The organism is Alterinioella sp. B-7 (assembly GCF_056857775.1).
Genome location: NZ_JBSXNT010000022.1, coordinates 1 through 54472 on the forward strand (window position 1 = coordinate 1; position 54472 = coordinate 54472).

General features: G+C 66.5%; 55 protein-coding genes (1 of these 55 cut by a window edge). 38 read left to right on the top strand and 17 right to left on the bottom strand.

All coding sequences use genetic code 11. The features are described from left to right. Nucleotides 1–160 precede the first annotated feature (160 nt). A complete protein-coding gene (locus tag AC13C7_RS03050; protein ID WP_482866567.1) occupies nt 161–535 on the top strand; it encodes a DUF3800 domain-containing protein in 375 nt (124 codons plus the stop codon). Between the two features lie 215 nt (nt 536–750). Here the strand turns inward: AC13C7_RS03050 and ahcY are convergent, their stop codons facing one another. Then, a complete protein-coding gene (ahcY, locus tag AC13C7_RS03055; RefSeq protein ID WP_482866568.1) occupies nt 751–2133 on the bottom strand; it encodes an adenosylhomocysteinase in 1383 nt (460 codons plus the stop codon). A 126-nt stretch (nt 2134–2259) separates the two neighbouring features. After that, on the bottom strand, nt 2260–2409 hold the full coding sequence (locus AC13C7_RS03060; RefSeq protein WP_172320300.1) for a hypothetical protein: 150 nt from the start codon (nt 2407–2409) through the stop codon (nt 2260–2262). Nucleotides 2410–2558: 149 nt separating this feature from the next. Here AC13C7_RS03060 and AC13C7_RS03065 point away from each other — a divergent pair, with 149 nt between their 5' ends. From AC13C7_RS03065 to AC13C7_RS03075, 3 genes are all read left to right on the top strand, one after another. Continuing rightward, nucleotides 2559–2807, top strand: coding sequence for a hypothetical protein (locus AC13C7_RS03065; protein ID WP_482866569.1), 249 nt, complete (start codon nt 2559–2561; stop codon nt 2805–2807). 75 nt (nt 2808–2882) lie between these two features. Beyond that, a complete protein-coding gene (locus AC13C7_RS03070; RefSeq protein WP_446170345.1) occupies nt 2883–3479 on the top strand; it encodes an HD domain-containing protein in 597 nt (198 codons plus the stop codon). A 35-nt stretch (nt 3480–3514) separates the two neighbouring features. Further along, nucleotides 3515–4183: a flavodoxin reductase gene (locus tag AC13C7_RS03075; RefSeq protein WP_482866570.1), complete on the top strand. Its 669-nt coding sequence runs from the start codon at nt 3515–3517 to the stop codon at nt 4181–4183. 91 nt (nt 4184–4274) lie between these two features. Here the strand turns inward: AC13C7_RS03075 and AC13C7_RS03080 are convergent, their stop codons facing one another. Next, nucleotides 4275–4442: a hypothetical protein gene (locus AC13C7_RS03080; protein ID WP_482866571.1), complete on the bottom strand. Its 168-nt coding sequence runs from the start codon at nt 4440–4442 to the stop codon at nt 4275–4277. A 101-nt stretch (nt 4443–4543) separates the two neighbouring features. Here AC13C7_RS03080 and AC13C7_RS03085 point away from each other — a divergent pair, with 101 nt between their 5' ends. Both AC13C7_RS03085 and AC13C7_RS03090 read left to right on the top strand, forming a co-directional pair. After that, nucleotides 4544–5440: a LysR substrate-binding domain-containing protein gene (locus tag AC13C7_RS03085; RefSeq protein WP_482866572.1), complete on the top strand. Its 897-nt coding sequence runs from the start codon at nt 4544–4546 to the stop codon at nt 5438–5440. 93 nt (nt 5441–5533) lie between these two features. After that, nucleotides 5534–6589, top strand: a complete 1056-nt coding sequence (locus tag AC13C7_RS03090) for a PAS domain-containing sensor histidine kinase (RefSeq protein ID WP_482866573.1) — start codon at nt 5534–5536, stop codon at nt 6587–6589. 4 nt (nt 6590–6593) lie between these two features. On the opposite strand, the gene AC13C7_RS03095 is transcribed toward AC13C7_RS03090, so the two are convergent. Beyond that, entirely contained in the window at nt 6594–7073 is a 480-nt protein-coding gene (locus AC13C7_RS03095; protein WP_482866574.1) for a hypothetical protein, read from the bottom strand. After that, complete coding sequence (locus tag AC13C7_RS03100; protein WP_172320292.1) at nt 7070–7627, bottom strand: ActR/PrrA/RegA family redox response regulator transcription factor; 558 nt, start codon at nt 7625–7627, stop codon at nt 7070–7072. The genes AC13C7_RS03095 and AC13C7_RS03100 overlap by 4 nt, the downstream gene beginning before the upstream one ends. Nucleotides 7628–7866: 239 nt before the next feature. Here AC13C7_RS03100 and AC13C7_RS03105 point away from each other — a divergent pair, with 239 nt between their 5' ends. Beyond that, nucleotides 7867–8460, top strand: coding sequence for an NAD(P)H-dependent oxidoreductase (locus AC13C7_RS03105; RefSeq protein ID WP_172320291.1), 594 nt, complete (start codon nt 7867–7869; stop codon nt 8458–8460). Nucleotides 8461–8536: 76 nt separating this feature from the next. Here the strand turns inward: AC13C7_RS03105 and AC13C7_RS03110 are convergent, their stop codons facing one another. After that, a complete protein-coding gene (locus AC13C7_RS03110) occupies nt 8537–9130 on the bottom strand; it encodes a helix-turn-helix transcriptional regulator (protein WP_446117611.1) in 594 nt (197 codons plus the stop codon). A gap of 83 nt (nt 9131–9213) precedes the next feature. On the opposite strand from AC13C7_RS03110, the gene AC13C7_RS03115 reads away from it, so the two are divergent. Beyond that, nucleotides 9214–9639 (top strand): hypothetical protein, encoded by a 426-nt coding sequence (locus tag AC13C7_RS03115; protein WP_482866575.1) that lies wholly within the window; start codon nt 9214–9216, stop codon nt 9637–9639. After that, nucleotides 9636–10058, top strand: a complete 423-nt coding sequence (locus AC13C7_RS03120; RefSeq protein ID WP_482866576.1) for a DUF6855 family protein — start codon at nt 9636–9638, stop codon at nt 10056–10058. The genes AC13C7_RS03115 and AC13C7_RS03120 overlap by 4 nt, the downstream gene beginning before the upstream one ends. A 26-nt stretch (nt 10059–10084) precedes the next feature. Here AC13C7_RS03120 and AC13C7_RS03125 read toward each other — a convergent pair whose 3' ends face one another. Next, nucleotides 10085–10720, bottom strand: coding sequence for an SCO family protein (locus tag AC13C7_RS03125; protein ID WP_482866577.1), 636 nt, complete (start codon nt 10718–10720; stop codon nt 10085–10087). 104 nt (nt 10721–10824) lie between these two features. Here AC13C7_RS03125 and regB point away from each other — a divergent pair, with 104 nt between their 5' ends. The 8 genes from regB to trxA all read left to right on the top strand — a co-directional run bounded on the left by regB (nt 10825) and on the right by trxA (nt 22817). After that, nucleotides 10825–12228: a sensor histidine kinase RegB gene (gene regB / locus AC13C7_RS03130; protein WP_474889488.1), complete on the top strand. Its 1404-nt coding sequence runs from the start codon at nt 10825–10827 to the stop codon at nt 12226–12228. Between the two features lie 57 nt (nt 12229–12285). Beyond that, the gene (locus AC13C7_RS03135; RefSeq protein WP_172320285.1) at nt 12286–13869 is read left to right on the top strand and encodes a PAS-domain containing protein; all 1584 of its coding nucleotides are present in this window, start codon (nt 12286–12288) and stop codon (nt 13867–13869) included. Between the two features lie 49 nt (nt 13870–13918). Beyond that, the gene (gene tsaE / locus AC13C7_RS03140) at nt 13919–14407 is read left to right on the top strand and encodes a tRNA (adenosine(37)-N6)-threonylcarbamoyltransferase complex ATPase subunit type 1 TsaE (protein WP_446169844.1); all 489 of its coding nucleotides are present in this window, start codon (nt 13919–13921) and stop codon (nt 14405–14407) included. Next, nucleotides 14404–15309 (top strand): aminoglycoside phosphotransferase family protein, encoded by a 906-nt coding sequence (locus AC13C7_RS03145; RefSeq protein WP_172320283.1) that lies wholly within the window; start codon nt 14404–14406, stop codon nt 15307–15309. The genes tsaE and AC13C7_RS03145 overlap by 4 nt, the downstream gene beginning before the upstream one ends. Then, nucleotides 15306–15992: a nucleotidyltransferase family protein gene (locus AC13C7_RS03150; protein ID WP_235952705.1), complete on the top strand. Its 687-nt coding sequence runs from the start codon at nt 15306–15308 to the stop codon at nt 15990–15992. The genes AC13C7_RS03145 and AC13C7_RS03150 overlap by 4 nt, the downstream gene beginning before the upstream one ends. Beyond that, nucleotides 15985–18927 (top strand): double-strand break repair protein AddB, encoded by a 2943-nt coding sequence (gene addB / locus AC13C7_RS03155; protein ID WP_482866578.1) that lies wholly within the window; start codon nt 15985–15987, stop codon nt 18925–18927. Before AC13C7_RS03150 ends, addB begins: the two co-directional genes overlap by 8 nt. Continuing rightward, nucleotides 18924–22292, top strand: a complete 3369-nt coding sequence (gene addA, locus AC13C7_RS03160; protein ID WP_482866579.1) for a double-strand break repair helicase AddA — start codon at nt 18924–18926, stop codon at nt 22290–22292. Before addB ends, addA begins: the two co-directional genes overlap by 4 nt. A 204-nt stretch (nt 22293–22496) precedes the next feature. Continuing rightward, a complete protein-coding gene (trxA, locus tag AC13C7_RS03165; RefSeq protein ID WP_172320280.1) occupies nt 22497–22817 on the top strand; it encodes a thioredoxin in 321 nt (106 codons plus the stop codon). Nucleotides 22818–22980: 163 nt separating this feature from the next. Here the strand turns inward: trxA and AC13C7_RS03170 are convergent, their stop codons facing one another. Together AC13C7_RS03170 and AC13C7_RS03175 are read right to left on the bottom strand one after the other, a co-directional pair. Continuing rightward, entirely contained in the window at nt 22981–24294 is a 1314-nt protein-coding gene (locus tag AC13C7_RS03170) for an ammonium transporter (RefSeq protein ID WP_172320279.1), read from the bottom strand. A gap of 20 nt (nt 24295–24314) precedes the next feature. Next, nucleotides 24315–24653 carry a P-II family nitrogen regulator gene (locus AC13C7_RS03175; RefSeq protein ID WP_172320278.1) on the bottom strand — a complete coding sequence of 113 codons (339 nt, stop codon included), beginning with the start codon at nt 24651–24653 and terminating at the stop codon, nt 24315–24317. 256 nt (nt 24654–24909) lie between these two features. Between AC13C7_RS03175 and AC13C7_RS03180 the strand changes: the two genes are divergently transcribed. Beyond that, complete coding sequence (locus tag AC13C7_RS03180; RefSeq protein WP_482866580.1) at nt 24910–27072, top strand: transglycosylase domain-containing protein; 2163 nt, start codon at nt 24910–24912, stop codon at nt 27070–27072. Nucleotides 27073–27137: 65 nt separating this feature from the next. On the opposite strand, the gene AC13C7_RS03185 is transcribed toward AC13C7_RS03180, so the two are convergent. The 3 genes from AC13C7_RS03185 to AC13C7_RS03195 form a co-directional block, all read right to left on the bottom strand. Continuing rightward, entirely contained in the window at nt 27138–29078 is a 1941-nt protein-coding gene (locus AC13C7_RS03185; RefSeq protein WP_482866581.1) for an acyltransferase family protein, read from the bottom strand. A 61-nt stretch (nt 29079–29139) separates the two neighbouring features. Then, entirely contained in the window at nt 29140–29751 is a 612-nt protein-coding gene (locus AC13C7_RS03190; RefSeq protein ID WP_482866582.1) for an MlaC/ttg2D family ABC transporter substrate-binding protein, read from the bottom strand. Further along, a complete protein-coding gene (locus AC13C7_RS03195) occupies nt 29741–30484 on the bottom strand; it encodes an MlaA family lipoprotein (RefSeq protein ID WP_172320274.1) in 744 nt (247 codons plus the stop codon). Before AC13C7_RS03195 ends, AC13C7_RS03190 begins: the two co-directional genes overlap by 11 nt. 218 nt (nt 30485–30702) lie before the next feature. On the opposite strand from AC13C7_RS03195, the gene AC13C7_RS03200 reads away from it, so the two are divergent. From AC13C7_RS03200 to AC13C7_RS03230, 7 genes are all read left to right on the top strand, one after another. Next, the gene (locus AC13C7_RS03200; RefSeq protein WP_482866583.1) at nt 30703–32439 is read left to right on the top strand and encodes a type I secretion system permease/ATPase; all 1737 of its coding nucleotides are present in this window, start codon (nt 30703–30705) and stop codon (nt 32437–32439) included. Next, nucleotides 32439–33749 carry an HlyD family type I secretion periplasmic adaptor subunit gene (locus AC13C7_RS03205; protein WP_482866584.1) on the top strand — a complete coding sequence of 437 codons (1311 nt, stop codon included), beginning with the start codon at nt 32439–32441 and terminating at the stop codon, nt 33747–33749. Before AC13C7_RS03200 ends, AC13C7_RS03205 begins: the two co-directional genes overlap by 1 nt. Nucleotides 33750–33823: 74 nt before the next feature. Further along, a complete protein-coding gene (locus AC13C7_RS03210) occupies nt 33824–34285 on the top strand; it encodes a RidA family protein (RefSeq protein ID WP_446119063.1) in 462 nt (153 codons plus the stop codon). Further along, nucleotides 34282–35034, top strand: coding sequence for a glycerophosphodiester phosphodiesterase family protein (locus tag AC13C7_RS03215; RefSeq protein ID WP_482866585.1), 753 nt, complete (start codon nt 34282–34284; stop codon nt 35032–35034). The genes AC13C7_RS03210 and AC13C7_RS03215 overlap by 4 nt, the downstream gene beginning before the upstream one ends. An 86-nt stretch (nt 35035–35120) precedes the next feature. Continuing rightward, nucleotides 35121–36308, top strand: coding sequence for a GNAT family N-acetyltransferase (locus AC13C7_RS03220; RefSeq protein ID WP_172320269.1), 1188 nt, complete (start codon nt 35121–35123; stop codon nt 36306–36308). Further along, nucleotides 36305–36604, top strand: a complete 300-nt coding sequence (locus AC13C7_RS03225) for a 4a-hydroxytetrahydrobiopterin dehydratase (protein ID WP_172320268.1) — start codon at nt 36305–36307, stop codon at nt 36602–36604. Before AC13C7_RS03220 ends, AC13C7_RS03225 begins: the two co-directional genes overlap by 4 nt. 20 nt (nt 36605–36624) lie before the next feature. Further along, on the top strand, nt 36625–37416 hold the full coding sequence (locus AC13C7_RS03230) for a mechanosensitive ion channel family protein (RefSeq protein WP_172320267.1): 792 nt from the start codon (nt 36625–36627) through the stop codon (nt 37414–37416). Between the two features lie 113 nt (nt 37417–37529). On the opposite strand, the gene AC13C7_RS03235 is transcribed toward AC13C7_RS03230, so the two are convergent. Beyond that, complete coding sequence (locus AC13C7_RS03235) at nt 37530–38018, bottom strand: redoxin family protein (RefSeq protein WP_482866586.1); 489 nt, start codon at nt 38016–38018, stop codon at nt 37530–37532. 80 nt (nt 38019–38098) lie between these two features. Here AC13C7_RS03235 and AC13C7_RS03240 point away from each other — a divergent pair, with 80 nt between their 5' ends. The 6 genes from AC13C7_RS03240 to yaaA all read left to right on the top strand — a co-directional run bounded on the left by AC13C7_RS03240 (nt 38099) and on the right by yaaA (nt 44153). Continuing rightward, nucleotides 38099–39307, top strand: coding sequence for an NAD(P)/FAD-dependent oxidoreductase (locus tag AC13C7_RS03240; protein ID WP_482866587.1), 1209 nt, complete (start codon nt 38099–38101; stop codon nt 39305–39307). Next, nucleotides 39304–39870, top strand: a complete 567-nt coding sequence (rsmD, locus tag AC13C7_RS03245; protein WP_482866588.1) for a 16S rRNA (guanine(966)-N(2))-methyltransferase RsmD — start codon at nt 39304–39306, stop codon at nt 39868–39870. The genes AC13C7_RS03240 and rsmD overlap by 4 nt, the downstream gene beginning before the upstream one ends. Next, entirely contained in the window at nt 39863–40513 is a 651-nt protein-coding gene (locus tag AC13C7_RS03250) for an HAD family hydrolase (RefSeq protein ID WP_482866589.1), read from the top strand. The genes rsmD and AC13C7_RS03250 overlap by 8 nt, the downstream gene beginning before the upstream one ends. Before the next feature lie 65 nt (nt 40514–40578). Continuing rightward, entirely contained in the window at nt 40579–42624 is a 2046-nt protein-coding gene (gene recQ / locus AC13C7_RS03255) for a DNA helicase RecQ (protein ID WP_482866590.1), read from the top strand. Beyond that, entirely contained in the window at nt 42617–43375 is a 759-nt protein-coding gene (locus AC13C7_RS03260) for a TSUP family transporter (RefSeq protein WP_482866591.1), read from the top strand. The genes recQ and AC13C7_RS03260 overlap by 8 nt, the downstream gene beginning before the upstream one ends. Before the next feature lie 13 nt (nt 43376–43388). After that, nucleotides 43389–44153, top strand: coding sequence for a peroxide stress protein YaaA (gene yaaA, locus AC13C7_RS03265; RefSeq protein WP_482866592.1), 765 nt, complete (start codon nt 43389–43391; stop codon nt 44151–44153). Between the two features lie 67 nt (nt 44154–44220). Here yaaA and AC13C7_RS03270 read toward each other — a convergent pair whose 3' ends face one another. Further along, the gene (locus AC13C7_RS03270) at nt 44221–44538 is read right to left on the bottom strand and encodes a DUF1244 domain-containing protein (RefSeq protein ID WP_482866593.1); all 318 of its coding nucleotides are present in this window, start codon (nt 44536–44538) and stop codon (nt 44221–44223) included. A 22-nt stretch (nt 44539–44560) separates the two neighbouring features. Next, complete coding sequence (locus tag AC13C7_RS03275) at nt 44561–45316, bottom strand: N-formylglutamate amidohydrolase (protein WP_446169822.1); 756 nt, start codon at nt 45314–45316, stop codon at nt 44561–44563. Between the two features lie 120 nt (nt 45317–45436). Between AC13C7_RS03275 and pyk the strand changes: the two genes are divergently transcribed. The 4 genes from pyk to rplT all read left to right on the top strand — a co-directional run bounded on the left by pyk (nt 45437) and on the right by rplT (nt 47797). Further along, a complete protein-coding gene (gene pyk / locus AC13C7_RS03280) occupies nt 45437–46882 on the top strand; it encodes a pyruvate kinase (RefSeq protein WP_172320257.1) in 1446 nt (481 codons plus the stop codon). Then, nucleotides 46879–47109 carry a hypothetical protein gene (locus AC13C7_RS03285; protein ID WP_474889517.1) on the top strand — a complete coding sequence of 77 codons (231 nt, stop codon included), beginning with the start codon at nt 46879–46881 and terminating at the stop codon, nt 47107–47109. The genes pyk and AC13C7_RS03285 overlap by 4 nt, the downstream gene beginning before the upstream one ends. A gap of 112 nt (nt 47110–47221) precedes the next feature. Next, nucleotides 47222–47422 carry a 50S ribosomal protein L35 gene (gene rpmI / locus AC13C7_RS03290; protein WP_172320255.1) on the top strand — a complete coding sequence of 67 codons (201 nt, stop codon included), beginning with the start codon at nt 47222–47224 and terminating at the stop codon, nt 47420–47422. 12 nt (nt 47423–47434) lie between these two features. Next, entirely contained in the window at nt 47435–47797 is a 363-nt protein-coding gene (gene rplT, locus AC13C7_RS03295) for a 50S ribosomal protein L20 (protein ID WP_446119092.1), read from the top strand. A gap of 72 nt (nt 47798–47869) precedes the next feature. Here the strand turns inward: rplT and AC13C7_RS03300 are convergent, their stop codons facing one another. Next, complete coding sequence (locus tag AC13C7_RS03300; protein ID WP_482866594.1) at nt 47870–49009, bottom strand: NnrS family protein; 1140 nt, start codon at nt 49007–49009, stop codon at nt 47870–47872. Nucleotides 49010–49148: 139 nt separating this feature from the next. Here AC13C7_RS03300 and pheS point away from each other — a divergent pair, with 139 nt between their 5' ends. Continuing rightward, complete coding sequence (gene pheS / locus AC13C7_RS03305) at nt 49149–50213, top strand: phenylalanine--tRNA ligase subunit alpha (RefSeq protein WP_172320252.1); 1065 nt, start codon at nt 49149–49151, stop codon at nt 50211–50213. Between the two features lie 98 nt (nt 50214–50311). Further along, the gene (locus AC13C7_RS03310; RefSeq protein ID WP_482866595.1) at nt 50312–50758 is read left to right on the top strand and encodes a hypothetical protein; all 447 of its coding nucleotides are present in this window, start codon (nt 50312–50314) and stop codon (nt 50756–50758) included. Nucleotides 50759–51313: 555 nt separating this feature from the next. Here the strand turns inward: AC13C7_RS03310 and AC13C7_RS03315 are convergent. Continuing rightward, the gene (locus AC13C7_RS03315; RefSeq protein WP_482866596.1) at nt 51314–51952 is read right to left on the bottom strand and encodes an META domain-containing protein; all 639 of its coding nucleotides are present in this window, start codon (nt 51950–51952) and stop codon (nt 51314–51316) included. A gap of 200 nt (nt 51953–52152) precedes the next feature. On the opposite strand from AC13C7_RS03315, the gene pheT reads away from it, so the two are divergent. Next, a protein-coding gene (gene pheT / locus AC13C7_RS03320; RefSeq protein ID WP_482866597.1) for a phenylalanine--tRNA ligase subunit beta crosses the window boundary here: on the top strand, nt 52153–54472 show its 5' portion. Its footprint extends 101 nt past the window's final position; only the first 2320 of its 2421 coding nucleotides appear in the window; the start codon lies at nt 52153–52155; its stop codon lies off the right edge, out of view.

Consider the following 54472-nt stretch of genomic DNA (forward strand, 5'->3'; position numbering starts at 1 on the left):
GCGACCTTCGCCTTGAATGCAGGGCTGTGGTTCCGTCTGGGTCGTTTGGTCATCTTCGCTCCTTCGTCTCGGCAACGCTGCCGGATCAGGAGCGGAAAATCCACCTAACTCAACTGTTCAGATTTGCCGCGCCACCTCTGACAGACCTCAAGGTATCGTCATGATGAACCGTCTCGGCACAGTCACGCAGGGTACGCCGGCGGCAATCTACGCGAACAACGTCATCGAAACTGTCAAGGTCGCAGTTGGCCAGTTTCGTAAATTACACCAAATCGGTGGACGCGGAATCGGAAACGTCGAGCTTGTTTTAGATCGCAACCACCACAACAGCGACCCTGAGTGCCAAAGGATTATCGGTTACGCTGCTGACAATGACGGTCGCTTCAAGGCTGTGGACGCGGTTGTGCAGATTGATTCAGCTGCGTCGCGTCTGCTGCAACTTGCCGATGCCGTAGCTTACTCACGTATGTGGATTCACAGGGGCGAAGAGAATGCGAAGGGACTGCACGAATACTTTGGTATCATGGTGCTATAAATCAGAAAAACCGCCCGATGAGGCGGTTTTTAGGAGCGGCTTGCAACCGAACCTTTTGAGGTTCGGGTCACCGCAACGCTCGTCCTGCACGCGGCATGACGGGTCGCCGACAGTTTCCTGTCTGTAAGTGATGTAACATGGGTGGGGTTAAGATTCAACTACTCCCTCTTAGGATTAGGGTACAAAAGCGTTCCAACCAGGCCCAATCCTCCCCCTCAATACCGGTAATGCTCCGGCTTGAAGGGTCCGTCCACCGGCACGCCGATATAGTCGGCCTGGGCCTGGTCCAGTTGGGTCAGTTTGACGCCGATCTTGGCCAGGTGCAGGCGGGCGACTTTCTCGTCGAGTTTCTTGGGCAGGATGTAGACGCGGTTCTCGTACTGGTCGCCGCGCTGCCAGAGCTCCATTTGCGCCAGCACCTGGTTGGTGAAGCTGGCCGACATGACGAAGCTGGGATGGCCGGTGGCGTTGCCGAGGTTCAGGAGGCGCCCCTCGGAGAGCAGGATCAGGCGGTTGCCCGACGGCATCTCGATCATGTCCACCTGGTCCTTGATATTGGTCCATTTGTGGTTCTTGAGGGCGGCGACCTGGATCTCGTTGTCGAAATGGCCGATATTGCCGACGATGGCCATGTCCTTCATCTGGCGCATATGCTCGATGCGGATCACGTCCTTGTTGCCGGTGGTGGTGATGAAGATGTCCGCTGACGACAGCACGTCTTCCAGCAGCACGACCTCGAAGCCGTCCATCGCCGCTTGCAGCGCGCAGATCGGGTCGGCCTCGGTCACCTTGACGCGGGCACCGGCACCGCGCAGGGACGCCGCCGAGCCCTTGCCGACATCGCCATAGCCGCAGACCACGGCGACCTTGCCGGCCATCATGGTGTCGGTGGCGCGGCGGATGCCATCCACCAGCGATTCCTTGCAGCCATATTTGTTGTCGAACTTGGATTTGGTGACGGAGTCATTCACGTTGATCGCGGGGAAAGGGAGTGTGCCTTTCTTTTGCAGATCATAGAGGCGGTGGACGCCGGTGGTGGTCTCCTCGGAGACGCCCTTGATCGCGTCGCGGGTGCGGGTGAACCAGCCGGGGGATTGCGCCATGCGTTTCCTGATCTGGGCCTGGATGACCTCTTCCTCTTCCGAGGTGGGGACGCCAAATTCCTCGCCCGCCTCGATGCGCGCGCCAAGCAGGACGTAGAGGGTCGCGTCGCCGCCATCGTCCAGGATCATGTTGGCGCCGTCCTCGAACTGGAAGGATTTGTCGAGGTAATCCCAGTGCTCCTCCAGCGTCTGGCCCTTGATGGCGAAGACGGGGATACCGGCCTTGGCGATGGCCGCCGCCGCGTGGTCCTGGGTCGAGAAGATGTTGCACGAGGCCCACCGCACATCGGCGCCGAGATCGACCAGCGTTTCGATCAGAACGGCGGTCTGGATCGTCATGTGCAGGGAACCGACGATGCGGGCGCCCTTGAGGGGCTTCTGATCGCCGTATTCCTCGCGCAGGGCCATGAGGCCCGGCATCTCGGTCTCGGCGATGTCCAGTTCCTTGCGGCCATAGTCGGCCAGTGAAATGTCCTTGACGGTGTAATCGGTCATGTGAGCCTCCATTTGCGCGCGACATAGCAGGCGGGTCGGGGGCGGGCAATGGCGGTCGGGCAGACATGGATCGGGGCGCGCGACCATGGCTGGCGCGCGCCCCGATGCGCTGGTGTGTGGTCAGGTCTACTTGCTGCCGGATTTGCCGCCCTGGGCGGGTCCGGTGGGGCTGCCGCCCTTGTCGGCCATGCTGCCCTGCCGCGCGGCGGGGCCCTTGGCGCTCTGGTCCTTGCGGGCGGGGGCGTTTTCGGGGGTATCCCGGTCTTCCTTGCTCATGAATCCAATCCTTCAAAATGTGTTAACGCCCCGAGCCTAGCCGCGCGACCGGCCTGTCACCAAGCAAAATCTCCCCCGCGCCGGAGCGCGACCCGGAACAAATCCCGCCCGCGCGCCGTTTTCCCTCGCAAGAGAAAAGGAGACGCATCATGGCCCCACCCGACACGAACCTGGAAAAACAGAAACGTCGCCACAAATTCCCCCTGGTTGTCATGGGGGTGGTCGTGCTGCTTGTCGGCGTCATGATGCTCTATTGGCTGGCTGGCCTGTTCAACCCCGAGGATGCGGCCGAAAGCGAAGAAGGGTCGGCCCCGATCGAGCTGCCCGATGCGGGCGTGAGCGCGCCGCAGGGGACGCTTGAGCCGGGCGATCCGGGGGTCGAGATCCAGACCGATTAGGTTGGGCGTTGAAACCCGGGGGCCGAATGCTCTTTAACGGTCCTGCGCAGACTGGCGCGGGATCGTGAGGGACGCATGGCGAAACAGATGGCGAGAGCCTGGCAGAGGATGCTGTCGGGGCGCAGGCTGGACCTGCTGGACCCGACACCGGTGGATATCGAGATCGAGGATATTGCCCATGGCCTCGCCTTTGTCGCGCGCTGGAACGGGCAGACGCGGGGCGACTGGCCCTATTCGGTGGCGGAACATTCGCTGCTGGTCGAGGATATTCACGCCCGCATCGCGCCCGGGGGGCCTGTGAAATGGCGGCTGGCGGCCCTGCTGCATGACGCGCCGGAATATGTGATCGGCGACATGATTAGCCCGGTCAAGGCCGCCGTGGGGCCGGGATACGGCGAGTTGGACGCGCGGTTGAGCGCGGCGATTCACCTGCGTTTCGGCCTGCCCGCCGCCCTGCCAAAGGCGGTCAAGGCGCGGATCAAGCGGGCCGACAAGGTCTCGGCCTGGCTGGAGGCGGTGCAACTGGCGGGGTTCTCGGAGGCCGAGGCGACGCGGTTTTTCGGCCGCCCCGACCCGGAGCTGACGCGCGATCTGAGCCTGCACCTGCGCCCGCCCGCGGAAGCGCGCGCCGAGTTCGTGGCGCGGCACGAGGCGTTGCTGGGGCAGATCTAGGGACACTGAACGGAGACAGCAGAAGGAGCCTTGCCATGACCCACACCCTGACCCTGGAGACCATCTTTCCCGTCACCCACGACACCTACCGGCTGCGCTTTGACAAGCCCGAGGGGTTCGAGTTCGAGCCCGGCCAGGCGACGCTGATGCGGCTGGACCGGGACGGCTGGCGCGAGGACAAGCATCCCTTCACCATGACCAGCCTGCCGGACGCGCCGCATCTGGAGTTTACCATCAAGACCTATCCCGAGCATGAGGGGATGACCGAGCAGATCGCCAAGCTGATCCCCGGCGACCGCGTGATCATCGGCGACGCCTGGGGCGCGATCACCGATAGCGGTCCGGGTGTCTTCATCGCGGGCGGCGCGGGCGTCACGCCCTTCATCGCCATCCTGCGCGACCGCGCGCGGCGGGGCGAATTGCAGGGCTGCCGCCTGATCTTCTCCAACAAGGAGGAACGCGACATCATCCTGCGCGACGAATGGGAGGAGATGACGGGGCTGGAGACGCTCTTTACCCTGACGCAGGAGAAGGTCGAGGGGCTGGAATGCGGCATGATCGACGCGGAATTTCTCGAGACGCATCTGGAGGGGTTCGATCAGCGTTTCTATGTCTGCGGGCCGCCGCCAATGGTCGAAGCGATCCAGGGCATTCTGAAGGATCACGATGTGCCCGAGGACCGGATCACCGTGGAAAACGCCTGACGTGAAAGGCAATGCGCCCGCCGGGTATTGGCGGGCGCTATTTTCTTGGTATCTCGGTAAGAGTCTTTGCCATGTGCTGAAAGTCTGACTTCTAGCGCAGGCGGCTCTCTTCCAGCGTGGCCCGCAGATGGGCGGCACGGTCGCGCGCGACTTCGCGGCGGTTGATCATGGCCTGCGTCTGGCGGCGCTCTTCCTCGGGGATGTCCCAACCGTTGAGGCGGGACGCTGTGGTGAAGCTGCGGGAGAAGATCGAGAACATGGGGGTGGTCCTTTCCGGTTGGCTGATACAATCCAGATAGGTGACTTGCGCCGCCGGGGCGACTCAGCAATAAATTCCATATGTAAGCTGAGGTAACAGATATGGATTGGCGGGATATTCCTTCACTGTCCGCCCTGCGCGCCTTCGAGGCGGCGGCGCGGCTGGAAAGCTTTTCGGGTGCGGCGCGGGCGCTCAATGTGACCCATGCCGCGATTGCGCAGCATGTGCGCGCGCTGGAGGATGAGTTCGGCGAGACCCTGATGGAGCGGCAAGGGCGCAACATGGTGCCGACGCCCGCGGGTCGCCGGTTCGCGCATGACCTGGAGGCCGGGTTCTCGGAGATCGCGGCGGGGGTAAGGGCGCTGAGGCAATCGCGCGGCGAGGGGCCGATCTCGCTGACCACGACGGTGACATTCGCGGAAAACTGGCTGATGCCGCGGATCGCGCGGTTCTGGGTCGAGCGGCCCGATATTCCCATCACCATCGCCGCCGACAACCGGGTGCATGATCTGCGCCGCGAGGGGCATGACCTGGCGATCCGTTACGGGCGCGGCGACTGGCCGGGGCTGGAGGTGACGCTGCTGACGCCCGCCGATACGGTGATCGTGGCGCATCCGGAGGTGGCCGCGCGCCTGCCCGAGGGCTATGACCCCGCCGACCCGGAGGCCCCCGCGATCCTGGCGCGGATGCCCTGGCTGATCGACCGCTCCTATGGCGAGGTCGACAGCTGGCTGGTCGACAAGGGGCTGGACGCGGACGCGCTGCGCCGGACGGAGCTGGAGGGCAACAACCTGGTGCTGGCGGCCAGCCGCGCGGGCGCGGGCGTGTCGATGCACCCGCGCGCGGTGGTGGAACGCGACCTGAAGGCGGGCAACCTGGTGGTGCTGTGGGACGAGGTCGATGACAACCGGGGCCTGGGCTATTACATCCTCACCCCTCGCGGGGCGGATGCGGCCAAGGTCAAGGTGTTCCTGGACTGGCTGGGCACCCAGGATTGAGGCGCGCGCGGATTTGTCAACTGCTTGCCATGACGCGCGGATTTGGGAATACTGCCCGCGTATTGTAAGGACGGTATTGCAGGGGAAGGTTCGTTGTCAGCGCACGAGACAACGCACAGCCGCACCTGGCGGGTGTCGCCCGATTTGCTGGGCATCGTCGATCAGGCGGGGGTTTTCGTGGAAACCAACCCGGCCTGGCAGACCGTCCTCGGCTGGCCCGAGGCGGAGATTCGCAGCATGGTGTTCTCGGATTTCCTGCATCCCGATGATCTGGACCGGACGCGCGCCATCTTCGACAGCCTGAAGGCCGGCAATCCCGCGCTGCATTTCGAGAACCGGTATCGCTGCAAGCAGGGCGGCTATCGCTGGCTGTCCTGGGTCGCGGTGCCCGAGGGCGACATCTTCGTATGCAGCGCGCGCGACATCACCCGCGACAAGGAGCGGGCGCGGCGGCTGAAATCGAGCGAGGACGAGGCGCGGCTGCGCGAGCAGTTCGTCGCGATCCTGAGCCATGACCTGCGCAACCCGCTGGCCTCGATCGGCTCGGCGGTGCGCATCGCGGCGCGCGAGCCGCAGAGCGACAAGGCCGCGCAGATGCTGGCCTCGATCGGGGCCAGTGCGACCCGCATGGCGCATCTGATCGACGTGACGATGGATTTCGCCCGCGCCAGCCTGGGCGGCGGCATCCCGGTGGACAGGAACCCCGTCAGTGATCTGCAGGACCGGTTCGAGCGTGTGATCGACGAGATTCGCCTGGCCCATCCGGGCCGCGAAATCACGCTGGATTATCGCCATGAGGGCGCGGTGACCTGCGATCCGGATCGTCTGGACCAGCTGTTGTCCAACCTGGTGGCGAACGCGGTCACGCATGGGTCGCGCAACAGGCCGATCGTGGTCGGGGCAGGGGCCGTGGATGGCGATTTTGAACTGACGGTGGCGAATGAGGGCAAGCCGATACCGGAGGAGATCCGCGCCCATCTGTTCGAGCCGTTCAACCGCGCGACGCGCAGCGAGTCGTTGCAGGGGCTTGGGCTGGGCCTCTATATCGCCGCCGAAATCGCGCGGGCGCATGACGGCGAGATCAGTGCCGCATCGGATGCGGCGAGGACGGTCTTTCGGCTGCGGATCCCGGTGACGCCGGAGGGGTAAGCCCTCAGCGGAAGAAACAGGTGGTCCCGGACCACAGCGTAGTGACGCGGCCCGCATCCTCGACCAGGCCGAAGACGCCGGCTTGCGAGAATTCCCGCCCGAGCGAGGTGAATTGCAGCGGCAGGTCCGGCGGCATCTGCCCCACCTGCAAGCCGCCCGCGACGGGTTGGCCGGGGGCATCGACGACCCAGCCACGGAAATCGCCCTCCTGGAAATTCAGCGTGAGGCCACCGGGCCAACTTGCCGCGCGCACCGGGCCCGCGCCACATTCGGGTTGGGTCACGATCCGGGACGGGTCGGACCCCAGAAGCCGCGACACGGTGGCGATGACGCCGGGTTCGGCGCGGCCGAAATCTATCCGCAGGTCGGTGCCTGCCGGTTGCAGGCCACGCGCATCCGGCGTCAGGCCGGCCGATTGCGGGATCGGGCCGCCGGGTGCCGTGGTGCAGGCGGCGAGCGCCAGGACCAGCGCCAGCGCCCTCATCGCGGGCTGCGCTTGGCGAGGATGCGTTGCAGGGTGCGCCGGTGCATGTTGAGGCGGCGCGCGGTCTCGCTCACGTTGCGGTCGCAGAGCTCATAGACGCGCTGGATATGCTCCCAGCGGACGCGATCGGCCGACATCGGGTTCTCGGGCGGCGGCGGCATTTCCTGTGGCTCGGCCAGGAGGGCCGCGGTCACGTCATTGGCGTCGGCGGGTTTCGACAGGTAGTCGGTGGCGCCGATCTTGACGGCGGCGACGGCGGTGGCAATGGCCCCATAGCCGGTCAGCACCACGATGCGGGCGTCGGGGCGTTTTTCGCGCAGCACTTCGACCACGTCGAGCCCGTTGCCATCCTCAAGCCGCAGGTCGATCACCGCATAGGCGGGCGGACGGGCGGTGGCGATGGCCTTGCCCGCGGCGACGGAGCCTGCCGCCTCGACCTCGAAGCCGCGCTTTTCCATGGCGCGTTCCAGGCGACGCAGGAAGGGCTCGTCATCATCGACCAGAAGCAGGGACTTGTCGGGGCCGATATCCCTCAGACTGCGTTCAGATGCCATATGCGTTCCCTCTCGCGGTGCGTTTCACCTACTTAGACGGGTTGCGCGGGCGAGGTCAATTCGAGGCGGGCGGCGCTCGGTCGACCGCGCGCAGGTGCGGCCCGAGGGCGGGGCCGCCGCGCGCTGTGGGGATGCGCACAGGCGCTGTTCGGTTCGGCTCCTTTGACGGACCGGTGCGGGGGCCTATTTTCCAGTGCATGGGACATCCATCCGACGCTACAGAAAAAAGGAGCGACCCGATGAGCACGCCAAAGATCGCGATCATCTTCTACACAACCTATGGCACCAATCACGCCATGGCGCTGGAGGCGCAAAAGGCCGCCGAGGCGGCGGGCGCCGAGGTGCGCCTGCGCCGCTTCGCCGAAACCGCCCCCGACGAGGTCGTGCAGGGCCAGGAGGCCTGGGCCGCGCAGCTGGACAAGATGCAGGACATCCAAGAGGTTTCCCATGACGACATGGTCTGGGCCGACGGATATTTCATCTCGGCCCCCACCCGCTATGGCAACATGCCAAGCCAGGTGCGCGCCTTCATCGACACGCTGGGCGGGCTCTGGCAGGAGGGCAAGCTGGTGAACAAGACCATCAGCGCCACGACCAGCGCGCAGACCCTGCATGGCGGGCACGAAACGACGCTGTGGTCCCTCTATGTGAGCGCGATGCACTGGGGCTGCATCATCGTGCCGCCGGGCTATGCCGATCCGCTGAAATTCGAGGATGGCGGCAACCCCTACGGCTATTCGACTCCGGCCGGCGGGTTCGACGAGACCGGCAAGCGCTCGGTGGCCTTCCAGGCGCAGCGGCTGGTCGAGGTGACGGCGAAACTGGCGGGCTGAGCGGGGACGCGCTCGGTCGACCGAGCGCGTGTGCGGCCCGAGGGCGGGCCGCCGCTCGCCCCGGGGGGGGCGCCGATCAGAATTGCAGCGCGGAGACATTGACCCGCCCCCAATCGGACAGCGGCACCCAATGGTCCACCCGTCCATCGCGGACGGCCCAATCCGCGCCGTCGAGTCGCATCGCCGTTGGATGGATCGCGATCTCACCCAATGTCGAAAACCGCAGCCTGACCTTCAGCCGGTTCCGCACCGCGTGCGCCATCGCCTTGATGCGGGGGTCGTGTTGCCTCCCGTCACCGGTTACCGTGAACGTCTCCGACATTCTTTTCGCCGCAGCCCTCGACTTGTCCGGCAGGCTTTCGACAAGCTTTGCGCGCGCCCGCCGCGCCGCGTCCTCGGCGCCAAGGGCAGAGACCAGGGGACTGGGCGCGGCCAGGATAAGACCAAGCGCCTCGGCCTCGTCCTGCGCGAGACCCGTCAATCGCGTTCGGTAGTTGAAGCCAAGCTCGATGCCGCCCTGGTTCCCCTGATACACGATGATCGGCAGGCCGGCCTCCGTCATCGCATCGACATCGCGCAGGATCGTTCGGCTGGACACTTCCAGTTCAGACGCAAGTTGTGCCGATGTCAGGCGGCCCCGGTTCTGGAGGAGGAGCAGGAGTTGCAGCAATCTGGCGGCGCGCATCGAATGTCTCGAACATGACAGGAGATGTCATATTACTCCGGTTAGATGTGTTTTCGTCAACAGGGGGGGTGAGCGTGAAGACATACGAGACAACGATTCGGATCGACGCACCGCGCGAGAGCGTCTGGCGCGTGCTGACGCAAGAGGTTCCACGCGACCCCGCACCGTTCGGCATTCTCAGGCTGGAGGGCGAGATTCGGCCCGGGGCGCGCTTGATGCTCTGGTCGGAGGTGGCCCCCGACAGGGCATTCGCGCTGACCGTCACCGAATTCGATGCCCCCGGACGGATGGTGTGGCGCGGCGGGATGCCGCTCGGGCTTTTCACCGGCACGCGGTCCTTCGACCTGTCGCAAATGACGGGCGGGACGCAATTTGCCATGCGCGAGGTCTTTTCCGGGCCCTTGTCCCCGCTTATCGCGAAATCCATCCCCGATCTCACGCCCAGTTTCGAAAACTTCTCTCAAACACTCAAGGAAAAGGTGGAATCGCAATGAATGATGTAACCTACGGATCGGGCACTGCGGAAGACCCCTGGATTCTGAAGACGCCACCGCAGACGTCGGAATTTCAGGTCTGGAAAGACGAGGACCAGGATCCCCCGGCATTGGTGGTGCAAGTGGGCAAGACACGATTGTCCTATAAGGTCCGGGCATTGCAGGACGCGCATGGGATGCTGAAGGAGCATGGCGATTGGATGCCCCTGGGAAATGCGGATGAGGGCAAACCGGTGACCGAGGGGACGTTGGAAGCCTGGGCGCGATCCCCCGACAATCCGGTCGGGGGCTATTACGGTCTGCGCAAGGGCTACCGGGGGAGATTTGCGAACTATGTCGCACCGACCATGGAGCTTCTGGGTCTGGTCGAGCTTGAGCACAATGCGCGCAACAACCGGATCAGGGCCATCGGACCGTGAGCCGGACCAAGGGCGGTGCTGTTCGCCTATGAGGCCGCGTCGATGAAACAGGCGATGCGGTCGGCCATCTCCTCGGGGCTGGTGTCGCGGCGGAAGAATTCGACGAAGCCGTGTTCGGGCAGCACCAGGTAGGAGAAGGTCGAGTGATCGACGAGGTAGAATTCGTCCCCCTCGGCGTCATGGCGGTTGTAATAGGTGCGATAGGCGCGCGAGGCGGCGGCGACCTGGTCCTCCGATCCTGTCAGCCCGATCATGCGCGGGTGCATGTTGCCGGTGAACTCGGCCACGCGGGCCACGTCGTCGCGGGCGGGGTCCACGGTGATGAAGACCGGCGTGATCATCTGGCCGCGCTCCTCCAATATCTCCGTCGCGATGGCGTTGCGCGAGACGTCGAGGGGGCAGATATCGGGGCAGAAGGTGTAGCCGAAATAGATCAGCACCGGCTCGGTGATCACCTCTGCCTCGGTCACCGTCTCGCCGGTTTCCGAGACCAGTTCGAACGGCCCGCCGATATCGCCCGCCCCGCCCGCCACGCGGGTGGCGCGGCACTGGGCGAAGGGATCGTCCCGGCCATTGAGGTTGCCCCACAGGATATAGGCCCCGATCCCGCCGATGAGGGCGGCGATGAGGGCAAGGGCGCTGATCGCGTAAAGACGGGACATCGGACAGACTTTCGGGCGGACGGCAGGCGCACCGTTGATCCCCCATATTTCCCCGGCTATCAATTCACGTCTGGTATTCCGCGACAAAAAGGCCCCATCCGCGCATGGCCCTCCTGACCGAGTCTTCCCCGCCGCCGGTGACGCAGGATCTGCGCAACGGCTGGGTGCGGCTGCGGACGCTTCTGATGCTGCGCTGGCTGGCGATCCTGGGCCAGACCGTCACCGTGGTGGTGGCCAGTTTCTTCCTGGGGCTGCGGATCGAGCTGGGCCTGTGTTTCCTGGCCATCGGGGCCTCGGTCCTGTCGAACATGATCGCGATGACGGTGTTTCCGCCAAGCCAGCGGCTGCGCGATGTCGATGCCATGCTGACGCTGATCTTCGACATGACGCAGCTGTCTTTCCTGCTGTTCCTGACCGGCGGGCTAAACAACCCCTTCGCGCTTCTGATCCTGGCCCCGGTGACGATCTCGGCCACCGCGCTGACGCTGCGTTCGACCGTGATCCTGGGGGTCATGTCGGTGGCGATGATCACGCTGGTGGCGTTCTACCACATCCCGCTCAGGCAGATGGATGGCACCGTGCTGGCGCAGCCGCGCCAGATCCTGCTGGGGTTCTGGATCTCGATCGTGATCGGCATCGTCTTCCTGTCGGTCTATGCCCGCCGCGTGGCGCAGGAGGTGCAGACCATGAACGAGGCGCTTCTGGCGACGCAGGAGGCGCTGGCGCGCGAACAGAAGCTGACCGATCTGGGGGGCGTCGTGGCCGCCGCCGCGCATGAGCTGGGCACGCCCCTGGCCACGATCAAGCTGGTCTCGACCGAACTGGCCGAGGAGTTGGAGGGCAACCCCGAACTGGCCGAGGATGCCCGCCTGATCCGCCAGCAGGCCGACCGCTGCCGCGATATCCTGCGCGACATGGGGCGGGCCGGGAAGGACGACCTGCACATGCGATCGGCGCCTTTGGGGGCGGTGATGCACGAGGCCGCCGAGCCGCATGAAGATCGCGGCGTCGCGCTGCATTTCGCCTTCGAGCCGGTCGAAGGCGAGGCCGAACAGCCGGTGATCTTCCGCCGCCCCGAGATCATCCACGGGCTGCGCAACCTGGTGCAGAACGCGGTCGATTTCGCGAAATCCGATGTCTGGATCGACGGGGCCTGGGGCGATGGCCATATCCGCCTGAAGATCGTCGATGACGGCGAGGGCTACCCGACCGACCTGATCGGGCGGCTCGGCGATCCGTTCCTGCGGCGGCGGCGGTCGGGGCGCGAGCAGAGCCGCAGGCCGGGCTATGAGGGGATGGGCCTGGGCCTCTTCATCGCCAAGACGCTGCTGGAGCGCTCGGGCGCGACGGTCAGTTTCCGCAACGCCCGCGATCCCTTCCTGCTGGACGAGGAAAGCGGCGCGCGGCGCGGCGCGATGGTCGAGGTGACCTGGCCCGCCGCCGCGATCCAGATCGGGGACGCCGAGGCAAAGGCGCCACTCGGTGTTAATCGGCGGTTTCCCGCTTAACCCCCCCTTAACCATTTGCCTGTTCAATTCATGTCAATTCGTCACGGGTGGGCCTGAATGCTGTTTTCCGATCCTCTTACGCTGATGTTCCTGGCGGGCACCAGCATCGCCGCGGCGGGGTTCGCCGTTTTTGCCGCGAGTTGGATGGCCTCTGCCTCGGGGCGCGGCCATGTGATGCTGCAAGGTGTCGACCTGCCGCGCGATTACCGGTTCCGCGATGGCTACCTCCTGTCCGACATCGAGGAGGAGGACGCCTTTCTGCACGACCCCGACGACCGGGTCGGCGCGTGGAAGGACCTGGCCGATTGCCTTGCGGGGCTGAACGCGGACGCGGTGGCGCGGATGAACCGGCTGCGCGAACGCGGCGAGGGCTTCGTGCTGATCGGCAAGATCGGCGATGACAGCCTGTCGATCACGGGCCGCCGGGAAGAGGATCAATGCGTGATCTCGGTCTCGGCGCTGGATGCCCGCCGCGCCCGCCGCAGCATCGACCAGGCGGGTCTGGACGCGCTGGAGCATGAGGTTGACCTGCTGCGCACCGCGATGGACCATTGCAGCGCGGTGATGTGGCGCGCGGGGCCGGACGGGCAGATCACCTGGGCCAATGCCGCCTATTACACCTTGCTGGAGGAGGTCGATGACAGCGCCGGCGCGCTGGTCTGGCCGATCAAGCCGATCTTCGACCCGCACACCACGCCGCCACCCGAGGAGGGTCGCGTGCGGCGCTGCTCGCTGGAGATCGCGGGCCAACCGCTGCCGCGCTGGTTCGACATCTCGATGACCGACCAGGGGGTGGGCGTGTTGTTCACGGCACGGCCCATCGACCAGCTGGTCGCGGCGGAAACCTCGCTGCGCGAATTCGTGCAGACCCTGTCGCGCACCTTCGCGCATCTGCCCATCGGGCTGGCGATCTTCGATCAGCGGCGCAAGCTGGTGCTGTTCAACCCGGCGCTGGTGACGCTGTCCACCCTCTCGACCGAATGGCTGTCGACGCGGCCCGACCTGTTTTCCTTCCTCGACCAGCTGCGCGAACACCAGCGCATGCCGGAGCCCAAGAATTACCACGCCTGGCGCGCGGAGCTGGCCGAGCTGGAACAGGCCGCGCGCGATGGCACCTACCAGGACATGTGGACCCTGCCCACGGGCCAGACCTACCGCGTGATCGGGCGGCCCCATGCCGATGGCGCGGTGGCCTTCATGTTCCAGGACATCACCTCGGAAGTGTCGCTGACACGCCAGTTTCGCGGCGACCTGGAGACCTACCAGGCGGTCATGGATGAAAGCGAAGAGGCGTTGGCGGTGTTTTCCGCCGATGGCCAGCTGACCCTGCGCAACACCGCCTATGACGCGCTCTGGGGCGCGGCGACGGGCGCGGCCCCGGTCAGCGTCACCGATGCCACCCGCGCCTGGTCCGACCAAAGCGTGCCGACCCCGCTCTGGGGCGAGATCCGCAATTTCGTCGGCGGCTATTCCGATCGCAGCCCGTGGTGCGAGACCCTGACGCTGAGCGATGGACGCATGTTGCGGGCTCGCGTTTCACCGTTGAAGGGTGGCGCGACCCTGGTGGCGTTCGATGCCGTGGAGGCGCAGGATCACCCCGCCCTGGTCGAGGCGCCGGTCAAGGCGGTTTCGGCAGGCTGACCCCTCGCATCCGGTTGCGGCGGCGCGCACCTGCGCTAAAGTCGCCGCCATGAGCGATCCCTCCCCCCTCTTCGATCTTGGCACGATGCGCCTGCCCGATGCCGAGGCGACCAGCGCCCTTGCCCAGCGGCTGGCCCCGCATCTGGGACCGGGCGATTGCCTCTGCCTGATGGGCGATCTGGGCGCGGGCAAGACCCATTTCGCGCGGGCCCTGATCCAGGCGCGGTTGACGGAGCCCGAGGATGTGCCATCGCCCACCTTCACGCTGGTGCAGACCTATCAGGCGGGCGGGCTGGAGATCTGGCACAGCGATCTCTACCGGCTGAGCGATGCGCAGGAGATGGACGAGTTGGGCCTGACCGAGGCGTTCGAGACCGCGCTCTGCCTCATCGAATGGCCCGACCGGTTCGCAGATGAAATGCCCGAGGCGGCGCTCTGGCTGCATTTCACGATGGCGGGCGAGGGGCGCATGGTCACGCTGCGCAGCGCCCGCCCCGATCCGTGGCAGGCGCGGCTGGCCGGGGTTGTGCCGGGATGAGCGTCGAGGCGTTTCTGGCCCGCGCCGGATGGGGCGATGCGCAGCGGGAGCCTCTGGCGGGCGATGCCTCCACGCGCCGGTATGAGCGATTGCACCGGGGCAGGGACAGCGCGGTCCTGATGATCGCCCCGCCGCAGGAGCGCGCGGCGTTCGACGCGTTTCAGAACATCGCGGGGCGGTTGCGCGCGGCGGGATTGTCCGCGCCGGACGTGCTGGAGGCGTCCCCGGACAGCGGGCTGATGTTGCTGGAAGACCTCGGCGCGGAGACCTTCGCGGATCTGCCGGACGCGCAAGGCCCGAACCGGGTGGCGGTGGATGTGCTGGCGCATCTGGCAACCCGTGGGCCCTGGCCGGTCAATCGCCTGACACCGGACGTGATGGCGCGGATGACCGCGATTGCCCTGCCCGAGGGGGCGGAGGCGGCGCTGGCCGCGATGGAGGCGGAATTTGCCCGTATCTTCACCGATCCCCTGGTGCCGGCCTTGCGCGATTTCCATGCGGAAAACCTGATCTGGCTGCCGGAGCGCGCGGGGCTGGCGCGGGTCGGGCTCTTGGACTTTCAGGACGCGGTTATGGCGCCCCCCGGCTATGACCTGACCTCGCTGACGCATGACGCGCGGCGGGATATGGGCCGGGAGGGGCAGGCGGAGCTGACGGCGCGCTATGCGGGTGCCTTGGGCCTGGGTCACGACCGGTTCGCCACCCAATGCGCGGCTCTCGTGTTCCAGCGCAACCTGCGGATCATGGGCGTCTTCCGGCGTCTGGCGCGGGCGCGCGGCAAGCCCGGATACCTCGCGCATCTGCCACGTGTCTACGGCCATGTGACGGGGGCCCTGAGGCATCCGGAACTATCCGACCTGTCCCGCGCGATGGCCCCGCATCTGGAGGCGATCGCGCCATGAGGGGCTGCATGATCCTGGCGGCAGGCTTCGGCACCCGGATGGGCGCGTTGACAAAAGACCGGCCCAAGCCGCTGATCCCGGTGGCGGGCAAACCCCTGATCGACCACGCGCTGGACCAGGCGCGGGCGGCGGCCGACCGGATCGTGGTCAACGGGCATTACCTGGCGGATCAGATGCGGGCGCATCTGGCGGGCATGGAAGACGTGACGTTTCAGGAGGAGATGCCGGAGATCCTCGATTCCGCCGGTGGTATCCGCGCGGCACTGCCCCTGCTTGGCGGAACGGAGGTCTTCACGCTCAACGCCGATGCGGTCTGGACCGGGGCGCGGGCATTGGGTGAACTGGATGCCGCATGGGACGCGCAGAGGATGGACGCACTCCTGCTGATGCTGCCGCAGCCGCGCGCGGTGGGGCGACAGCCGGGGGGCGATTTCGCCATCGGCGCGCAGGGGCGGCTCAGCTGGGACAAGGCGGGCGCGGTCTATACCGGGGCGCAGATCGTCAAGACCTCGCTTTTCGAGGGCTACAAGCCGGGCCCGTTTTCCCTGCACGCGGTCTGGAACGACGCGCTGGCGCGGGGGCGGCTTTTCGGCACGCTGCACGAGGGCGGATGGGCCGATGTGGGCCACCCGGAGGGCATTGCACTGGCCGAGGAAATGGTGAGACAACAAGGCGATGTTTGACCCACAGGACACCCCCCGAGTCTTTGCCACGCCGATCGGGGTCGATTTCTCGCGCGCCGTGGTGGCGGGGATCGCCGAGCGGATGGCGGGCGCGCCGCCCGAGGCGCTGGCCCGCGTCGAGGTCTATGTGAACACCGCCCGCACGCAGCGCCGGTTGCGCGAGATCTACGCCCAGAGCGGGCCGGGTTTCCTGCCGCGCATCCGGCTGATCACCGATCTGGCGGCGCGCGCGGATATGGCGGGGCTGCCCGCCCCCATCCCCGACCTGCGGCTGCGTCTGGAACTGTCGCAACTGGTCGCGGCGCTGCTCGACCGGCAGCCCCAGCTTGCGCCGCGCTCTTCGCTCTATGGTCTGTCCGACGCGCTGGCCGACCTGATGGCCGAGATGCAGGAGGAGCGGGTGACGCCCGACACCGTCGCGGGCCTGGACGTGGAGGGGCATTCGGATCACTGGCAGCGCGCGCAGGAATTCCTCAGGATCGTCGCGCCCTATTTCGCGGAAGGGGATGATGCGGCGCTGTCCATCGAGGCGCGGCAATCGCGGGTGGCCGACATGCTGGCCGCCGATTGGGCCAAGGCCCCGCCGCAACACCCGGTGATCGTGGCGGGCTCCACCGGGTCGCGCGGGCCGACCGCGCGCTTCATGGCCGCCGTCGCGCATCTGCCGCAGGGCGCGGTGATCCTGCCGGGGCTGGATTACGACCAGCCGGGCGCGGTCTGGGACAAGCTGACCGACGGGCTGAGTGCCGAGGATCATCCGCAGTTCCGCTTCATGAAATTCGCCACTGGCCTGGGGCTGCACCCGCTGGATATTGCCCGCTGGAGCTCTGATGCCCCGGCGAACCCGCCCCGCAACCGCTTGATTTCTCTGGCCCTGCGCCCCGCCCCCGTCACCGATCAATGGCTGGCGGAGGGCCCCGGGCTGGAGGGGCTGGCGGAGGCGGCTTCGGGCCTGACGCTGATCGAGGCGCCGACCCCGCAGGCCGAGGCCGCGGCGATTGCCTTGCGCCTGCGCCGTGCCGCCGAGGACGGGATCACCGCGGCCCTGATCAGCCCCGATGTGACGCTGACCAGGCAGGTAACGGCGGCGCTGGACCGCTGGGGGATCGAGCCCGACGATTCCAGCGGGTTGCCGCTGTCGCACACCGCGCCGGGGCGGCTCCTGCGCCACGTCGCCGAGGCGCGGGCCACGCGGGTCAGTGCCGAAGGTTTGCTGGTGCTCCTGAAACATCCGCTGACCCATGCGGGGCGCGCGGACCGGGGCGAGCATCTCAAGCGCACGCGCGACCTGGAATTGCAGCTCCTGCGCCGCGAAGCCCCGTTTCCGTCCCGCGCCGACCTGGCGCGATGGGCAGAGAGGCGCAAAAACGACGCGGGCGCGGTGGCCTGGGCCATGTGGGTCTCGGATACCGTGCTGGACCTGTTCGCGCCGGAACAGCAGCCCTTGCAGGCCCATGTCTCGGCGCATCTTGAGGCGGTCGAGCGGCTCTCGGCGGGGCCGGGGGGCGGCGAACCGGCAGAGCTTTGGGAGAAGGAAGAGGGCCGCAAGACCCGCGCGCAGATGCAGGCATTGACGCGCGCGGCCGAGGCGGGCGGCACGCTGACGGCGGCGGAATACCGCGATTTCCTGACCGCGATCCTGGCCGAGGAGGAAGCGCGCGATCCCGTAAGCCCGCATCCCCGCATCATGATCTGGGGCACGCTGGAGGCGCGGGTGCAGGGCGCCGACCTGGTCATCCTGGGCGGGCTCAACGAAGGCTCCTGGCCCTCTGCGCCGGGGGCCGATCCGTGGCTCAACCGCCGGATGCGGGCCGAGGCGGGGCTGCGCCTGCCGGATCGGGTGATCGGGCTGGCGGCGCATGATTTCCAGCAATCGGTGGGCGGGGCGGAGGTCTGGCTGAGCCGCGCGCGCCGTGATGCCGAGACGGAAACGGTGCCGTCGCGCTGGCTCAACCGGATCACCAACCTGATGGAGGGGGCGAGCGACGAGAGCCGGACGGCGCTGGAGGGGATGCGCGAACGCGGCGCGGACTGGGTGGCGATGGCAACGCGGCTGGATGAGCCGGTCGAGACGGTGCCCGCCGCCAAGCGTCCCGCGCCCTGCCCGCCGGTGGGTCAGCGGCCAAACCAGCTCAGCGTGACCGATATCGAAAAGCTCATCCGAGACCCCTACGCGATCTATGCCCGCAAGGTGCTGGACCTCCACGCGCTGAACCCGCTGCGCCAGATGCCCGATGCGCCGCTGCGGGGCACCATCCTGCACGACATCCTGCGCCGCTTTACCGAGGTCACGAAGGAGGGTCTGCCCGAGGACGCCGAGGCGCTCCTCCTGCGGATCACCGAGGAGATGCTGGAGGACGGCGCGCCCTGGCCCGCCGCGCGGCGGATATGGCTGGCGCGCATCGCCCGCGTCGCGCCCTGGTTCATCGAGACGGAACGCGCGCGGCGCGCATTGGGCCAGCCGGTGCTGCTGGAGGAGAAGCGCCAGACCCGGTTCGAGGCGCTGGATTTCACCCTGACCGCGAAGCCCGACCGGGTGGATGTGACACCGGATGGCCGCGTGATCCTCTATGATTACAAGACCGGCGGCGTGCCCACGAAAGAGCAGGAGGCCCATTACAACAAGCAGCTTTGGCTTGAGGCGCTGATGGCGCGCCAAGGCGCGTTCGGCGATCATCGTGACGTCGCGCGGATCAGCTATATCGGGCTTGGCAGCGGCGGCAAGATCACCGAGGCCGAGGTGTCAACGGCTGAGCTGGACGAGGTCGCGCAGGGCTTCGCGCGGCTGATCACCCATTTCGCGGACCCAGACAGCGGTTACCCCTCGCGCCGGGCGATGGAAAAGCTGGCCTATTCGGGCGATTTCGACCACCTCGCGCGGCATGGCGAATGGGATGAGACGATGGAGCCCGTGAAGGCGAAGGTGGGCGAATGAGGTTCGACGACGCCACGCTTGCCCAGATCGAGGCGGCAGATCCCGGTGCCTCCACCTGGCTTTCGGCCAACGCGGGCAGCGGCAAGACGCGGGTGCTGACCGACCGGGTCGCGCGGCTCCTGCTGCGCGAGGTGCCGCCCGAACGCATCCTGTGCCTGACCTACACCAAGGCCGCCGCCTCCGAGATGCAGAACCGGCTGTTCAGGCGATTGGGCGAATGGGCGATGCTGGCCGAGGGCGAGTTGCGCGGCGCACTCATCGGGCTCGGCGTGCCGCAGGCGGAGGTCACGGAGACGCTGCTGGCGCGTGCAAGGACGCTCTTTGCCCGCGCCATCGAGACGCCGGGCGGGCTGAAGATCCAGACCATCCATTCCTTCTGCGCCGCGATCCTGCGCCGGTTCCCGCTGGAGGCGGGCGTGTCGCCGCGCTTCACGGAAATGGACGAACGCGCGCAGGCGATCCTCTGCGCCGATGTGCTGGACGGGCTGGCCGGTGGCGGCGACGTCGGCGCGGTCGATGCGCTGGCCGAATATCTCTCGGGCGATGACGCGATGCCGTTCCTCAAGGCGCTGCTGGGGCGGCGCGAGGCGATCGGGGCGGGGGCCACGCGCGACGAGGTGTTCGACTGGTTCGGGGTGCCCGCGGGCGAGACCGAGGCGCGCATCGTCGCGGATGTGTTCGAAGGCGGCGAGGCCGACCTGTGCCACGCGGTCAGTGCCTATCTGGACCCGGAAAAGAAGAACCACGCCAGCAATATCGCGCGGTTTCAGCGGGTGGCATGGGACGCGCCGGGGCTGGCGGATGTGGAACTGCTGGAGGAGGCGTTCCTGAGCGGCTCGGACACCAAGACACCGGATACCGCCAAGATCGGCAGCTTCCCGACCAAGCCGATCTGGGCGCAGATGGCCGAGCTTACCCCCGACCTTGAGGCGCTGATGGAACGCGTCGAGGCCGCCCGCCCGCGCCGCCGCGCGTTCCAGGCGGCACAGAAAACCGCCGCGCTGCATCGCTTCGCCGCCGGGTTCCTGCCCGCGTTCGAGGCCGCGAAGGCCGCGCTTGGCTGGCTGGATTTCGACGATCTGATCCTGCGCACGCGGGCGCTGCTGTCGCGCGGCGGTGTCGCGCAATGGGTGCTCTTCCGGCTCGATGGCGGCATCGACCATATCCTCGTCGACGAGGCGCAGGACACCGCCCCCGCCCAATGGGAGATCATCGCCGATCTGGCGGGCGAGTTTGCGTCAGGGGCCGACGCGCGAACGGACGTGGCGCGCACGATCTTCGTCGTCGGCGACAAGAAACAGTCGATCTATTCCTTCCAGGGCGCCGATCCCGGCGGGTTCGACCGGATGCGGGAGCATTTCCGGCAGGGCCTGACCGCGTCTGGCGCCCCGTTCCAGGATTGCGCGCTCCTGCATTCCTTCCGCTCCGCGCCTCCGGTCCTGGCGCTGGTCGATCAGGTGTTCGAGGGCGAGGGCGGCGCGGGCGTCGGCACGGATGTGGAGCACATCGCCCACAAGGCGACGCTGCCGGGCCGCGTCGACATCTGGCCGCATGTCGAGGAGGTCAAGGCGGGCGCGCCCGCGCAATGGGACGACCCCGTCGACCGGCTCTCGGATGACGACCACAAGGTGATCCTCGCCCGCCGCATCGCGCAGGCCATCGACACGATGCTGACGGACGGCACGCCGATTGTCGTGGACGGCCAGCGCCGCCCGGTGCGCGCGGGCGATATCCTGATCCTGGTGCAGCGCCGCTCCGACGTGTTTCACGAGATCATCGCCGCGATCAAGGCCAGGGGGCTGCCCATTGCGGGGGCCGATGTGATGCGGCTGGCCGCCGAGCTTGCGGTGAAGGATCTGACGGCCCTCATGGCGTTCCTGGCCACGCCCGAGGATGACCTGTCGCTGGCCGCGATCCTGCGCTCGCCCCTTTTCGGCTGGTCCGAGGCGGGTTTGCACGACCTGGCTCATGGCCGGGGCAGCTACCTCTGGCGCGCCTTGCAGGACCGGCAGGCCGAGTTCCCCGAAACGGTGAAAATGCTGGTCGACCTGCGCAACCGGGCCGATTTCCTGCGGCCCTACGACCTGCTGGAACGGGTGCTGATCCGCCATGACGGACGGCGCAGGCTGCTGGCGCGGCTCGGGGCCGAGGCCGAGGACGGGATCGACGCGATGCTGGCGCAGGCGCTGGCCTATGAGCGGCTGGAAGTGCCGAGCCTGACCGGCTTTGTCGGCTGGCTGCAAACCGATGACGTCAAGATCAAGCGCGACGCCAGCCGTGCGGGCGACCAGATCCGGGTGATGACGGTGCATGGCGCGAAGGGGCTGGAATCGCCCGTGGTGATCCTGCCCGATACCGGCTACCGGCAGGGCGGCGGCAATCACCAGGTGCTGCTGGCGCCCGAGGATGGCCCGGTGATCTGGGCCGGGGCCAAGGCCGACAGCCCCGACCGCCTGCGCCCCCTTTTCGAGGCGCGCGCCGACCGCGAGGCCGAGGAACGCAACCGCCTGCTCTATGTCGCGATGACGCGGGCGGAAAGCTGGCTGATCGTGGCGGCGGCGGGCAAGATCGAGACCGGGGAAAACGGCAGCTGGTTCACCCAGATCCGCGAGGCCGCGCCGCGTGTGGGCGGGCATGAGCAGCTGTTCTTCGACGCCCCCGGCTGGCGGATCGAGACCGGGGATTGGGGGCGGATCGCCCCTGACGAGGACGCCACGCAGGAGGCCGCGCCGCTGCCCGACTGGGTCCATCTCAGGCCCAGGGCCGAGGCGCGCGACGTCAAGCCGCTCTCGCCCTCTGACCTCGGCGGGGCCAAGGCGCTGCCCGGCGAGGGGCTGGACGAGGAGGAAGCCAAGGCGCGCGGGCGGCGGCTGCATCTGCTGCTGGAGCATCTGCCCGAGATCGCGAAACCCGCCTGGAGCGCTGCCGCACCGGGGATATTGGCAGGCGAGGGCACGGTCGAGGATGCCGAGGCCGGGGCCCTGCTGCAGGAGGCCGTGGCCTGCCTGACCGCGCCGCACCTGACCGCGATCTTCGCCGAAGGTGCCCTGGCCGAAGTGTCCCTGACCGCCGACAGCCCCACGCTTGGCCGCAAGCTGATGGGCCAGATCGACCGGCTGATCCTCACTGATACGAGGCTCCTCGCCGTCGATTTCAAATCCAATGCGGTCTGCCCCGAGGGACCGGAGGAGGTGCCCGAGGGCCTCCTGCGCCAGATGGGGGCCTATGCCGAGATGCTGGCCGCGATCTATCCGGGCAAGACCGTTGAGACCGCGATCCTCTGGACCCGCGAGGCGCGGCTGATGCCCCTGCCGTCAGAACTCACCACCCCGGCCCTGACCCGCGCCCGCGACGCGCTTCCTTGACCCGCGCGGCCCGCGTTTCATCTGCGCAGGGGGTGTACGGGGGGTGCATCGGGGGGTGTACGGGGGGTGCCCCCCTCATTTCGGGCGGAATGTGCCGCCCCGATCACATGATTGCGCAGCCGTGTTTCAGTCGCTTGACCTTGTCCGCCCCCGTGCCTAGGTTTCGCCCCTGACCCGCTCAAAACGCCTCCAGGAGGGCTAGATATGGCCACCATCGCCGTCACCGACGCAACATTTGATAGTGAAGTGAAACAGTCCGACATCCCCGTCGTGGTGGATTTCTGGGCCGAATGGTGCGGCCCCTGCCGCCAGATCGGCCCCGCCCTGGAAGAGATCTCCGAGGAGATGGGCGACAAGATCAAGATCGTGAAGATCAACGTCGACGAAAACCCCAACGCCCCCATGCAACTGGGCGTGCGCGGCATTCCGGCGCTGTTTCTGTTCAAGGGCGGCGAGGTCGTCTCGAACAAGGTCGGCGCGGCCCCCAAGGCGGCGCTGCAAAGCTGGATCGAAGGCGAGATCTGATCTCGTTCGACTGACCGAAAGACATGGGAAACCCCGCGACGGTGTTGGCCGTGGCGGGGTTTTTCATGTGCTGGGGCGCGATGGTGGGCAGAACCGCCCACCCTATGGGGGCCTCGGAACGTGAAGAAGGGCACCCGGCAGGGGTGCCCTTCCATTTGGGTATTCAGGCGTCCGAGAACTCTGGATAGGCCTCCATGCCGAGCTCTGCCATGTCGAGGCCGGTGATCTCGTCCTCCTCATCCACCCGCAGGCCGAAGATGGCGCGGATCACGATGAAGACGGCCAGGCTGACCACGAAGACGAAGGCGCCGATTGCGGCCATGCCCATGATCTGGATGGCGAAGGACGCGGCCGGGTTGGTCCAGGGCACGATCAGGGTGCCCCAGAGGCCCGCCAGAAGGTGCACCGGGATCGCGCCGACCACGTCGTCGATCTTCATCCGGTCAAGGGCCGGAACCGCGAAGACCACGATGGCCCCGCCGACACCGCCGATCAGCAGCGCCTGGAACAGCGACGGCGTCAGCGGCTCGGCGGTGATCGAGACGAGGCCCGCCAGCGCGCCGTTCAGCACCATGGTCAGGTCCGCCTTGCCGAAGATCAGCTGCGTCATGACCAGCGCCACGATCGCCCCCGCGGCCGCCGCCATGTTGGTGTTGGCGAAGATGCGGCTCACGTCGGCCACGTCCGAGATCGTGCCCATGGCAAGCTGCGATGCGCCGTTGAAGCCGAACCAGCCGAGCCACAGGATGAACGTGCCGAGCGTGGCCAGCGCCAGGTTCGAGCCGGGCATCGGGTTGACGCGGCCATCCTTGTACTTGCCAAGCCTCGGCCCGAGCACCAGCACACCGGCCAGCGCCGCGAATCCGCCTGTGGCATGAACCAGGGTCGAGCCCGCGAAATCGGAGAAACCGGCCTCAGCCAACCAGCCGCCGCCCCACTGCCAGGATGCCTCGATCGGGTAGATCAGGCCGGTCAGGACCACGACGAAGGCGAGGAACGGCCAGAGCTTGATGCGCTCGGCCAGGGTGCCGGACACGATCGACGCGGCGGTGGCGGCGAACATCAGCTGAAAGAAGAAGTCCGACCCGGCAGACGCGTAGTCGACCGACGTGCCATCGGCGCCGACGCCCACGGGCTCGAGCGAGGTGACCTGGAAGAGCGGGCCCATGACACCGTCGATCAGCCAGTCGCCGGGATACATGACGCCGTAGCCCACCAGCCAGTACATCACGGCGGCAATGGAGAAGAGGGCGATGTTCTTGGTCAGTTGCATCGCCACGTTCTTGGAGCGGACGAGACCGGCCTCCAGCATGGCAAAGCCCGCCGCCATCCAGAAGACGAGGAAGCCGCCGATCAGGAACAGGAGCGTGGTGAGAATATAGCCCACATCCTCGAAGGAGGACGGTGCTTCATTGGCGAAGGCGGCGACCGGAAACACGGTCAGCGCGGCGGCCAGGGGGAGGGGTTTCAGTATCATATCGAGGGGTTCCTTGCGCATCAGATCGCGTTCTCATTGGTTTCGCCGGTGCGCACCCGCATGGCCTGCGCCACGTCGAGCACGAAGATCTTGCCATCGCCGATCTTGCCGGTTTCGGCGGTCTTGCGGATGGTCTCGACCGCCTGGTCGGCCAGCCCCTCGGGGACGACCAGTTCCAGCTTGGTCTTGGGCACGTAGTTCACGGCATATTCCGCGCCGCGATAGATCTCGGTATGGCCGGACTGGGCCCCGAAGCCCTTGACCTCCGAGACCATCATGCCGCGCACGCCGATCTCGGTCAGCGCCTCGCGGACCTCCTCCAGCTTGAAAGGTTTGATTGCTGCGATGATGAGTTTCACGCCTTTGCACCTTCTTGTGGTTCATGGACCGCCGGGGGTGGCGGAATGAGGCAAGAAAGAGCGCGGGAGACCGGAAATGGGAATGAAACCGGGCATCGGGCCGGGGCGGATTCGCCCTGAATCGCACAATTTTCGCACCTTTGGGGCAGAACGCCCGAAAAACAGGCAGGTTTGAAATTCCGCGCTGCGGCATCGCCTCTCCACAAAGCGGTCGAAACCGCTTATGGTGACCCAAAATGACGAGCAGGTTTAGAGAATGAGCAATTCGGGAAATCGCGGGCGGCGGGGCCAGGGCGGCAGGCGTCTGGTGGCGGATCGGCGCAACAGCACCACGCCCGCCAAGCCGGCGCAAACACGCAGGCGCAAGACAACGCGGCGCAAGGCCCCCGCCCGGCGCCGCGGCATCCTGGGCTTTTTCGGGCGTGTCTTGCGCTTTGTCTTGCGGCTGATCTTCGGCTTTCTGTGGCGCGGGACGCTGGCGGTTCTGCTGATCCTGGGCGTCGCCACGGCCTATATGTACACGACCCTACCCCCACTCGGCGAGGTGATCGACGGTCGACAGCGCGGCTCCGTCACGATGCTGGATCGCGATGGCAATGTCTTTGCCTGGCGCGGCGAGCAGTTCGGCGGCATGGGCGACCCGACCTCGATCTCGCCGCACCTGGTGAATGCCGTGGTGGCGACAGAGGATCGGCGGTTCTATCGCCATTGGGGGATTTCCCCGCGCGGTATCGCGTCCGCCATCCGCATCAACCTGAGCGAAGGGCGCGGGCCGCTGGAGGGGCATGGCGGGTCCACCATCACGCAGCAGGTCGCGAAGCTGATGTGCCTGGGCGTGCAGTACGACTCGGCGGAATGGGAATCCGAGGCCGAGTATGAGGCCGATTGCCGCCGCTCGTCCTTGTGGCGCAAGATCGCCGAGATCCCCTTCTCGCTGGCGATGGAGCTGCGCTATACCAAGGACGAGATCCTGACGATCTATCTCAACCGGGCCTATCTGGGGGCCGGCGCCTACGGGGTCGAGGCCGCGATGCAGCGCTATTTCGGCCGTTCCGCGGCCGAGGCGAATCCGCAGCAAAGCGCCATGCTGGCCGGCTTGCTGACGGCGCCCTCGCGTTTTGCGCCCACGACCAACCTGCAACGCAGCCAGGATCGCGCGGCGGTCGTGTTGGGCCTGATGGCGGCCGAGGGCTATCTGACAGAGGCCGAGGCCGAGGCGGCGCGGAATGATCCGGCGGTCCTCTCCGACGCGGCAGAGGCGCGCGCGGGCGGTTATTTCGCCGATTGGATCATGACGCAGGGCCCCGATTTTCTGACCACGGACACGACCGAAGACGTGATCGTGCGCACGACCTTCGACCCGCGCATGCAGGAGGCCGCCGAGGCCGCGCTGGCCGAGGTCTTCGCCAACCAGGCGAGTGAGGGGTCGGATGCGGAGGCGGCCATCGTGGTAATGTCGGCGGATGGATCGGTGCGCGCCATGGTGGGCGGGCGCGAGTCCGGCACCGGCCTCTTCAACCGCGCGACGATGGCGATGCGGCAGACCGGATCGGCCTTCAAGCCCTTTGTCTACGCCACCGCGCTGGACCTGGGCTGGCGCTTCGACGACATGATCATGGATGAGCCGCTGACGATCAACGTGCCGGGCTCCGGCCCCTATTCACCGGTCAATTACGACCGGCGATTCCGGGGGGAGGTGACATTGACCGCGGCGTTGCAGCATTCGCTGAACATCCCCGCCGTCCGCCTGTCCGAGGCCGTGGGCCGCGATCTCGTGCGCACGGTGGCCTCGCAATTCGGCATCGAAAGCGACCTGGCCGCCGGTCCCGCGCTGGCGCTTGGCGCGTCGGAAAGCACCCTGATCGAGATGACGGGGGCCTATGCGGGGATCCTCAACGGCGGCTCGGCGGTGACGCCCTACGGTCTCATCGACCTGCGCCTGCTTGGCGACAGCGAGCCGATGATCGGGCAGGGCGGCGGTATCCGCGAGCGTGTGATCTCGGAGGCGGCGGCGCGGCAGCTGACCTACATGATGGCGCAGGTCGTGGCCAATGGCACCGGTCGGCGCGCGGCGCTGGAAGATCGGCCCGTGGCGGGCAAGACCGGCACCACGTCGGCCTTGCGGGATGCCTGGTTCGTCGGGTTCACGGCGGATTACGTCGCCGGTGTCTGGATCGGATATGACGACAACCGGTCCCTCTCCGGCATCACGGGCGGCGGTTTGCCCGCCGAGATCTGGCGCCAGACGATGGAGCGCGTCCATGACGGGTTGCCACCGCGCCCCCTGCCGATGATCGACCCCGTGGCCGAGGCACGCCCGCCCGAGGAGCCGCAGGGCATCCGCCTGCCCGGCAACGAGCCCGGTGAGCCGGACCAGGGCCTTGGCGGTTTCTTGCGGCAGTTGTTGGGCGGCAACTAGGACGGGGAAGGGGACGTCCCGTCGACGGGCCGCTCTCGCGCTCGGTCGACCGAGCGCCTGTCCCGCTAACGTTCGAGGAAGGCGCTCAACTCCGTGTCCTCCAGCATCGCGGCGAACCATGCCAGCCCCGCGGGGCTGAGATGTTGTTCGTCGAAATAGAGGATCGGGCCGGTGGCACCATCGAAGACCGGGCAAGCGCCCGCTGTGCAGACCATCGCGTAGCGGTCGAGGAACTCCGCGCCGTGAGAGGCCGCGCGCGCGGCCAGATCGGCGGAGGTCGCGGCGATGTCGAAGGCGAAACTCTCGGGCCCGAGCGGCGCCAGGGCGCGCAGGGTGGTGCCCGCGAACCCGGCCTCGGTGGCGTGGGTCTCCATCGGGCTGGCGAAGGTCGGGCCGGGGCCGATCACGAGGGTATCGGCATCGACCGCGTCCAGCGTCGCCAGGGTGGCCGAGACGTTTTCATGCTCGCCCTGCCACCAGCGCGCGGCGAGGATCACCGGCGGCAGGGCGCCGCGCTCGGCCAGTGTCTCGATGATCCGATCCAGCGCGTCGAAGCACAGCGACCGGCCCCGGATATAGGTGGCGGGCACGCAGGAGGATTGATGCAGCATCGTGACGTGCCGGCCCGGATAGGCCATGAGCATGGCGGCCAGCACGTCGCGCCCGTGGCTGTCGCCGATCAGCAGCACGGTGTCCTCGGGGATCGCGGGGTCGGTGAGGCAGGCAAGCATTGCGTCGGTGCTGGCAATGTCGTCGAAACTGCAATAGCGGGCATTGGGCATGTCGCCCGCGCTGATCCGGTCTTGCAGATCGAGGTAATCCGCGCGGGCCCGGTCGATCTGGGTGATTGTCGCGCGGGTCGTGGACAGCGGCAGGGCCTCGCGCAAGGCCAGCACCGCGGCGGTTGGCAGGGCGAGGCCGATGGCCGCGATCACGGCCAGGGTGAGCGTGCCATGGCGCAGGATCGCGCGGCTTTCGCGGAACCCTGACCCGGTGCGCACCGGCGTCTCGGCAAAGCGGTAGATCAGGTGGCCAAGCAGGATCGAGACCGGGATCGCGACGGTCAGGATGCCTTCGGATTGGTTCATCTCGGAGGGCGTGATCGCCACCATCAGCGGCCAGTGAATGAGGTAGATCGCGTAGGAGCGCTGCCCGACCCATTGCATCCAGCGCCACGACAGCATCCGGCGCAACGGGTCGCGCGGGGATTCGGGTGCGGTCAGGATGATCAGCGTGCCCAGGACGGGCAGCCCCGCGCCAAGGCCCGGAAACGGCCCGCCGGCATAGGCGAGGATCATCCAGAAGATCAGCGCGAGGCCCGCGCCGCGCAGGAGCGGGCCGGAGAAGGGAAGCGCAAGCCGGGGCAGCAGGGCGACAACACCGCCCGCCGCGAATTCCCAGAATCGGGGCGGAGTGGCATAGAAGGCCCAGTTGGCGTTGCCCGCGCGGATCAGGATCTCGGAATAGGCCAGCGATGCTGCGGAAATCGCGATGAGCCCGAGGATGGTGGCGCCGCGCCCGAACCGGTGAAGGATCATCAGCACTGGCGGCATGATCAGGTAGAACTGCCATTCCAGCGACAGCGACCAGGTGTGCAAGAGCAGGTTGGTATCGCTGGCGCGGGCGAAATAGCCGGCCTCGGAGGCGAACTGGTAGTTGGAATAGAAGAACCCGGCGCTCAGGAAATGACCCGCGAAATCGGCGAAGGCCCCGTCGCCCTTGAGGATCAGCGCGGCGATCAGGGCGAAGGCCAGCACCGGCACCATCGCGGGCAGGAGGCGGCGGGCGCGGCGCAGCCAGAAGCGCAGCGGCGCAAACCCGCCCGCATCCAGCCCGATCATGATCTGTTGCGTGATCAGGTAGCCCGAGAGGACAAGGAACACGTCGACGCCGATGAACCCGCCCGCGACATCGTTATAGCCCGCGTGGTAGCCAAGCACCGCCAGCACCGCGATGGCGCGCAGCCCGTCGAGCTCATGACGATAGGCGATCGGGGCGGCGCTCATCTTTGGGCGGGTCCGGGACAGGGGAGGGCATGGCCCGCGACGGGATGCGCGGGCCGAAGGGTCAGCTTGCGTTGCGCAGATCGGCGATCATGGCGTCGATATTGCCGCCGTTGCGGTCCAGCATCGCGCCGATCTCCTCATGCTCAACGGTGCTCAGATTTATGCCTTCAATGATAAGATTATAGAAACGGTTCTGTCCGGAGGCGTTGGAAACGAGCCAGATAACTTGAAATGGGGCTTCGTTGCGAAGATTGGCTGTTGTCGTGACCTCAACCCCGGAACGAATCTCGCGGGTGCCGGTGATTTCAAACGTGCCCCCGATCAACTCGCGGAAACGGCTGCCATACTTGCGGGCGATGTAGCCCCGGAAGGCGGTGATAAAAGCGCTGCGCTGCGCATTGCTGGCGCGCCGCCAATCAACACGCATAACTGAAATCGCCACCGCGTTCATGTCCGCGTAGCGGTTCAAAAGGGCTTCAAAATCAGCATAAAGGCGGCTCGTGGAGCTGCCCGAATTGATCAGCGCATAGAGATCGACCAGCAGTGCATCGACCAGCGCGCGCGCGGCATTCACGGATTGCGCGATGAGTTGCGTGGGCATCGCGGCCAGCGCCGCGGCACCGCCCATCAGGCCCAGGAAGGCACGGCGGGTCGGGGTGAACTTATTGAGCATAGGGATCCTCATACGTATCGGTATAGGGGTCGAAATAATCGTCCTGCGCCTCGCCGCGCAGCTCGAACCGGCGGTTGGACAGATACAGGATGCGCGCGGCGGCATAGCCATCGGCGCTTTCATAGTAGAGCTCGTCGATGGTGTCGGAAAAGCGGTAGCGCGTGTTGAGCGCGCCGCCAATGCCCGCGGCCGTGGCATAATAGCTTTCGGGCGGCTCGACGAAGAAGCGCACCGGGTTCATGGCGCGATCGACGACAAAGCCCACCGTGTCGCGGCTGGTGGAGGGGCCCAGGACCGGCAGCACCACATAGGCCCCTTCGGGCGCGCCCCAGACATGCAGCGTCTCGCCGAAATCGGTGGCCTCTGCGTGCAGGCCGATCCCCGAGGCCGGATCCAGCAAACCGCCGAGACCAACGGTGGAGTTGATCGCGAAGCGGAACGTGTTGGCCAGCGCGTCGTCAATGCGCAGTTGCAACAGGTTGTTCAGCACGTAGCGCGGCTGATCAAGGTTGTCGGCGAAATTGCCGATGCCCTGGCGCACCGGTTCCGGCACCGCATTGCCCGCCCCCACCGACAGGGGCCGCACGATGGCGCGGTCAACGGCGACGTTGAAGGCATGAACCTCGCGGTTCTGTACCTCGGAGGGGTCGTTGATGACACCCTCGCCGGGCAGCGTGGCGGGGCCGCAGGCCGCAAGACCTGCCAGAAACGTCGCGGCAAGGGCCGTCTTCATGTGTCGAACTGGACCGGAATGAAACAATGGAGTATCCGTCAATGCTTTCGTAGGTTAATCGGGTTAGGCCGTTACACCGTAGGATGCGGGGACAACGCCAGAGCCGAATCCACCCGGCCCGCATTTCACGTATAGTGTGTGGCAGGGCTGTCAACAACCGGCGGGGAATGGCCCGCCACAAGGGGCGGGAGACCGCCCTTGGGGGAATGAGCGGGACGATGACGTCAATCGGTGTGACGCCTTCACAGGAGCTGCGCGAGGTGCGGCGCAGGAACTCCGGGCTGCTTTGGGCGGTCTTCGTCTTCAGCATGTTCACCAACCTGCTGATGCTGACCGGCCCGCTGTTCATGTTGCAGGTCTATGACCGGGTGCTCGGGTCCGGCTCCGAGGAGACGTTGTTGGCGCTGTCGCTCCTGGTGACGTTCCTGTTCCTGATGATGGGCCTGCTGGATTACGCGCGGGGCCGCGTTGCGGCGCGCGTCGGGGCGCGGTTCCAGGACCAGATGGACAGCCGGGTGTTCCGGGCCGCGCTGACGCAGGCCGCGCGCCGCGGGGGCGCGCAGACCGGGCTGGCGGATCTGGAGTCGATCCAGAAACTGATGGCCTCGCCCATCTTCCTGGCGATCTTCGACATGCCGTGGACGCCCGTTTTCCTGGCCGCGATCTTCATCTTCCACCCCTGGCTCGGCTGGCTGGCGATGGGGGGCGGCGTGCTCCTGGTTCTGATTGCGCTGCTCAACCAGGCGCGGTCGGCGCAACCGCTGGCCGAGGCGCAGGGTGCGGCGCTGCATGCCGACCGGATGGCCACGCGGCTGCAATCGGACAGTGAGCTTCTGCGCTCGCTCGGGATGCAGGGCGCGGCGCTGTCAAGGTGGCAGAAACTGCGCGCGCGCGCCCTCGGGCAGGGCATGGAGGCGGCGGATCGGGTCGGCGGTTACACCACCCTGACCAAGACGCTGCGGCTGTTCCTGCAATCGGCGATGCTCGGCCTCGGGGCGTGGCTGGTGCTGCGCGGCGAATTGTCGGCGGGCGCGATGATCGCGGGCTCGATCCTTCTGGGTCGCGCGCTGGCCCCGATCGAGATGGTGATCGGCCAATGGCAGAGCGTCGCGCGCGCCCGCACCGGGTGGCGCAGGTTGCAGGAGCTTCTGACCTTTGTGCGCCCCGAACCTGTCCGCCTGCCGCTGCCGCGCCCGAACGCGCTGTTGGAGGTCAACCAGTTGTCGGTGGTGCCGCCGGGCGCGCAACAGGCCACGCTGCGCGGGGTGACGTTCAAGGTGCTGCCGGGGCAGGCCGTGGGCGTGATCGGCACATCGGGGGCGGGGAAATCCACGCTGGCCCGTGCGCTCACCGGGGTCTGGCCGCCCGCCGGGGGGCAGGTGCGGCTGGATGGCGCGACGCTGGACCAGTATGACCCCGATATCCTGGGCCGCCTGATCGGCTACCTGCCGCAGAGCGTGACTCTGTTCGATGGCACCCTGGCCGAAAATATCGCCCGGCTGGACGAGGATCCGGACCCCGAAAACGTCGTCGCCGCCGCGCGCAAGGCCGCCGCCGACCGGATGATCCGCGAACAGGTCAATGGCTACGACACGCGCATGTCCTCCGATGGCGGGCGGCTCTCGGGCGGGCAGATCCAGCGGGTCGGCCTGGCCCGCGCGCTTTATGGCGATCCGGTCCTGCTGGTGCTGGATGAGCCGAACTCGAACCTCGACCATGAGGGCAGCGAGGCCCTGAACACCGCGATCCGCACCATGAAGGCCGAGGGCAAATCGGTCCTGATCATGGCCCACCGTCCCGCCGCGATTGCCGAATGCGACATGCTTCTGGTGCTGGATGGCGGCCTGCCCAAGGCGTTCGGGCCGCGTGACGAGGTGCTGCGCAAGGTGCTGTCCAATCATGATCAGGTGACCGGCCCGAATGGTGAGGGACCAAGACCGGGGGGGATAAGCTGATGGCAGGGGATACGCCGCAAAAGGCCTGGTCGGTGCGCTGGCCGATGCTTCTGGGGATGGCGACGCTCTTGCTGCTGGTCGGTGGCTTCGGGGCCTGGGCCATGTTCTCGAACATCGCGGGCGCGATCGTGGCACCGGGCCAGATCGAGGTCGACCAGAACCGGCAGGCGGTGCAACACCCCGAGGGGGGCGTCGTCGCCGCGCTGATGGTCGATGAGGGGCAGTTGGTGGCCGAGGGCGATATCATGCTGCGCCTCGACGGCTCGGTCATCCAGTCCAACCTGGCCGTGGTCAACGCGCAATATGCCGAATGGCGCGCCCGCCGTGCCCGGCTTGTGGCCGAACGCGACGGGCTGGAGGAGGTGGTGTTCCCCGCCGATGTCGTGGAGGCCGCCGAGGGCAATGACGACCTGCGCGAGGTGCTGGAGGGGCAGCGCAACCTCTTCGAGGCGCGTCGTGAGACATTGGCGCAGGAGATCGACCAGTTGGGCCGCCGCGCCGATCAGATCCGGGCGCAGATCGGCGGGATCGCCGCACAGCGTGTCGCATTGGAGGAACAGCAGGGCCTGGTCACCGAGGAACTTGTCAACGTGCAGAACTTGGTCGATCGCGGCCTCACCGAGGCCACCCGCGCGCTGTCCCTGCGGCGCGAGAATGCGCGGCTTCTGGGCACTCTCGGAGAGCTTGAGGCCAGCGCCGCCGAGTCCGAGGGGCGGATCACCGAGATCGAGCTGGCGATCTTGCAATTGCAGACCACCCGCCGCGAGGAAGCCATCGCCGAGCTGCGCGAGGTCCGGGTGCAGGAGGCCGAACTGGCCGAACGCCAGCGCGCGCTGTCGCGGCAATTGTCCGAGATGGAGGTCCGCGCGCCCGTGGGCGGCATCGTCTACGGCCTCCGCGTCTTCGGCACGCGCTCGGTGGTGCAGGCCGCCGAACCGGTGCTGTTCCTGGTGCCGCAGGACCGCCCGCTGGTGATCTCGGCGCGCATCAGCCCGACCAATGTCGATGAGGTCTATGTCGGCCAGACCGTCGTGCTGCGCTTTCCGGTCTTCGACGCCCGCACCACGCCGGAACTGGCGGGCCGTGTCAGCCAGGTTTCGGCCGATGCCTTCACCGACGAGACCACCGGCGTCAGCTATTTCGAGGTCGAGATCGTCTTGAGCGACGGCGAGATCGACCGGCTGGAGGGTGAGACCCTGCTGCCCGGTATGCCGGTCGAGGCCTATATCCGCACCCAGGACCGCACCCCGATGGCCTATCTGCTGCGCCCGCTGACGGATTATTTCAACCGCGCCTTCCGGGAAAGCTGATCGGCGCTTTTCAGCACCGGGCCCGCGGGGTAACGTGGCCGCAACTTTCGCAACGCAGCCGAGGTGTCTGAGAAATGAGCCAGTTTGAATCCCGTCTCGCCGATATGGGTGTGACCCTGCCCGACGCCCCCGCGCCCGCCGCCAATTACGTGCCCTCGGTACGGGTGGGCGACATGCTCTATGTCTCGGGCCAGGTCTCGATGGGGCCGGACGGGTTCATCACCGGCAAGCTCGGGGCCGATATGGAAACCAACGAGGGCGCGCAGGCCGCGCGGACCTGCGCGATCAGCCTGCTGGCGCAGGTCAAGGCCGCCTGCGACGGCGACCTGGACCGGTTGCAACGGGTCGTGAAGCTGACCGGCTTCGTCAACTCGACGCCCGAGTTCGGCGAACAGCCCGCCGTCATCAATGGCGCCTCGGATTTCCTGGCCGAGGCCCTGGGCGATGCCGGGCGGCACAGCCGATCCGCCGTGTCCGCCGCGTCGCTGCCCTTCGGCGTTGCCGTCGAAATCGAAGGCATTTTCCAGATCTCATGACATTGCGCCAGCGCTTCCTCGAACGGCCGATCGCGCATCGCGGTCTGCATGATGCCGGCGCGGGACGCCCGGAAAACGGCCTGAGCGCGATCCAGGTTGCGGTCGATGCGGGCTATGGCGTCGAGATCGACCTGCAACTGTCCTCGGACGGGGTGCCGATGGTGTTCCACGACCATGAGCTTGAGCGCATGACCGGCATGCGGGGTGAAATCTCGGATTTGCCTGCCGAGGACCTGGTGCAAATCCCGCTGCGCGGCACCGACCGGCCGATCCCGACGCTGCACGCCGCCTTGCAGGTCGTCGAGGGGCGGGTGCCGCTGCTGATCGAGATCAAGGACCAGTCCCGCGTCATGGGCGAGGTCGATGGCGTGCTGGAACGCGCCGTGGCCGAGATGCTGGACCATTATGCCGGCCCCGTCGCGGTGATGAGCTTCAACCCCCATTCCATCGCTGCGATGGCCGAGGCCGCCCCCGACGTGACCCGTGGCCTTGTCACCGGCGGCTACGATCACCCGGCCTGGGCGCCCCTGGGTGAGGCACGCCTGGAGCAGCTGCGCGCGATTGCCGATTTCGACCGGGTCGGGGCCAGCTTCATCAGCCATGACAAGGACGACCTGGACGATCAGGCGGTGCAGGAGCTGCGCGGGCGCGGCGTGCCGGTCCTATGCTGGACCGTGACCTCGCCCGAGGAAGCGGATGACGTGCGCGGCAAGGCCGATAACATCACCTTCGAGGGCTTTCGCCCCTGACGCGCCGTGCGATCGCTGCGCATTGATCCTGCCGCGATCCGCCCCATCTGTTTCCTGACCAGCCCTTGCACAGGACCGCAGCCGAGATGGATGGCGAAACACAACTTGAGGTGACGGCCCATGCCAGCCTGGCCGATATCGACCCGGTCGATTGGGATGCCTGCGCCTGCCCCGAGGCGGCGGATGGCCCTCCGACCGACCCGTTTACCACCTATCGGTTTCTCTTCGCGCTGGAGCAATCCGGTTCCGTCGGACCCGGCACCGGCTGGCAGCCGCATTACCTGCTGGTGCGGGCGGGGGGCGAGGTCATTGCCGCGGCCCCGCTTTACGCCAAGGGGCACAGCCAGGGCGAATACATCTTCGACCACAACTGGGCCCATGCGTTCGAGCGCGCGGGCGGGCAATATTACCCCAAGCTGCAAGTCGCGGTCCCCTTCACTCCTGCCACCGGGCGCCGGTTCCTGACCCGTCCGGGATGGGAGGATGCGGGCCGTGCGGGGCTGGTTCAGGGCGCTGTGCAGGTGGCGGAGAATGGCGGGCTCTCTTCGGTTCATGTCACCTTCTGCACCGAGGAAGAGGCCGAGCGCGGCGCGCAGATGGGCCTCCTGCATCGCATCACGCAGCAGTTTCACTGGATGAACCGGGGCTATGCCGATTTCGACGGGTTCCTGGCCAGCCTCGCCTCGCGCAAGCGCAAGGCGATCCGGCGCGAGAGGCGGCAGGCGCAGGCGTTCGGAGGCGAGATCGTCAACCTGACCGGCGATGACCTGCGGCCAGAGCACTGGGATGCGTTCTGGACCTTCTACCAGGATACCGGCGCGCGCAAATGGGGGCAGCCTTACCTGACGCGCAGATTCTTCGACATCGTTCAGGAGACGATGCGCGACGATGTGCTTCTGGTGCTGGCGTTGCGCGACGGGCATCCGATCGCGGGCGCGCTCAACTTCATCGGGCGCGACGCGCTTTTCGGCCGCTACTGGGGCTGCATCGAGCATCACCCCTGCCTGCATTTCGAGCTGTGCTATTATCAGGCCATCGACGCCGCCATCGCGTGCGGTCTGTCCCGTGTCGAGGCCGGTGCGCAGGGCGATCACAAGCTGGCGCGCGGCTATCTGCCGGTGGCCACCCATTCGCTGCACTGGCTGGCCGATCCCGGCTTCTCGGAGGCGGTGGCGAATTACCTTGAGGCGGAACGCGACGCGATGGAGGACGAGATCGAGGTGCTCACCTCCTACGGGCCGTTTCGCAAACCGGATGTGGAGGAACAGGAATGAGCGACAAGTTGAGCGACGAGGAGCGCAAGGAGGATCTGGCCCCGCTGCTGCAAAACGGATGGGATATGGTCGACGGGCGCGATGCCATCACCAAGCGGTTCACCTTCCGCAATTTCGTCGATGCGTTCGGCTGGATGACCCGCGCGGCGATCTGGTCCGAGAAGTGGAACCACCATCCCGAATGGTCCAATATCTACAAACATGTGGACGTCACCCTTGCCAGCCATGACGTGGACGGGTTAAGCGCCCGCGACGTAAAGCTGGCGCGCAAGATGGACGCGCTGGCCGAAAAATAGGCCAACAGGAGACGCGACCCATGGATCAGGAGTTCTTCATCGCGCTGGCGATCAACGCGATCACGGCCCTTGTCATCGCCATCGTGGCGCTGTGGTTCAGCGGGTGGGTGCGCACGCGCATCGTCAAGCTGTCGGAGCGCAACGCGCGCTTTGACCGGACGCTGGCGCATTTCCTGGGCTCGGTCGCGCGCTACGCGATCCTGGCGCTGGCGGTTGTCTTCATCCTGGGCCGGTTCGGCATCCAGACAACCTCGCTGGCCGCGATCATCGGTGCCGCGGGCCTCGCCATCGGGCTGGCGCTGCAAGGCTCGCTGTCGAACCTCGCCGCCGGGGTGCTGCTGGTGGCGCTGCGGCCCTTCAAGGCGGGCGACTACATCAGCGCGGGCGGCGAAAGCGGCACGGTCGATGAGATCACGCTGTTCAATACCGAGATGACGACGCCCGACAACGTCAAGATCATCGTGCCAAATGGCGATATCTTCTCGTCCGCGATCACCAACTATTCGCATTACGACAAACGCCGTTGCGACCTGGTTTTCGGCGTGTCCTATGACACCGACCTGAAACAGGCCGAAACCGCGATCCTGTCCTGCATCACCGCCGACCCGCGCGCCCATCAGGAGCCGGAGCCCTTCGTCAAGGTCTCGAATCTCGGCGACAGCTCGGTCGATTTCACCGTGCGCGTGTGGTGCGATGCCAGCGATTACTGGGGCCTCAAGTTCGACCTTACCCGCGCCGTGAAAGAGGCCTTCGACGCGGGCGGCATCGACATTCCGTTCCCGACCCAGACCCAGATCAACGTCGAGGCGTAGGGGCGAAACAGCCTCGTTGTAGGTTCCAATGCCGGACCCTCAATTGGTCGGGTATTGCGGTAACGACAAGAAAATGGCACCTGTTCTGGTGCCATTTTCGTTCAAGACTTAACTCACATCTGTTCGGCCAGCGCCTCGCCGCCCGAGCGGTCGCAGACGCCGGGGCCGTCCTCGATGTTCAGCACTGTCACCTCGCCGTCTTCCACCAGCATGGAAAACCGTTGCGACCGGTCATAGAGGCCAGCAGGCGGGGCGGTGAAGTCGAGGCCGAGCGCCTTGATGAAGCCCGCGCCGGGATCGGCCAGCATGGTGATGCCCGCATCCGCCGCCCCCGTCGCCTCGCCCCAGGCCTTCATCACGAAGGGGTCGTTGACCGAGACGCAGATCACCTCCTCGACGCCCTTGGCGGCAAGGGCCGCCTGCGCGCGCATGAAACTGGGAACATGCGCGGTGGAACAGACGCCGGTATAGGCGCCGGGCAGGCCAAAGATGACAACCTTGCGGCCCTTCACAAGCGGCCCGAGCGCGACCTCTTCCGGGCCGTCCGCGCCCATGCGCATCAGGGTGGCGTCGGGCAGGGTGGAGCCTTTGGCAACTGTCATGTTTTATCCTTTCGGGAAATGGTGCATATGGTCATCAACTTAGGGCTGAAGCCATCATAGGCACGGGGTCGGGGAAAGCTATGTCTCATATTGTGGTTATCGGGGCCGGGCAGGCCGGATCGTCGCTGGTCGCGAAACTGCGCAGCGAAGGGTTCGAGGGGAAGATTACGCTGATCGGCGAGGAAGCCAGCCCGCCCTATCAGCGCCCGCCGCTGTCGAAGAAATACCTGACCGGCGAGATGGAGCTTGAGCGGCTCTTCCTGCGCCCCACGGCCTATTACGCCGACAACAATATCGAGCTTCTGCTGAGCAGTGCCGCCAAATCCATCGACGCCCTGGCCAAGACCGTGACCGTGGGCGACCGCAAGATCCCCTATGATCAGTTGGCCTTGACCACGGGGTCGGTCCCGCGCCGTCTGCCCGATGCGATCGGCGGCGGGCTGAAGGGTGTTCATGTAGTGCGCGGGCTGGCGGATGTCGATGCGATGGCGCCCGGTGTCGCGACGGGCAAGCGCGTGCTGATCGTCGGCGGTGGCTATATCGGGCTGGAGGCGGCCTCGGTCTGCGCCAAGATGGGCATGACGGTCACCCTGGTCGAGATGGCCGAGCGTATCCTGCAACGCGTGGCCTGCCCCGAAACCTCGGCCTATTTCCGCGACCTGCACCGCGCCCACGGCGTCGATATCCGCGAGGGCGTCGGTCTGGACCGGCTGGTGGGTGAGGATCACGTCACCGGCGCGGTGCTGTCGGACGGCACCAAGCTGGCGCTCGACATGGTCATCGTCGGCGTCGGCATCGCGCCCGCGACGGAGCTGGCGGAGGAGGCAGGCTTGGTAGTTGAGAACGGTATCCGCACCGATGCGCAGGGGCGCACCTCCGACCCGTCGATCTGGGCCGCGGGCGATTGCGCCTCGCTGATTTACAAGGGCAACCGGATCCGGCTGGAATCGGTGCAGAACGCGATTGATCAGGCGGAATGCGTGGCCAGCAACATGTTGGGGGCAGGGAAGGATTATGCGCCCCACCCGTGGTTCTGGTCCGATCAGTATGATGTGAAATTGCAGATTGCCGGGCTGAACACAGGCTATGATCGCGTCGTGGTCCGGCCCGGTGAGGGCCAGACAGTGTCGCATTGGTATTACGCGGGCGACACGCTGCTGGCGGTCGACGCGATGAACGATCCGCGCGCCTACATGGTGGGCAAGCGGCTGCTGGAGGCCGGGAAAAGCCCCGCGGCAGAGGTCGTGGCGGACCCGGAGACCGAGCTCAAGGCGCTGCTGCGGCCGTGAGGATCATCGCGGGCCGCAACCGGGGCAAGGCGCTGGCCTCGGTCGGCAAGGGCGATGCCAGGGCGCATCTGAGGCCGACCAGCGACCGGGTGCGCGAGAGCCTTTTCAACCTGCTTCTGAATGGCGGCTACGGCGATCCGGTAACGGGCGCGCGGGTGCTGGATCTTTTCGCAGGCACCGGCGCGTTGGGGCTGGAGGCGCTGTCGCGTGGCGCAGGTTTTGCCTGTTTCGTCGATGACGGCATGGCCGCGCGGGCGCTCTTGCGCGAGAATATCGGGCTGTGTCAGGCGCAAGGCGTGTCCAAGGTTTTCCGCCGCGATGCAACCCGGTTGGGCGAGGCGCAGCAACCGGCCTTCGACCTGATCTTCCTCGACCCGCCCTATGGCAAGGGCCTGGGGGAAAAGGCGCTGGCCTCGGCGCTGGCGGGGGGCTGGATCGCGCCCGATGCGTTGATCGTCTGGGAAGAAAACGGCCCGCCGATCGTGCCTGAAGGGTGCGACTTGCTGGACCAGCGCCGCTATGGCGACACGGTGATCACGATCGCGGGGCTGTCGGATGGGTAGGCCGGCGCTGGTGATCTTCGATTGCGACGGCGTGCTGGTCGATAGCGAGGTGATCGCGGTGCGGGTTCTGGTCGCCAACCTGGCGCGGCACGGCCTGGCGCTGACGGAGGCAGACGCGCACGCGATGTTCGTTGGCGGCACGATGGCCGGTAATGCCGAGGTGGCGCGCGCGGCGGGGGCCGACCTGGGGCCGGATTGGGTGGCGGGCATCTATGCCGAGATTTACGCCGCCCTGCGTGACGGGACGCTGGTGACAAAGGGCGTGCCGGAGGTGCTCGACCTGCTGGACGCGGCCCGCGTGCCTTATTGCGTCGCGTCCAATGGCAGCGAAGAAAAGATGCAGATCACGCTTGGCCAGACGGGTCTTTGGCATCGGTTTCAGGGCGCGGTGTTCTCGGCCCATACGCTTGGCGTGGCCAAGCCCGACCCACGATTGTTCCTGACCGCGGCGGGCGATGTCCCGCCCGAAACCTGCGTCGTGATCGAGGACAGCCCGACCGGCGTGCGCGCCGCGATTGCCGCTGGAATGCGCTGCCTGGCTTACGCACCCGAGGGCGATGGCGTCGCGTTGGCGGGGCTTGGGGCGGAGGTCTTCACGTCAATGACGGATCTGCCGGAAATGCTGCACCTGACACGGGCCTGAGCTTGCCCCTTTCGGCCCGATATGCGACCGTCCGCGCAACCAGAAAAACCGCAGATACAGGCCCCATGTCGGATCCTTCCGCCCTTCTTTCGACCGTCTTCGGATTCGACCGCTTCCGCCCCGGCCAGGAGGAGATCGTGGAGGCCGTGATCGCGGGCGAAAACGTGCTGGCGATCATGCCGACGGGGGGCGGGAAATCGCTGTGCTTCCAACTGCCCGCGCTGTGCCGAGAGGGCGTCACGGTGGTGATCTCGCCGCTGATTGCGCTGATGCGCGACCAGGTGCGCGCCCTGCGTGAGGCAGGGGTTGCGGCGGGGGCGTTGACCTCGGGCAACACGGAAGAGGAGACCGACGCCGTCTGGCGCGGGCTGGAGGAGGGAAGCCTCAAGCTGCTTTACATGGCGCCGGAGCGCCTGGCCTCGGGCGGCACGGAACGGATGCTCAAGCGGGCGGGTGTGAGCCTCATCGCGGTCGATGAGGCGCATTGCGTCAGCCAGTGGGGCCATGATTTCCGTCCGGATTATCTGCGCATCGGGGCGTTGCGCCGCGCGCTCGACGTGCCGCTGGCGGCCTTCACCGCGACGGCGGATGCAGAAACGCAGGTCGAGATTGTCGAGCGCCTCTTTGATGGCCAGCCCCCCGCCAGCTTTCTGCGCGGGTTCGATCGGCCCAACCTGTCCCTCGCTTTCGAGGTCAAGAACCAGCCGCGCCAGCAGATCCTGGCTTTCGCCGCCGCCCGCAAGGGGCAGTCGGGCATCGTCTATTGCGGCACGCGGGCCAAGACCGAGACGCTGGCGCAGGGCCTGCGCGAGGCGGGGCATAACGCCTGTTTCTATCACGGCGGCATGGAGGCCGAGGACCGCCGCATCGTCGAGAGCCGCTTTGCCGTGGAGGACGGGCTGATCGTCGTCGCCACGGTGGCCTTCGGCATGGGGGTGGACAAGCCCGACATAAGATGGGTGGCCCATGCCGACCTGCCCAAGTCGATCGAGGCCTATTACCAGGAGATCGGCCGCGCCGGGCGCGATGGCGCGCCTGCCGATACCCTGACGCTCTATGGTCCCGACGATATCCGCCTGCGCCGGTCCCAGATCGACGAGGGGCTGGCCCCGCCGGACCGCAAATCCGCCGATCACGCGCGGCTGAACGCACTGCTTGGGCTGGCCGAGGCGCTGGAGTGCCGCCGCAAGGGCTTGCTTGGCTATTTTGGCGAGGAGGCCGGGAATTGCGGCAATTGCGACCTCTGCGCCACCCCGCCGGACACCTTCGACGCGGGCGTCGCGGTGCAAAAGGCGTTGAGTGCGATCCTGCGCACGGGAGAATATTTTGGCGCGGGGCACCTGATCGACATCCTTCTGGGCAATGTGACCGACAAGATCCGCCAGCGCGGCCATGACGATCTGCCCACCTTCGGCGTCGGCACCGAGTTCGACAAGCGCGGCTGGCAGGCCGTGTTTCGCCAGATGGCCGCGCATGACCTCGTGCGCCCCGATCCCGACCGTTTCGGCGCGCTGCGGATGACCGAGGCCGCGCGCCCCATCCTGCGCGGCGAGGCAGGCATCACCCTGCGCCGCGACACCATCGCCAAGGCGCCGCGCCGCCCCGCGATCAAGATGCTGGTCAGTGAGGAGGACGCGCCGCTTCTCTCCGCGCTCAAGGCCAAGCGGCGCGGGCTGGCCGAGGCGGCGGGGGTGCCGGCCTATGTGATCTTCACCGACAAGACCCTGATCGAGATGGCCGAGACCCGGCCCGAGAGCATGGACGCGATGGCGCGCGTCAGTGGTGTCGGCGCGGTCAAGCTGGAACGCTACGGCGCGGCCTTTCTGGAGGTGATCACCGGCGACGCGCCCGCCCCCGACCACCCTGCACGGCGCAAGCTGGCGGGCCGCGCGGCGGGGCCGGTGTTCGACCGGCTGATGGAGGCGCAGGTGGAGCTGTCGCGCGGCGAGATGGGAACCGAGAAATACCTCTCCTGCACCCATGCGACGCTGCGCCAGATCGCCGAGCGGCGGCCCGGATCGCTGGAGGATCTGGCCCGCATTTCGGGCATGGGCGCGCAGAAGGCGGACCGTTTCGGCCCCGCCTTCCTCGATATCCTGCACGATGCTTGACCTTGGATGGGAGGTGCTGGCGCTGCTTGTCGCGGCGGGCTTCGTCGCGGGGTTCATCGACTCGATTGCGGGCGGTGGCGGGCTGATCGGGGTGCCGGTGCTGCTGCTGGCGGGCGCCGATCCGGTGACCGCGTTGGCGACGAACAAGATCCAGGGGCTGTTCGGCTCGGCCTCGGCGGCGATCAGCTATGCGCGGGCCGGGCTGGTCAATCCGCGCCGCCAACTGGCACCCGCGGCGATGGCCTTCGCGGCCTCGGTCCTGGGCGCGCTCGCGGTCAGCGTGTTGCCCACGGACCTGTTGCGCGCGGCACTGCCCGTCCTGCTGATCGCCATCGCGCTTTTCTTCGCGCTGAAACCGGGGCTGGATGACCTGGACCGGGCCGAGCGCATCTCGCCGCGCCTCTTCATGCTGACGCTGGCGCCTGCCATCGGGTTCTATGACGGATTGCTTGGCCCCGGCGCGGGATCGTTCTACATGCTTGGCTTCGTGATGCTGGCGGGCTACGGCGTGTTGCGGGCGACGGCGCATACCAAACTGCTCAACCTCGCGTCGAATTGCGGCGGGTTGCTGGCCTTCGCCTTCGTGGCCTCCCCCTGGTGGGGTGTTGGCTTGCTGATGGGGGCGGCGCAATTCGCGGGCGCACAGGTGGGCGCGCGGCTGGCCGCGCGGATCGGCGCGCGGTTGATCAAGCCGCTTCTGGTGGTGATGACCACGGCAATGGCGCTGCGCCTGATGTGGGACTGGATTTGAAGGGGAAGGCTGAATGCTGATCGTGATTTCACCGGCCAAGCGGCTGGATTGGGCCGCGCGCGATGTCGAGATGACCGAGCCGATGTTCCAGGCCGATGCCAACCGGCTGGCCACCACGGCCAGGCAGCTGAGCGGCAAGAAGCTGCAGGAGTTGATGGATATCAGCCCCGACCTGGCCAAGCTGAACCGCGAGAGGTTCCAGCGCTTCGCGAAAGGCGCGGACAAGCGCCCGGCGGTGCTGGCCTTCGCGGGCGATACCTATCAGGGGCTGGAGGCGGCCTCGCTCGACCCCGAGGAACTGGCCTTTGCGCAGGATCATCTGCGCATCCTGTCGGGGCTCTACGGTCTGCTGCGACCGATGGATGCGATGCAGGAATACCGGCTGGAGATGGGCAGCCGGCTCAAGACGCGGCGGGGCGAGTCGCTCTATGACTATTGGGGCGACCAGATCACCAAGGCGCTGAATGTGCAGGCCGAGCGGCTTGGCACGGACACGCTGATCAACTGCGCCTCGGTCGAGTATTTCACCGCCGCCAACCGCAAGGCGCTGAAACCGCGCGTGATCACGCCGCAATTCCTGGAAGAAAAACCGGGCGGGCCGAAGATTGTCAGCTTCTTCGCCAAGAAGGCCCGCGGCGCGATGGCGCGCTTCATCATCACGCGGCGGCTGACCGATCCCGAGGGTATCCTGGAGTTCGATACCGGCGGATATGAATACGCGCCGGGGTTGAGCGATGAGGGGAAACCGGCGTTTCTGCGGCCCGCGAGCGCGGCCTGAGATCGGGGCGGGGACGCGATATCGACAACGCGTGACCGTTCCCGGTCGACCGGGAATATAGCCTCATTTACCGGTTCTGGTCGCCCACATTCTCCTCGAAGGCCTTGTTGAACGCTTCCACCTTTTCGGGGCTGGCATCGGTCTGATACTTCGCCTTCCAGTCAGACATCGGCATTCCGTAGAAGGTCTCGCGCGCCTCTTCCTTGTCCATCTCGATGCCGCGCTCGGCGGCGGCCTCCTGATACCAGCGGGCCAGGCAGTTGCGGCAGAACCCGGCCCGGTTCATCATGTCGATATTCTGCACATCCGGGCGGTCCTGCATCAGGTGTTTCTGCAGGCGGCGAAAGGCGGCGGCTTCGATCTCGGTGCGGGTCTGGTCGTCCATGGCATGTGTCTCCTTCTGCCTCTCAAACCTGTGCGTCGGCCAGCGCGCCGTCAAGGATGGGGGCCAGCCGGTGCGCCCATTGCCGCTGTTGGTCAGGCGTTGTGATCAGGTCGTTGCGCAGCTCGATCAGCACATGCGGACGGCCCGTCTGCACGCCGTGGCGGTCCAGCGTGTCGCCGGGCAAGTGGCCGGAATAGGGCTCGTTATCGCCCACGAATATCCCTGCCTCGGCGCGCAGCCGCTCCAGCAGCGGCAGGGCCAGGCGGTTATCTTCGGCATAGAGCACGCCGACATGCCAGGGCCGCATCTCGCGCCCCTTGAATTGCGGCGTGAAGCTGTGGACCGACAGGATCACCCGGTCGTCACGCTGCGCCGCAAGCCCCGCCAGCGCGTCGTGATAGGGGCGGTGGAAGGCGGCGAGGCGGCGCTCGGTTTCCGCGGCATCCGCATTTCGGTTGGCCGGGATGATCGAGCCGTCATAGAGCCGCATCAGAACGGTCGGGTCATGCTCGCCCCGGTTCGGGTCGATGACCAGCCGGGAAAAGCGCGACAGGATCAGCGGCGCGTCGAGATCGCGGGCCAGGTGGCGCGACAGCCCCTCGGCCCCGACATCATAGGCGATGTGGCGGGTCATATCGGCCTCAGGCAGCCCAAGGTCGCCGCCGTTCACGCAATCCGGCACGAGGTTGGTCGCATGGTCGCAGGTGACCAGCCAGCGGGCCGGGCGGTCGGCGCCGTCGATCTCATAGGGTTGGGTTGTCCGGGGCTCGTCTCTCATCGCAGAATGTCACATACGCCAGGTTGCGCCCAAGGACCAGTTGTCCTGTAATGGGATTTGAGAGATAAGGGCGCCAGCTGATATGTGAGCGCTAACATCCTACCAGAGAGGCAGGTCCGCATGAAACGCCAACGCAATGTGAAGATCGTGGCAACCCTAGGGCCCGCGTCCAACGATTACGAGATGATCCGGGCCCTGTTCGAGGCCGGGGCCAACGTGTTCCGCCTCAACATGAGCCATGGCGACCACGAGGAGATTCGTGCCCGTCACGCGATCATTCGCAAGGTCGAGCAGGATCTGGGCCAGCCGATCTGTATCCTGGCCGACCTGCAGGGGCCGAAACTGCGCTGCGGCGTGTTCGCCGATGGCCCCTATGAGTTGCAGGACGGCGCGTCGTTCCGGTTCGATCTGGACGAGGCCGAGGGCGATGCCACCCGCGTGCAACTGCCCCACCCCGAGATCTTCGCGGCGCTGGAGGTGGGCTCCACCCTTCTGGTCAATGACGGAAAGATCAAGTTGCAGGTGCAGGGGTGCGGCGCCGATTTCGCCGATTGCACGGTAATCGCGGGGGGTGAGATTTCCAACCGCAAGGGCGTGAACGTACCCGACGTCGTGCTGCCGCTGGCCGCGCTTTCCGACAAGGACCGGGCCGATCTGGAGTTTGTCTGCGGCCTCGGCGTCGACTGGCTGGCGCTCAGCTTCGTGCAGCGTGCGGCGGATGTCTCCGAGGCGCGCGCGCTGGCCAAGGGGCGTGCCGCGATCCTGTCGAAGATCGAGAAACCCGCCGCCGTCGAGGCGTTCGAGGAGATCCTCGCGGCTTCGGACGGCATCATGGTGGCGCGCGGCGATCTGGGGGTGGAACTGCCTGTCCAGAACGTGCCGCCGATCCAGAAACGCCTGGTGCGCCGCTGCCGGGCCAGCGCCAAGCCGGTGATCGTGGCGACCCAGATGCTGGAATCGATGATCGAAAGCCCGGTGCCGACGCGGGCCGAGGTCTCGGACGTGGCAACCGCGATCTACGAGGGGGCCGATGCCGTCATGCTGAGCGCCGAAAGTGCCGCGGGCGATTACCCGGTCGAGGCGGTGACGACGATGCACAATGTCGCGTTGGAGGTCGAGGCGGACCCCACCTATCGCGAGATCATGGTCAACACCCGCAGCGTCAAGCGCTCGACCGTGGCCGACGGCATCGTCGCCTCGGCGCGCGAGATCGCCGAGACCACGGATATCAAGGCGATCTGCTGCTTCACCCAATCGGGCACCACGGGGGCGCTGGTCGCGCGCGAACGGCCCACGGTGCCGATCATCGTGATGACGCCGCTGGTCGATGTGGCACGCCGGATGAGCCTGACCTGGGGCACCAATTGCGTCGTGACGGAAGAGTTCTCGCGCTTCAAGCTGGCCGTCATCGCCGCCGCCCGCGCCGCGCGCAGCACCGGATTCGCGACCTCCGCCGATCAGATCGTGGTGACAGCGGGCGTGCCCTTCAACGTGCAGGGCACCACGAACATCATCCGCGTCGCGCCTTGCGCCGAGCATCTGATCCTCTCGACCGACCTGGAATGATCCCCGACGCGGATATCCTGCTGGCGGTGTCCACGCTGGTCTGCGGGTTCGCGATCGCCGGGTCGCTGGCGGCCTGGGTGGATAAGCGGTTTCCGGTCGTGGCGCTGGCGGTGCTGGCCGTGGCCGCGGGCGTCTTTGTCTATGCCTATGCGCAGATCCCCGACCCGAACGGCTGGCGCGAGGTGCCCGACGCCTTCATCTCGGTCGCGGCGCGTTTGCTCAACTGAGGTCTTGCCCCTGCGCGGGTTTGCTTGTAGCAAGCGCGCTCTAACCGATGCGTGCGGCCGATGTGGCATGCCGAATCGCATCCGATCCGACCCAAACAAGATGGAGACGGAAATGCCCAAGATGAAGACGAAGTCGAGCGCCAAGAAGCGCTTCAAGGTCACGGCCTCGGGCCGTGTGAAGGCCGGACAGGCGGGCAAGCGCCACGGCATGATCAAACGCAGCAACAAATTCATCCGCGACGCCCGCGGCATGACCGTTCTGTCCGCCCCTGACGAGAAGATCGTCAAGGCATTCATGCCCTACGCACGCTAAGGAGGCCCCGATATGTCCCGAGTCAAAGGTGGGGTTGTCACCCACGCACGTCACAAGAAGATCGTCAAAGCCGCGAAGGGCTATTATGGCCGTCGCTCCACGACCTTCCGCACCGCCACGCAAGCCGTGGACAAGGCGAACCAATACGCAACCCGCGACCGCAAGAACCGCAAGCGCCAGTTCCGCGCGCTGTGGATCCAGCGCATCAACGCCGCCGTGCGCAGCCATGACGAATCGCTGACCTATTCGCGCTTCATCAACGGCCTGTCGCTGGCCGGGATCGAGGTGGACCGCAAGGTTCTGGCCGATCTCGCCGTGCATGAGCCCGAAGCCTTCGGCGCCATCGTCGACCAGGCCAAAGGCGCGCTGGCGTAAAAGCATTGCGCAACCCGTTGCAGAAAGGCCGCCCCCGGCAATGAGGGCGGCCTTTTTCATTGTCCGGATGAATCAGGCCGGGTGTCGCGGCGCGATCATGACCGGCGCATAGCGCAGCGCGAAGAGGGCAAAACCGACAATCCACAGCGTTGCCGACAAATGCAGTGTCCACAGGGGCGCGGCGGGGAAGGTCGAGGCGATGCGGGATAGCGCGGCCAGCGGCAGCGCGGCCAGGAACGCGGTCTCGACCCATCCGGCTTTCAGCGGGCGGCCCGAATGGCCAAGCGTCGCGCGGCTCATCACTGTCAGGGTCATCGCGCCGATCGCGCCGACCGTCCAGCTGTGGATCGTGGACATCGCGGGGACCAGCCCGAAGGCAGCGAGCCCCGCCAGCAGGAAGCCGAGGCCGACGAAGCCATAGGCGATGTGCAACGTGAAGAGCAGCGGCTCGGTCCGCGTCGCCCACCCGCACCAGCGCGCAAGGCGAAGGATGTGCAGCGCGCCAAGCGCAAGCCCCGCGATGCCGGTCAGCGGGTGGGCGGGCAGCGCCACCCATAGCGCGAGGGCCGGGACGGTCAGGGCCAGTGTCGCCTTGTCGAACCCGTTCATCTCGGCGGGCAGGGCGCTGGCCCCTTGCGCCTTCAGCCAGTTGCGGGTGAAGGCGGGGATGATGCGGCCGCCGATCAGGCAGATCAGGCCAACAAGCACCGCGATGCCGATCCGCCCGCCGTAATATCCGGACCCTGCCAGCGTCTCCCAGTGAAAGAGCGCGTCGCCGATCAGGAACAGCACGCAAATCGCCAGAACCGGCAGGTTGCGCCTGTTGCCGCCCGCGATGATCTCGCGCCCCGCGAAGGCGCTGAAGAGGGCGGGAAAGGCGAGGTCGAGGGCAATCAGCGAGGGCGAGACTTCCTCTGGTCCGATCAGGAACCCGATCCGCGCCGCCAGCCAGATCAGTGCCAGCGCCGCCAGCGGCAGTCCCGAAAGCGGCGGGCGCCGGGTCCAGTTCGGGATCGCCGTCAGCAGGAAGCCGCACAGCACCGCGCCGCCATAGCCGAAGACCAGCTCATGCACATGCCAGTCGAGCGGCAGGAGCGGGCCGGTCAAGGCCATGCCGCCCGCCCAATAGGTGATCCATATCCCCATCGAGATCGCGGCCCAAAGGGCGGCCATGAGGAAGAAGGGGCGGAAACCTTGGCTGAAGAACGGCATGGGCGGGGACTTTCTGACCGATTTGGTCGGATATGAACCCTGCGGGCTGTGGGATGCAATGCGGCGAAATGGTGCGGGCCGATTTGCTTTCGCGTCAAGTTCTGCTAGCAGGTCGGCAACACCCCAAGAGGAAGTGAAGATGGACGATCTGCGCGACAAGTACCTGACGGCGATTGCCGATGTGACGGATGAGGCGGGCCTCGAGGCATTGCGCGTGCAGGCCGTGGGCAAGAAGGGTGAGATCAGCCTCAAGATGCGCGAGTTGGGCAAGATGACGCCCGAGGAACGCCAGGTCGCGGGTCCGGCGTTGAATGCGCTCAAGAACGAGGTCAACTCGGCGATTGCGGCGAAGAAGGCCGCACTTGGCGATGCCGCCCTGGACGAGAGGCTGCGCGCCGAATGGCTGGACGTGACCCTGCCGGGCCGCCCGCGCCGGATGGGGACGATCCACCCCGTCAGCCAGGTGATGGAAGAGGTCACCGCGATCTTCGCCGATATGGGATTTGCCGTTGCAGAAGGTCCGCAGATCGAGACCGACTGGTACAATTTCGACGCGCTCAACATTCCCGGCCACCACCCCGCACGGGCCGAGATGGACACGTTCTACACGCATCGCGCGCCGGGGGATAACCGCCCGCCGCATGTGCTGCGCACCCATACCAGCCCGGTCCAGATCCGGCATATGGAGAAATACGGCGCCCCCTGCCGCATCATCGCGCCGGGCCGCGTCTACCGCGCCGATTACGACCAGACGCATACCCCGATGTTCAACCAGGTCGAGGGGCTGGCACTGGATCGCGATATTTCCATGGCGAACCTGAAATGGGTGCTGGAGGAGTTCTTCTCGGCCTATTTCGGCGAGAAAGTCAAAACCCGCTTCCGCGCCTCGCATTTCCCGTTCACGGAGCCCTCGGCAGAGGTCGATATCCAGTGTTCCTTCGAAGGCGGCACCGTCAAGGTGGGCGAGGGCGACGGCTGGCTGGAGGTTCTGGGATCCGGCATGGTGCATCCCAATGTGCTGAAGGCGGGCGGGATTGATCCGGCGGAATGGCAGGGCTTTGCCTTCGGCATGGGGATCGACCGGATCGCGATGCTGAAATACGGGATCCCCGATTTGCGGGCGTTCTTCGATTCAGATCTGCGCTGGCTGCGGCATTACGGGTTCAGCGCGTTGGATGTGCCGGCGGTGCATTCGGGGGTCTAGGCTTGTCGAACACTGGGCGTGTCGATCACGCTACAATGAAGAGTGTGGCAACACTTCGGTTCAAGGAGGCGAGCAAGAGGGCTCACCGCTTGTTTGCAATGAGCTCAGCAGTCTGGGCCAAGGAATGGGCGGAGAATGCTAGAGACGATTTCATCTCTGATCTTTTTGAGTTTGCTTCTTACGCTTACGATCTGGCTGACTTGATTGATCTTCGTGATGGCGACGTGGACATATCGAAAGGCGGAGCCATTCATCTTTCAAAGGCACCTTGGCCATACGAGACGGACTATCGTCGCTGTTTGAATGCAATTCGCCATGCAACGAGTCTTAATTTTCTCAACGCAAACGCTCCAAGCGGACGCCGTCTGTTTGTTGAAAATGAGAATGTGATGTTGGCAGCTGTAGTTGTTTCAACCAGTCGGCACCGGGGATTCAGAGTCGTACCGATTTTCGCACTGTCTTTCGCGTTCTTACAGCATGTCAGACCTCGGGCACTGTCGTGGATAGCAAGCGGTGACGTCCAGCCAGCCAAGCCCAAGTCATAGATTAGCAGTCCCCGGCCGTCATGCCCAACGCGCGGAATCAAGGCCGTAGGCCGCCGCGCGATCGCCAGCATTGACCCGGCAGGCGATTTCCAACGGAAATCTGCCGAGAGGGGGCCGCCCCCCGGGCTGGCGATATGGTGAGGCAAACGCTCCGTTCTGGAGCCGGAATGACTTGGCCAGCATAAAGTGCAATCCACCACCGTCGCATCGCCATCCCGCGGTCTGGCCATCGCGCGGCTTCGCACTAGGATACTATGCGGACACCCGTCGCCGCGCTACGCTCCCCGAATTCTCAACGCGGAGCGCAGATATGCTTAAGTCCTTTTCCACCACCCTCTGAACCGCCCCGGCTTTACCGGAGACCCAGAAGTAAGGATACTGGGTTATGGGAAAGACGAAGAACGGAGCCTCCCGACCTCCTTCACGCTGCTGCTTGGCACCTGTTTCGATGCGTCGACCGATGCGATCCGGGCCGAGGCACGGTAGGCCGGACGGATTGCGGGCGCGGCGATCCGGTCAGGGACGCCGCGCCCGTTGGTCTTGAGGGGGCAGGTCTTACTCGGTTTCGGCGCTGAAACGCACCAGCGGTTCGCCGTCGATGCTGAGGAACACCAGCCGGTCACGGCCATGAGCGAAGAGTGCTGCCTCCGACAGGCTGCGGGTGAGCGCCCGCTCCATGCCCTGCACCGGCTCGGAACAGGCCATGAGGGTCGCCATGATCTCACCGGTTTCCACGGTGCCGGCGTCTTCCTCGAGATGGCCGAAGATCGAGTTGCAGCCGACCGAGGCGTTGAAATTGCCCTCGACATCGACGCTGAACTCGGCCCGCGCCAGAAGCTCGTCCGAGAAGACGAGCGGCACGGAGCCCGCGCCGTAAATCTCCAGCAAGTCCCAGTCACCGGCGAAGGAAACCGGCACCGGCGGCTCGATGATCGGGGCGGCCTCGATGGCGCCGTCGATGTCGAAACCGGGCATCCGGTCGGCCATCATGTCACGGATGAAGGCCGAGGCGATTCCGAACCCGTCGCCAAGCGGCTGGATATGGCCGGGCATCCGCATATTCGGCATCGCGGGCATCTGGATATCGGGCATCGCCCCGGAGGGGCCGGATTGAATGATCGTAATATCTGCATGGGCAACAGTGCCAAGCAGGGTGGCGGCGATAGTGGCCGCGGTCAGGGTCTTCAGGGTCATGTCATGTCCTTTCAAAGCATGAATGTCCCCGCAACATCACCCCCAACATAGCCGAAAACGCCTGCCAGTTCAATGAAAAAGTGTATTAGCCACACCAATCATGTTGCCTTCCCGGATACCTGGCCCGACGCGCCCCGGCTTTTCAATGGCGGGCACATGCGCTAAGCGGTCCCCTGCAAAGACGCAGAGGGACGCGCGACATGAAATTCACCCTTTCCTGGCTGAAGGATCACCTCGAGACCGAGGCCACGCTGGACGAGATCTGCTATGCCCTGAACGATCTGGGCCTCGAGGTCGAGGAGGTCACCGACCGGGGCGCGAAACTGGCCGATTTCACCATCGGCAAGGTCCTGAGCGCCGGGAAACACCCCGATGCGGACCGTCTGCGCGTCTGCCAGGTCGAGACCGACGAGGGTGTGCAGCAGATCATCTGCGGCGCGCCCAATGCGCGGGAGGGCATCACCGTGGTGATTGCCAAGCCCGGCGTCTACGTGCCCGGCATCGACACCACCATCGGGGTCGGCAAGATCCGCGGCATCGAGAGCTACGGCATGATGGCCTCCGAGCGCGAGATGGAGCTTTCGGACGAGCATGACGGCATCATCGAGCTGCCTTCGGGCGAGGTCGGCGACCGTTTCGTCGACTGGCTGGCCGTCAATGACCCGGCCAAGGTCGATCCGGTGATCGAGATCGCCATCACGCCGAACCGGCAGGACGCGCTTGGCGTGCGCGGCGTGGCGCGGGATCTCGCGGCGCGGGGCCTCGGGCGGTTGAAACCGCAAGACGAGGTCGAGGTGCCGGGCAGCTTCGCAAGCCCGATCGGGGTGAGTATCGACGCCGACACGCTGGAGGAGGCACCGCATTTCACCGGGCGGGTGATCAGGGGCGTCAGAAACGGGCCGTCGCCTGCGTGGTTGCAGGACCGTCTGCGCGCCATCGGGCTGCGCCCGATCTCGGCCCTGGTCGATATCACCAACTTCTTCACCTATGACCAGAACCGCCCCCTGCACGTCTTCGATGCCGACAAGGTCAAGGGCGATCTTCGGGTGCATCGCGCGGCAGGCGGCGAGAGCCTGCGCGCGCTGGATGACAAGGATTACACGCTGTCCACGGGCCATATCGCGATCTCCGATGAGGCGGGCGTCGAGAGCATTGCGGGCATCGTCGGTGGCGAGCCCACGGGCTGCACTGGCGAGACGGTCAATGTCTTCCTGGAAAGCGCCTGGTGGGATCCGATCCGGGTGGCCTATACGGGCCGCGATCTGAAGGTCAATTCCGATGCCCGCTACCGGTTCGAGCGCGGCGTCGACCCGGATTACACAAGACCCGGGCTTGAGGCGGCGACGCGGATGATCCTGGAAATCTGCGGCGGTGAGCCCTCCGAAGTGGTCGAGGCCGGGGCCGCGCCGAAGGTCGCGCGCAGCTACCCGTTGGATACCGCGCGGGTGATCAGCCTGGTCGGCATGGAAATCCCCAAGGCCGAACAGGTGCGCATTCTGACCGCGCTCGGGTTTTCCGCGACGGGATCGGGCGACGTGCTGGAGGTCTGGGTGCCAAGCTGGCGGAGCGATGTGCAGGGCGAGGCCGACCTGGTCGAGGAGGTGGCGCGGGTGGCGTCGCTTACCAAGCTGGAAGGCCGCCCCCTGACGCGCCCGACGGCGGGCGTGCCGAAACCGGTGCTGACACCGATGCAGCTGCGTGAAGGCGCCGCGCGGCGGACGCTGGCCGCGCTCGGCTACAATGAATGCGTCACCTACAGCTTCATCGACCGTGCCAGCGCCGAGATGTTCGGCGGCGGTGATGACGCGACGATGCTGGAGAACCCGATCTCCAGCGAGATGAGCCATATGCGCCCCGCGCTGCTGCCCGGCCTCTTGCAGGCGGCGGCGCGCAACCAGGCCCGCGGGATGATGGACCTGGCATTGTTCGAGGTCGGCACCGCGTTCCAGGGCGGCGAGCCGGGCGAGCAGCACCTGCAAGCCGCCGCGCTCCTGGTGGGGCACTCCGCCGGACGCGATCCGCACGGATCGCGGCGGACGGTGGATGTTTTCGACGTGAAGGCCGATGCCGAGGCCGTGCTGGCCGCGATGGGGGCGCCCGCCAAGGTGCAGATCCTGCGCGGGGCCCCCGGTTGGTGGCATCCGGGCCGTCACGGCATGATCTGCCTGGGGCCCAAGAAAATCCTCGGCGTCTTCGGCGAGTTGCATCCACGGGTGCTGGCGGCGATGGACGTGAAGGGACCGGCGATGGCGCTGACGCTCTTCCCCGAGGAAATTCCGATGGCGCGGGCCAAGAGCGCGTCACGCGGGGCGCTGGATATCAGCGATCTGCAGGCGGTGGAGCGGGATTTCGCCTTTGTCGTCGATGCGCAGGTCGAGGCGATCAACCTGGCCAATGCCGCCGCCGGGGCCGACAAGAAGCTGATCGAGGATGTCCGCGTCTTCGACGAGTTCTCGGGTGAGAAGGCCGAGGCGCAGATGGGGGCGGGCAAGAAATCCATCGCGCTGTCGGTGCGGATGC

What these genes read in the sequence shown, in the direction of transcription:
- AC13C7_RS03050 (WP_482866567.1), top strand. Translation starts at nt 161, where the DNA reads ATGATGAACCGTCTCGGCACAGTCACGCAGGGTACGCCGGCGGCAATC.
- ahcY (WP_482866568.1), bottom strand. Translation starts at nt 2,133, where the DNA reads ATGACCGATTACACCGTCAAGGACATTTCACTGGCCGACTATGGCCGC.
- AC13C7_RS03060 (WP_172320300.1), bottom strand. Translation starts at nt 2,409, where the DNA reads ATGAGCAAGGAAGACCGGGATACCCCCGAAAACGCCCCCGCCCGCAAG.
- AC13C7_RS03065 (WP_482866569.1), top strand. Translation starts at nt 2,559, where the DNA reads ATGGCCCCACCCGACACGAACCTGGAAAAACAGAAACGTCGCCACAAA.
- AC13C7_RS03070 (WP_446170345.1), top strand. Translation starts at nt 2,883, where the DNA reads ATGGCGAAACAGATGGCGAGAGCCTGGCAGAGGATGCTGTCGGGGCGC.
- AC13C7_RS03075 (WP_482866570.1), top strand. Translation starts at nt 3,515, where the DNA reads ATGACCCACACCCTGACCCTGGAGACCATCTTTCCCGTCACCCACGAC.
- AC13C7_RS03080 (WP_482866571.1), bottom strand. Translation starts at nt 4,442, where the DNA reads ATGTTCTCGATCTTCTCCCGCAGCTTCACCACAGCGTCCCGCCTCAAC.
- AC13C7_RS03085 (WP_482866572.1), top strand. Translation starts at nt 4,544, where the DNA reads ATGGATTGGCGGGATATTCCTTCACTGTCCGCCCTGCGCGCCTTCGAG.
- AC13C7_RS03095 (WP_482866574.1), bottom strand. Translation starts at nt 7,073, where the DNA reads ATGAGGGCGCTGGCGCTGGTCCTGGCGCTCGCCGCCTGCACCACGGCA.
- AC13C7_RS03100 (WP_172320292.1), bottom strand. Translation starts at nt 7,627, where the DNA reads ATGGCATCTGAACGCAGTCTGAGGGATATCGGCCCCGACAAGTCCCTG.
- AC13C7_RS03105 (WP_172320291.1), top strand. Translation starts at nt 7,867, where the DNA reads ATGAGCACGCCAAAGATCGCGATCATCTTCTACACAACCTATGGCACC.
- AC13C7_RS03120 (WP_482866576.1), top strand. Translation starts at nt 9,636, where the DNA reads ATGAATGATGTAACCTACGGATCGGGCACTGCGGAAGACCCCTGGATT.
- AC13C7_RS03125 (WP_482866577.1), bottom strand. Translation starts at nt 10,720, where the DNA reads ATGTCCCGTCTTTACGCGATCAGCGCCCTTGCCCTCATCGCCGCCCTC.
- regB (WP_474889488.1), top strand. Translation starts at nt 10,825, where the DNA reads ATGGCCCTCCTGACCGAGTCTTCCCCGCCGCCGGTGACGCAGGATCTG.
- AC13C7_RS03135 (WP_172320285.1), top strand. Translation starts at nt 12,286, where the DNA reads ATGCTGTTTTCCGATCCTCTTACGCTGATGTTCCTGGCGGGCACCAGC.
- tsaE (WP_446169844.1), top strand. Translation starts at nt 13,919, where the DNA reads ATGAGCGATCCCTCCCCCCTCTTCGATCTTGGCACGATGCGCCTGCCC.
- AC13C7_RS03145 (WP_172320283.1), top strand. Translation starts at nt 14,404, where the DNA reads ATGAGCGTCGAGGCGTTTCTGGCCCGCGCCGGATGGGGCGATGCGCAG.
- AC13C7_RS03150 (WP_235952705.1), top strand. Translation starts at nt 15,306, where the DNA reads ATGAGGGGCTGCATGATCCTGGCGGCAGGCTTCGGCACCCGGATGGGC.
- addB (WP_482866578.1), top strand. Translation starts at nt 15,985, where the DNA reads ATGTTTGACCCACAGGACACCCCCCGAGTCTTTGCCACGCCGATCGGG.
- addA (WP_482866579.1), top strand. Translation starts at nt 18,924, where the DNA reads ATGAGGTTCGACGACGCCACGCTTGCCCAGATCGAGGCGGCAGATCCC.
- trxA (WP_172320280.1), top strand. Translation starts at nt 22,497, where the DNA reads ATGGCCACCATCGCCGTCACCGACGCAACATTTGATAGTGAAGTGAAA.
- AC13C7_RS03170 (WP_172320279.1), bottom strand. Translation starts at nt 24,294, where the DNA reads ATGATACTGAAACCCCTCCCCCTGGCCGCCGCGCTGACCGTGTTTCCG.
- AC13C7_RS03180 (WP_482866580.1), top strand. Translation starts at nt 24,910, where the DNA reads ATGAGCAATTCGGGAAATCGCGGGCGGCGGGGCCAGGGCGGCAGGCGT.
- AC13C7_RS03185 (WP_482866581.1), bottom strand. Translation starts at nt 29,078, where the DNA reads ATGAGCGCCGCCCCGATCGCCTATCGTCATGAGCTCGACGGGCTGCGC.
- AC13C7_RS03190 (WP_482866582.1), bottom strand. Translation starts at nt 29,751, where the DNA reads ATGCTCAATAAGTTCACCCCGACCCGCCGTGCCTTCCTGGGCCTGATG.
- AC13C7_RS03195 (WP_172320274.1), bottom strand. Translation starts at nt 30,484, where the DNA reads ATGAAGACGGCCCTTGCCGCGACGTTTCTGGCAGGTCTTGCGGCCTGC.
- AC13C7_RS03200 (WP_482866583.1), top strand. Translation starts at nt 30,703, where the DNA reads ATGACGTCAATCGGTGTGACGCCTTCACAGGAGCTGCGCGAGGTGCGG.
- AC13C7_RS03205 (WP_482866584.1), top strand. Translation starts at nt 32,439, where the DNA reads ATGGCAGGGGATACGCCGCAAAAGGCCTGGTCGGTGCGCTGGCCGATG.
- AC13C7_RS03210 (WP_446119063.1), top strand. Translation starts at nt 33,824, where the DNA reads ATGAGCCAGTTTGAATCCCGTCTCGCCGATATGGGTGTGACCCTGCCC.
- AC13C7_RS03215 (WP_482866585.1), top strand. Translation starts at nt 34,282, where the DNA reads ATGACATTGCGCCAGCGCTTCCTCGAACGGCCGATCGCGCATCGCGGT.
- AC13C7_RS03220 (WP_172320269.1), top strand. Translation starts at nt 35,121, where the DNA reads ATGGATGGCGAAACACAACTTGAGGTGACGGCCCATGCCAGCCTGGCC.
- AC13C7_RS03225 (WP_172320268.1), top strand. Translation starts at nt 36,305, where the DNA reads ATGAGCGACAAGTTGAGCGACGAGGAGCGCAAGGAGGATCTGGCCCCG.
- AC13C7_RS03230 (WP_172320267.1), top strand. Translation starts at nt 36,625, where the DNA reads ATGGATCAGGAGTTCTTCATCGCGCTGGCGATCAACGCGATCACGGCC.
- AC13C7_RS03235 (WP_482866586.1), bottom strand. Translation starts at nt 38,018, where the DNA reads ATGACAGTTGCCAAAGGCTCCACCCTGCCCGACGCCACCCTGATGCGC.
- AC13C7_RS03240 (WP_482866587.1), top strand. Translation starts at nt 38,099, where the DNA reads ATGTCTCATATTGTGGTTATCGGGGCCGGGCAGGCCGGATCGTCGCTG.
- AC13C7_RS03250 (WP_482866589.1), top strand. Translation starts at nt 39,863, where the DNA reads ATGGGTAGGCCGGCGCTGGTGATCTTCGATTGCGACGGCGTGCTGGTC.
- recQ (WP_482866590.1), top strand. Translation starts at nt 40,579, where the DNA reads ATGTCGGATCCTTCCGCCCTTCTTTCGACCGTCTTCGGATTCGACCGC.
- AC13C7_RS03260 (WP_482866591.1), top strand. Translation starts at nt 42,617, where the DNA reads ATGCTTGACCTTGGATGGGAGGTGCTGGCGCTGCTTGTCGCGGCGGGC.
- yaaA (WP_482866592.1), top strand. Translation starts at nt 43,389, where the DNA reads ATGCTGATCGTGATTTCACCGGCCAAGCGGCTGGATTGGGCCGCGCGC.
- AC13C7_RS03270 (WP_482866593.1), bottom strand. Translation starts at nt 44,538, where the DNA reads ATGGACGACCAGACCCGCACCGAGATCGAAGCCGCCGCCTTTCGCCGC.
- AC13C7_RS03275 (WP_446169822.1), bottom strand. Translation starts at nt 45,316, where the DNA reads ATGAGAGACGAGCCCCGGACAACCCAACCCTATGAGATCGACGGCGCC.
- pyk (WP_172320257.1), top strand. Translation starts at nt 45,437, where the DNA reads ATGAAACGCCAACGCAATGTGAAGATCGTGGCAACCCTAGGGCCCGCG.
- AC13C7_RS03285 (WP_474889517.1), top strand. Translation starts at nt 46,879, where the DNA reads ATGATCCCCGACGCGGATATCCTGCTGGCGGTGTCCACGCTGGTCTGC.
- rpmI (WP_172320255.1), top strand. Translation starts at nt 47,222, where the DNA reads ATGCCCAAGATGAAGACGAAGTCGAGCGCCAAGAAGCGCTTCAAGGTC.
- rplT (WP_446119092.1), top strand. Translation starts at nt 47,435, where the DNA reads ATGTCCCGAGTCAAAGGTGGGGTTGTCACCCACGCACGTCACAAGAAG.
- AC13C7_RS03300 (WP_482866594.1), bottom strand. Translation starts at nt 49,009, where the DNA reads ATGCCGTTCTTCAGCCAAGGTTTCCGCCCCTTCTTCCTCATGGCCGCC.
- pheS (WP_172320252.1), top strand. Translation starts at nt 49,149, where the DNA reads ATGGACGATCTGCGCGACAAGTACCTGACGGCGATTGCCGATGTGACG.
- AC13C7_RS03310 (WP_482866595.1), top strand. Translation starts at nt 50,312, where the DNA reads ATGAGCTCAGCAGTCTGGGCCAAGGAATGGGCGGAGAATGCTAGAGAC.
- AC13C7_RS03315 (WP_482866596.1), bottom strand. Translation starts at nt 51,952, where the DNA reads ATGACCCTGAAGACCCTGACCGCGGCCACTATCGCCGCCACCCTGCTT.